A 43120-nucleotide genomic window follows, 5' to 3' on the forward strand; every position below is an offset into this window, starting at 1 on the left:
GGGACGGTCCATATTTCGCCGCTTTCTCGGCCAATAGCTCGCTATTGGCACTGCGAAATCGTCAAAATCTGGCCTCGCCCAGCTATTTTTTCGCTTCGACTCCCCAAGTCCGACAGGCTGCTAGCCTAACTGCGCCCGATGGAAGCGCAGGTGGTCTTCCATGAAGGTGGAAATGAAGTAGTAGCCATGATCGTAGCCGGCGTGCCGGCGCAGTTCGAGCGGCTGGCGTGCTTTGGCACAGGCCGCTTCAAAAGCTTGCAGATACAGCTGCTGTTCCAGGAACTTGTCGGCCAGGCCCTGGTCGATCAGAATGCCGCCGGGGAAGGGCGCTTCCATCGCCAGCATCAGTTCGCTGGCGTCATATTCTTTCCAGCTGTCCCGGTCGGCGCCGAGATAGCCGCTGAAGGCTTTTTCACCCCAAGGGCAGCGGGTGGGGGCGGCAATCGGTGCAAATGCCGAGACCGAGCGAAACAGGTCCGGGCGTTTCAACGCCGTCACCAGCGCGCCGTGGCCGCCCATCGAGTGCCCGAAAATGCCGACCTTGGCCGGGTTGACCGGCAATTCTGCCACCACCAGCGCGTGCAGTTCGAGCAGGTAGCTGAACATGCGGTAATGCTTGCTCCACGGCGCTTCGGTGGCGTCCAGGTAAAACCCCGCGCCGGCCCCGAAGTCCCAGCCATCGGTTTCGCCGGCAATGTTGGCGCCACGGGGACTGGTGTCCGGGCCGATCAGGATCAGGCCTTCGCGCGCGGCCACGCGCTGGGCGCCGGCCTTGGTCGCAAAAGTCTCTTCGTTGCAGGTCAGGCCGGCGAGGTAAAACAGCGCCGGCAGCTTCTGGCCGCCTGGTACCGCCGGGATGAAGGCGGAAAAGCGCATCGGCAGGCCAATCGCCGTCGATGCGTGGCGGTAAAAGCGCTGTACGCCGCCAAAACAGGAGTGTTCTGATAAGAGTTCGAGCATCGGTCGGTCCAAGTGGTGAATGATGGCGCAAGTATGCCTTGTCGCGGGAGAGTTTGTCGCCTCGACTTGTCGCCTCGGCTTGCCCCGGCGCGAGTGGGAAGCTACACCAGCTGCAGCCACCCTAACAGGGCGCCGCCGGCCAGTAGCCACAGCAAATGGAGTTTGGTGCGCCAGATCAGCAGTCCGCTCGTCACTGTCAGTAGCCACAGCGGCCAGTCGGTGGCGAAGCGCTGGCTGGCGCTGCCGAGGAGCCAGCTGGTCGAGAGCAACAGCGCGATGACGACCGGCGCCATGCCTTGCTTGAACGCGCGCACGGCCCGCAAGTCGCGGTTGCGATGGCCCCATTGCGCTGCGAACCAGGTCAGCACGGTCGAGGGCAGCAAGATGCCGAGCATGGTCACCGCCACGCCCAGGAAGGCGGCCCCGGTGCTGCCGGCGTTCATGCCGACTTGCCAGCCCATCAGCGCGACGAACAGCACGTTCGGCCCCGGCGCGGCCTGGGCCAGGGCGATGGCATTGTTGAATTGCGCCTGGCTCAGCCAGTGATGCTGCTCGACCAGGTAGCGATGCATCTCGGACGTGGTCGAGATGGCGCCGCCGACCGACATCAGCGAGAGCATCAGGAAGTGTCCGAACAGGCTGAGCCAGTCACTCCAGCTGAGCACGATCTGCGGCACGATCTCGGGCGCGCTCATGGCCGCAGCCGGCGATAGGTGAGAAAGCAGGCCAGCCCGCCCACGCCGAACAAGACGACCATCAGCGGCAAGCGCAGCAGCGCCACCAGCACGAAGCCGATGACGCACAGGGTCCAGCACCACAGTTGCGGCATCGGGTTGTTGGAGAGCGCCAGCGACAGCTTCAGGCCGGTGGCGCCGATCATGCCGGCCGACACCGCCGCCATGCCGCGCAAGGCGCCGGCCACGCCGGGATGGTCGATAAAGCGCGCATGGACCAGCGCCAGCAGCAGTACCAGCACCAGCGGCAGGGCCAGCATGCCGGCCAGCGCCGACAGCGCGCCGGCCAGGCCAAAATAGCGCCCGCCGATCATCATCGACAGGTTGACCACGTTCGGTCCCGGCAGGATCTGGGCGACGGCCCAGTCTTCCAGGAATTCCTCATGGGTCAGCCATTGCTTGCGCTCCACAATCTCGCGTTGCACAACCGCCAGCACGCCGCCGAAGCCTTGCAGCGCCAGCAGGGTGAAGGAAACGAACAGGTCGGTCAGCGATTGCGGACGCGGACGCTCGGTCAGGGACGGATTGCTCATGCGCCATTATCGCGCCGGCCCGTCCGCCTGTCCATTCGGGCTCAGCCGCCGCCGATGCCGCGCATCACCCGGCCCGTGCCGCCGCATTCGGGGCAGGCGCTGCCGTCGCCCAGCTTGCCCTTGCCGCTGCAGGCGTCGCAGATGTCCTCGGCGGCGCCGGGGGTGCCCGGCGCGGCTTCGTCACCGGGGTTCAGGGTGGGTTCGGTATTGACTGTTTCAGTTGGGGTCGTCATGAGGTCCTCGGCAATGATGGGTGGCATGCGCACGGGTGCGATCCGCCATTCTAATAGCGCCCGACCGGGTCCGGCGCTGCGTTGCCGAAGACAAATATGGCGCGAAAAGACTATGTCCTAAGCATATTTTTTGCCATTTCGATGGAACCTTGACATTGACTTTGATCTTTATTGATGGATACTCGTTAAGCAACTTGGGTTCCCTTCGACGTTCTCGCCATGCCCTGTAAGGAACACAACATGAATCGACAGCACCCCTACGACAGCGGCGGCCTCGCCCTGGCCGAACCGAATTATCAACGCCTCGATCTGCGCCAGCGCGACATCGTCAACCATGCCATCTCGGTCCAGGCAAGCAGCAATACCATGTCCGCCATCGAGTACCTGAAAGCGCAGGATATCCATCCCGACGTGATCGAACGGGTGTTGCTGGAACCTGAGCGCCGGCGCGGAGTGCTCCACCATTGAGCGCTGCACGGTGGGGCTGCGGGGCCGGCGCAAGGCGCGCGTCGGATGCTGTGTGCATATCAGAATGTTATCGAACCACCCATCCCGAACTGCGTGCAAAACAGGCGGTTATGCACAAAAAAATCTTGTAGGAAATTTCTTATTATTTTTTACCGCCTTCTCCATTGACTTTGTAAGTGCTTGATTTATATAGGCATAATTTCTGCCTCACGAATGAGCATTTTGTTGAAACCCGCATCGTTACACGCTTGCGGACTGTCAAGGGGGGATTATCCACAAAGTTATCCACAGCGATTGTGGATATCCCAAAAAGTACTTTAGAAACGGCTACTTAGCGCGTGCATGGGGATGTTTGACCATCGCTTCGACCAACGCCACCGGCGCGGCGGGCGCGCGACGGAAAATATCGTCAGCGTTTTTACTTGCGTCATAATACTGTATAAATGTACAGTCATGTCAACTCCAGTTCGAATGTCCGATATGACCGCTGCTTTACACGCCGATGTGCCCGCCGACGCCGTTGACGATCCCTTCGCCAGTCTTAATCCCGCGCAGCGCGCCGCCGTCGAGCATGACATCGGCGTGGCCGCGGCCGATGCGCGGCCCCTGCTGGTGATCGCCGGCGCCGGTTCCGGCAAAACCAATACCCTGGCGCACCGCGTGGCGCGCCTGATCACGAGCGGCGCCGATCCCCAGCGGATCCTGCTGCTCACATTTTCACGCCGCGCCGCCAACGAAATGACTACGCGCGCCGGTAACGTATTGCACCGGATCATGGGCGTGCGCGGCGGCCAGGCACCGGCCAGGCTGCCCTGGGCCGCCCTTCCGTGGGCCGGCACGTTTCACAGCATCGGCGCGCGCCTGCTGCGCGACTACGCCGGCCGCATCGGCCTGGACGAATCGTTCACCATCCACGACCGCGGCGATTCTGAAGACCTGATGGGCATGGTGCGCCACGAGATTGGCCTGACCCAGACCCAGAAACGGTTTCCCCTCAAGGGCAGCTGCCTGGCCATTTACTCGCGCGTGGTCAACAGCCGCGATACGCTGGCGCTGGTGCTCCAGGGTACTTTTCCATGGTGTGGCGAGTGGGAAGCCGAGCTCAAGACGCTGTTCGGCGCCTACGTGGACGCCAAGCAAGAGCAGAACGTGCTCGATTACGACGATTTATTTCTGTTTTGGGCGGAGATGGCGGCCGATGCGGAACTGGGCCCGCACATCGGCGGTTTGTTCGATCACGTTCTGGTCGACGAGTACCAGGATACCAACCGCTTGCAGGCCGCCATTCTGATGGGCATGAAACCGGGCGGGGAGGGCGTGATGGTGGTCGGCGACGATGCGCAGTCGATCTATTCGTTCCGCGGCGCCACGGTGCGCAATATTCTCGATTTCCCCAAGCAATTCGCGCGGGAAGCGCGCATCGTCACCCTCGACCGCAACTACCGTTCGACCCAGCCGATCCTGGACGCCTCCAACGCCGTGATCGGCGCCGCGCTGGAACGGCACGCCAAGACCTTGTGGACAGACAAGGTCTCGACCGTCCTGCCGCAACTGGTGCTCATTCCCGACGAAGCCGAACAGGCGCGCTGGGTCTGCAACCGTATCCTGGAGCACCGCGAAACCGGCATGGCGCTCAAGGCGCAGGCGGTGCTGTTTCGCGCCGCCAGCCACAGCGCCGCGCTGGAGCTTGAACTCATGCGCCGCAACATTCCCTTCGTCAAATTCGGTGGCCTCAAGTTCCTTGAAGCATCGCACATCAAGGATGTGCTCGCGGTGCTGCGTTTTGCCCAGAATCCGAGCGGCAGGGTGGCCGGTTTTCGGGTGGTGCAGCTGGTGCCCGGGATCGGCGCCGCCACCGCCACCCGCCTGCTCGATGCGGTTGCCGAATCGGCCGAGCCGCTGCGCGCGGTCGAGCAATTCGCCGCGCCCGCCAAAAGCGGCGGCGACTGGGAGCAGTTCGTGACCCTGTTCCGTGCCCTGCGTGCGCCGGGCTTGCGCTGGCCGGCCGATATCGAGCTGGTCAAGAACTGGTATCTGCCGCACCTCGAACGCATGCATGACGATGCGCAGGTGCGCGTGGCCGATGTGGAGCAACTGGCGCGCTTGGCCTCCGGTCATGGCTCTCGCGAAACCTTTCTGGCTGAAATTACCCTCGACCCGCCCGAAGCGACCAGCGACCGCGCCGGGCCGCCCCATCTGGACGAGGATTACCTGATTCTCTCGACCATCCATTCCTCCAAGGGGCAGGAGTGGAAGTCGGTGCATGTGCTCAACGTGGTGGACGGTTGCATTCCGTCGGATATGAGCACCGGCAATTCGGACGATATCGAGGAGGAGCGGCGCTTGTTGTATGTCGCCATGACGCGCGCCAAGGAGCATCTGCACCTGGTGGTGCCGAACCGGTTTTTCATCAAGCAGCAGGCGCAGATGGGCGACCGCCACGTGTATGCGGCGCGCTCGCGCTTCATCAGCCCGGCCATGCTCAAGCATTTCGACGAATCGGTATGGATGACGGCCGACACTGTCCAAAGCAGGAAACCCATGCCCGAGAGCGTGCGCATGCTGGTGCGCGATCGCGCGCGCAACGCCTGGAAGTAAGCGGGGCCGCCGTCAGGCGCTGTTACACGAGCACGGTGGCCACCGCCACATATTCGTAGGGCGCACCGCCCGCTTCGCTCAGCGCCTGCACCGAGCAGCGCAGGTGCAGGGCGCCGCCATCGGCCGCTTGCGTGCGGATGTCGCCCGACCACGCGCCATCGTGCGCCAGCGCTTGCTCGATCTCGCTGGCGAGCGGCTCGGGAAACGGCGCCGCGTGCAAGGCATCGAGCCCATGTCCGATGAGTTCGTCGCGCCGTTTTCCGCTCAGCTCGCAGACTCTGTCGCTCACGTCGCGGATGCGCGCCTGTGGATCGAGCGTGATCACCAGGGCCTGTTGCCCGATCAATTCCTGCACCGCGCGCGCCTCGGCCAGCTGGGCTTGCAGCGCGGCCCGGTCGGCAGCGGCCGCCTGCAGGCCGGCATAGGCGCGCAGCGACGCGATCACGGTGGTGAACAATTTGCGTGTGGTCAGGTCGGCCTTGGACCAGAAATCGTTGATATCATAATCGCAGATGATGCTGTGTTCCAGCGCCTGGCCAGGCTGGCCGGTGCGCAGCACGATACGCACGAGTTCGTTGTGCAGATCGGAACGCACCTGGCGCGCCACCTGCAGGCCGGCATCTGGCGTTTCCATGATGACATCAAGTAGCACCAGCGCAATGTCGGGCGTGGCGCGCAGGGTCGCCAGCGCTTCCTTGCCGCTGTAGGCGTGCAGGAAGCTCAGGCGCCGTCCTTGGAACTGGGTATTGCTGAGTGCAAACTTGGTGACCACGTGGACGTCGACATCGTCGTCCACGATCAGGATGCGCCAGGGCGGTTTTTCGTGCGCTGGTGACGCAAGCAACTCGGACGGGTCGTCGTCCTCGATGAACAGGTCGCCGTTGATAGCGTCGTCGGGAGCGGAAGCGGGCATGCAGCCACACTATTCCAGGCGGCACGTTTTGTCAAAGACCACACGAGTTATCCCCTGTTTTGCTCTTTTGTAGGAATTTGCCGAATGGACAGTTTGTGACAATGCCAGCACCAGTTTTAAGTCCCTGATTTCATTCATGATTTTTTTTGCCTTTTGAACGGGCATTTTGTAGAAACCCGTTTAAATCCGGGCGTTAAGCGGCGCCGGGGGTGGCTTATCCACAATGTTATCCACACTTCTTGTGGATATCCTTAAAAAGCCTGAAAAATCCGGGGCTTACGGTTGGGCGGTGGCGCCGCGCCTGGTTTTTTTGCGTAAAGGCAATTGTGCCAGGTGTTTGACTTCCTCGAAGCGCTCGAGAAACAGCGTGTAGGCGCGCTCCGGGCCGACCGGGATAATGCGCTCAGGATGGGGCGGCGGCAGGTGACTCCAGTCGATCCAGGCGGCCGGCAGCAGGTCGCGCAGTTCGGTGGCCATGCAGACCAGGTCGGCTTCCTTGATCGCCGGCACATCGTCGTTGAAGCCGAAGCGCCGCCGCAATGCAGTCTTGATGGGATGGACCCGTTCCTTCACATAGTCGCGCCCCAGCATGACCTTGACCGGTGACGGCCAGTCGCCGAGGAATTCTTCGCAGTCATGCATCAGCGCGGCATACGCCAGCCCCGGCGGCACCAGGTGGGAACTCATCACCGAGTGCTCGGCCACTGAATACCAGGGCCGCGCGGCGCCGCCCCAGCGCGGTTGCGAGGCCAGGCACAGGGCGATGTCGGCAATCGGCAGCCCGCTCGCGTCGGGGGTGAGCAGGTCCAGCACAAAGCCGGACGGCAGCAGGATCGCCGTGCGTCCGTCCGGCTTGTTGAGTAAGTCAAATTGCATGATGACAGTGGTCGCGACGAGAGTTGGTCCTCTTGAAGTGTACTGTTTTTGCCAGGGCGGCGGCGTTTCGGACCGCCCGGCGCGGCATACTACGGGCTGCCCTCGCCGCAATGGTCCTGGCATGACCCCGGAAATCCCCCTCGATCACCTGAAGGAGCACGATGAACAGGCTGAAAAGACTCACTTTCTGGGGCGCGCACGACAATGACGACAGCCTCCCGCGCAGCGTGATGGAAGGGCGCAAGACCGTCACGGCCGAGACCTTGGAGGAGTATGGCAAACCCTATGGCGACTACGGTGACGGCGCTTACAAGCCCGGCGACCTGATCGAGGTCTATGATTTGCGCCAGCGCCTGCGCTGCACGATCAGGGCGACCAAGGTGCTGATCATTGAGTTCGGTAACATTCCGGAGGAAGTCTGGCGCGGTGAAACCTTTTCCAGCGCGGAAGAGTTCAGGGAATGCCACGTGCGCTGCCTGCCGCACCTGGACTTGCATGACGGTTTCGAGTTCGTCACGCTGCATTTCGACCTGGTCGATATCATTTTGCCGTAGCAGGGTCGATGCGGGCCATCGCGTCGATAATCGCTTGGCTGTCGCAGGGCGTCTCTTTGACGCCCTCATCCGAAAGGCCGAAGCACTGCTGGACGATAGACATGCGCGGCATGTGTTCCAGGCCCATCGGGCAATGACTGCGTCCATCGTCCTTGGGGTAGTACGGCAAGAGCGCGGCGGCCAGGGCCGGGCAGGCGGACGTCTTGTGATGGCAAAAAGAAACTCTACCGCCATGTCTGAATATACCGGCAGCACCGGATGCAAAAGGTTTAGCATAGTAAGCATATCGCAATCTTTGCCATCCTTTATCCAACTTCACCAACCGGGGAAAAATCATGCCTGAATCTCCTTTAACGCACGGCGACGTTTGTGTGGGTCTTGAAATTGAAGGATTGGGCCGTCTTGCGTTCACGTGGAACGAGGCCGGAAAACAGCGGGTAGACACAATTCGGGAGACGGCGCGCACGGGAAATATTGTTCCCGTCACTCAATTCGCTCAAACGTTCAAAAGAACAGCGCTGATACGGTCCAAAAGTTATGGCACGTACATCGCGGGAGGCGAGGATGCTCAAGCGACGGATAACCGCGGTGTCTATGCGGTGCCGGAAGAAGAAAAGCTCAACTGGCCAGCTTACGGGGAAAATAACCCTGCTGAGTTAGTTTCCGCCCCTCACCGGCTCACCAATGACGGTCTCAGATTCTTGCGCGATTCAATCCGCAAGGTCAAAGTCAAACAACCCGGCGCAAAAATCGCCGACAGAATTTTCACCACCGGGCTGGCTGCGTTGAATGAGGAACAAAAAAGAGCCACTTAGCAAATGTGGCGTTCCATGACCCGGACGCCGCTGGTCAGGTGATGACCCAGTGGGACAAAGAAGGAGCGGGCGCCGGCGCATATCAGACAACCATCGGCATTCCCGTGGACAAACTACTGGCTTGTGCCCGAAACGACGACCGATCGCCGGACGCGCTGGGCCTTCTGGTCTACGATCCCGGCAAACGGCAACAGATTCGTCAGCTTTTGCGTGTTACGCAGCATATAGCCGACGGATGCCTGAAGGGAACAAATTTCACACCTGCGGAAACCCAAGGCTTCGAACTGGCCTTACTTACAGATCTTTTTGCGCAAACCAGTGTTAAAGCAAAAGGGAGCGGGATGGAAAAGGATGCGCTCGGGATGAACCTGAAGGGTTATACGTCGTTCGCTGCCTGTGGATTCCCGGAAGAGCGATGGGAAGACGGACCCCGCTACGCTGAAATCGATCGTGGCCGACTACCTGAATACAAATGAGGTATCGACGTCCGTCAAAAAAGTCCTGGACGACTACAATTTCGAGAAAATCGGCCGCCCTGACCTGTCGGTCCAGGCCAGTGTGGAAAACGGACCGACGATCGCCAACTTCACGCACGCGAGCCGCCTATTCACCGTAATCGAAGCGCGTGAATCGAATGCCGAAATCAACGACCTCATGAAGAAGTTAACTGACACCCCGCCGCATCTGGCCGGCGCTCAATCGAACGCAATTGTCACGAGAACACTAGTTAGAATCAACAGCTATATTAACTTCATAGCCCCTGCGCCAGAATCGAGCGCCTCATCAAGTGGCCCCGTACATGACTCCAGCGCTTGCGCCGACCGCAGCGCGATCAGCGATGCCGCTGGTGGACCGCCATCCGCATTGGGGCCGGTCAATGGCGCGCAGAGCGAGGAAAAACATGCGTCTTAAGGAGCACTAAGAAAGCCGGCTCGTTTCAACGTTACTCGCGTCCTTTCGGGCAAGCCGTATCAGTCAGGGTGATTTTCCCGTCAGCAGCCTGGCACTTGTGCACCGAGGTCGCCGTGGGCCTGCCGCGCGCTTCGGGCGGACGCTCATCTTTATACGGACGCAGTAGCAAATAGTTCGGCGCTTTCCGCGCCGGTACAGCCGCGCAGACTTCACTCAAGGCTTCACCCAGCGTATTGTGCATGCGCTTGGTGACCGGGCTGCGGAATTGCTCCCCATCGTATTCAATCGAACGTTGCACTGGTTTCAAGGCCGGCTGCGCCGCTGCCGACACTGGCGCTGTACAGCTGATCATCACCTGTGCCAGGTAGCGTCCGTCAGGGCCGGAACCTGCCGTCCAGCCCACAACGGTCCAGTCCCGGCCGATGATGCGCCATTCCTGGTTTGCACAGTTGAGGTATTTTTTCCCACGTGCGCACAGGAGCTCGCATTGCTGGCGCTCCCCCTTGAAACAGGCCATTTCAGCCCAGTTCGTGGCCAGCTCATCGGCCGTATGCTTGCCCGCCTTGAACTTTGCCAGCGCCAGGCATGCATGCTCGTGCCCTGCGGAGCACAGTTGCGCCTTACTGTGCATCACATCATCGAGGCGCGGGTTATTGCCAGGGCAATCCCGGTAAGGATCGGCCGTGTACCAGCCAAGGAACAGGGTGCCCCGGTAAACCCTCACGCAGATGCCGTCGCGGGTGTCGCCAAAATCGAATGAGGTCAGGCGCAGCTGCGACAGGCCATGCGGCCGCGCACGATCGAGCTTCACTGTGAACGCCGCGGGGTTGACGCGGGCATCGGCGTGGCGCTGGGTCGTGACCTCGGCTGGCTTGTAATCAAACATGCAGTTGATGAACAACACGGCGCCGCTAACATAGGCGCTGCCAAATCCCATGATGCAAACGAAGTACAAAATATTGAAGCGCAAGCGCGATATCAGGCAGGCGAGCAGGAATCCGCCAGCCAGTCCCACCAGGATCAGCGGCCACCACGACACCAGCTCAAACTGTCCACTCAGGGTCAGGTGCAGGGCGTAACCGGGTATGAGCACGATCCACCCGACCTGAAACTGGGCTGAACCTTCCTCCTTTGGGCCAAGCGAGTAAAACTGCGGCAGCGTGGCGGCAAGCGCAATGGCGAACAAAGGCAGCGCGATCGCTCCCAGTGCGGTCAGCATGGCCTTGTCCAATCCCGCGCCTTGGTCATGCAGAGTGAACAGGCGGTAGGTGAACATGATGGCCAACACATACAAGATCGCACCGATCAGGCGATACTGCCAAGGTGCTCTGGAATCGGAAATGTCGGGTAGTTCTGGTGTCATGCAGTGTTCCTGGTGCGGTGTTCAATTACAAAAGGAGGGCGGTTCTCCCGGGCCATTGTCCGGCTGAACCGCCCTTTTTCGACAATATTCCCTCCGGTTTTATAGGTCGGGGGCGCTGATCAGCCCGACCAACGATCGGTCGGACATTATCCCATCAATGCATAGCGGCTGATCGGTCGACCAGCGCCGGGCATCGCGTCACCGCTTCAATCGGGACCGGGTGGTCGCGCCTGGTCGATATCATCTTGCCGTAGCGGGACGCGGGCGCGCCATCGCCAGCGCAAGCATGATGGCCTGCACGGCAATCCCGGCGGCGAGGTAGCTCAGCGACGGCAGGCCGAGCTGGGCAATCGCGGCGCCGCCGGCAATCGCGCCCAGCCCCGTGCCGGCATTCGCCGCCGAAATATTCATGCTCGCCGCCAACGCTTGCGCCGACGAGCCGGCCTTCATCACGCGCACCTGGCAGATCGGGAACAGCGCCGTGTACGCCAATCCCCACACGGCCAGCGCCAGCGCCAGCCAGCCATGCTTGCTAACCGCCAGCAAGGTCGCCAGCATGCCGCCGATTAACAGCAGCAGGAACACCACGGTCGCGCCGAGCGGATTGCCGTCGACCACGCGCCCGCCGATCCAGTTGCCGATCATGCCGACCGCCCCGAATCCCATCAGCCACCAGCCGACCTGGGCGGCGGGAATGCCGGCCAGCCGTTCGAGCATGTCGGCCAGGTAGGTGTAGGCCGTGAACATGGCGGTAAACACCAGCACCGACAGGGTCACGTGCGCCAGGAAGCGGCGGTCTTTGAAAATCGCGGACTGCTTTTCACCGGCCTTGGTGACCGGCGCCGGCAGGGCCGGCATGAAGGCCTGGATCATGCCCGCCATCAGCACCGATAGTCCCGACAAGATCCAGAACGTGTTGCGCCAGCCAAAGGTATCGGCCGCGAGCGTGCCCAGCGGAATGCCGAATACCAGGGCGGCGGAAATGCCCAGGTAAACCTTGGCCACGGCCCGGCCGGCATGTTTGGGTCCGGCAAGCTGGCCCGCTGTTTCGCTGGCGGTGCCCCAGAATACGGGCAGCATCAGGGCCGGGATGAAACGCGCCAGCGCCAGCACCCAGATGTTGGCGGACAAGGCCGCCAGCGCGTTCGAGGCGCCGAAGACCAGCAGGATCGCCACGAACAGCCCCTTGCGCCCGACCTGCGACAGGCGCGCCGTGAGGAAGGGACCGAACAGCATCACCGTGAACGCGAACAAGCTCACCAGTTGACCGGCGGCCGAAATGGAGATGTGCAGGTCTTGCGCCAGCGCCGGCAGCAGGCCGAGGATCAGGTATTCGGTGGTGACGATGACAAACGCCGCCACGGCCATGATGGCGATCTGCAGTCCCGCGCGCGGGCTGTCCAGCGCGGCCGCGCCCGCTGTCAGTGTTGATGTGTTCATATCTTTTTTCGGAAAGGAAACAGGCCGTCAGCGTATTGGCGAATCGCTTTCGTATTGATGGTAAGATTTACGGCTATCCATGACCAAACTTCATCAATCGTGTTTTCTTCCGAACGCCTCAAGGGGATCGACGTCTTCGTCAGCGTCGTCGAGCGCGGCAGCTTTGCCTCGGCCGCCGCTCGCCTCAACCTGACCAGCTCGGCCGTCAGCAAAAGCATTGCGCGGCTGGAAAGCCGCTTGGGCGCACGGCTGTTTGCCCGCACCACGCGGCGACTGGCGCTGACCGACGGCGGCGCCGTGTTCTACCAGACCTGCCTGCGCGTGCTGGCCGACCTGGAAGAGGCAGAGGCCCTGATCGGCGCCGAGTACGTGGAACCGACCGGAAGAGTGCGCATCGACCTGCCGGCCTCGTACGGTCGCCTGCATGCCTTGCCGCTCATCCTGCGTTGCCTGGCCGGCCATGACCTGCTGCTGCCGCACATCTCGTTTTCCGATCATTTCATCGACCTGGTCGAGGAGCGGGTCGACATCGTGGTGCGCATCGGCGGCTCCAACGCTTGGCCGGCGGCCCTCGGCCATCGTTACCTGGGAGCGGAACGCCTGGTGTTTTGCGCCGCGCCGGCCTATCTGGAGCGCAAGGGCGTGCCGCTGACGGACGCCGACCTCGACCAGCACGAGCGGGTCGTGTACGGCCGTGCGGACGGACTGGTCAATTCGTGGTTGTTCGCGGGCGGCGAGCAGGGCGCGATCGAGCAGCGTTTCATGCCGGGCCGCATCGCCGTGGGCGATGGGGAAGGGCAGACCGCGGCCGTGCTCGCCGGCCTGGGCATCGCCCAGTTGCCCACCTGGCTGGTCAGGCAGCATATCGAACGCGGAGCGCTGGTCGAGGTCTTGCCGCACCTGGCAACCGACGGTTTGCCGATGAACGTGGTGTGGCTCAAGGCGCGCCAGCATCTTCCCAAGGTCAAATTGCTGCTCGATGTGCTGGGCAACGGGCTGACACCCGCAGGGGCTGTGCTGCCCTGAACGCGGCGGTGTTGACGGTGGTCACCGAAAACAGCCGTTGCGCTGGCACTTGCATTGCCATTCAATTACTGTGACTGCGGCAACTTACTTGCCGTCTACCTTACACCGGAGAATCAGCATGGAATCACAAGACCTGGCGTCAACGATGTTCCTCATGTCGATGTTCGCGCTGTACCTGATGTACTTGAAGCAGGATGAGCAGTACAGGAAGCTCACCCGCCTCGAAAACATGCTCAGCTCGGTTCCCGGCGCGGGCGACGGGTACAAGGATGTCCATCCACGGGTCAGGGCCAAGATTGTCGCCGGCGAAATCAGCGCCGCCATCATCCTGCATCGGAGCATCGAGGCGATTTCATTCGGCGAGGCCGAGGCCGCCATCAGGACGTACATCGCCCGCCAGGATTAATCCGACGGCGCCGTGTCCGTGGCGAGCAGGGCGACAAACTCGTCGGCCGCCACCGGTCGGCTGAAGAAATAGCCCTGGACTTCATCGCAGCCGGCGCCGTCCAGATAATCGCGCTGTGCGCGGGTTTCCACGCCTTCCGCCACCACCGTGATGCCCAGGCCATGTGCGAGCGCAATCGTGGCCTTGGCGATCGCCGCGCTTTTCGCATCCTCGGTAATATTGCGCACGAAACTCTGGTCGATCTTCAGCTTGTCCAGCGCAAAGCGGCTCAGGTAGCTGAGCGACGAATAGCCGGTGCCGAAGTCGTCCAGCGCCACCGCCACGCCCATGCCGCGCAGCTCGGCGATCTGGGCCATGGCCAGCTCCGCTTCCTGCATCAGCACGCTTTCTGTCAGTTCGATGGCCAGGTAACGCGCCTGCATGCCGCTGGCGCGCAGCGCGCTGCTCACGATCGCCGGCAGGGTGCCGGCCGTGATCTGGTGCGCCGACACGTTGACGGCCACCGGCAGCGCGCATAGGCCGGCATCCTGCCACGCCTTGTTCTGCGCGCAAGCGGTGCGGATCACCCATTCGCCGATCTCGACGATCAGGCCCGAGTCTTCCGCCAGCGGAATGAATTCGGCCGGCGACACCATGCCCAGTTCGGCGCTGCGCCAGCGGATCAGCGCTTCCGCGCCGCACACCCGCATGTCGGCCAGCCGCACCTGGGGCTGGTAGAACAGGGAAAACTCCGAGCGCCCCAAGGCGCTGCGCAAGCGGTGCTCCAGCGCCATCCAGTGCAGCGCCCGGGTGTTCATTTCGGATGTGAAATAGCGGAAGCTGTTGCGCCCGCTGTTCTTGACGTGCGACAGGGCCGTGTCCGCATTCCTGATCAAGTCGCCCGGGTTCACGCCATCGAGCGGGAACAGCGCAATCCCCACGCTGGCCGTCACCACCACGTCAATCCCCAGCAACTGGCACGGCGCGGCCACCGTGTCGAGCATTTGCTGGGCGGCGGCGTTGATGTCGTCGTTGTCGTCCACGCGCGAGAGCACCAGCACGAACTCGTCGCTGCCGATACGCGCCAGGGTGTCGCCCGGATGCAGGCGCGCCAGCAGGCGCTGCGCCATTTCGCGCAGCAGCAGGTCGCCGGCGTCGTGCCCGATGCTGTCGTTGACCCGCTGCAAACGGTCGATATTGAGCAGCAGCACGGCAATCGCGCGCTGCGCCTGGTGCGCCGCCTCGATCGCCTGTTCCAGCCGGTCGTTCAGCAGCGAACGGTTCGGCAAGCGCGTCAGCGGATCGTGGTTGACCATGAATTGCAACTGCTCATTGGCTTCGGTGATATCGCTCAGGTCGGTGAACACGCCCACGTAGCCGGCCGTGCCGTGTTGCGCGCTGGCCACCGCGCTCACCGTCAGCCACTCGGGAAATACTTCGCCATTTTTGCGCCGGTTCCAGATTTCTCCGCGCCAATGGCCATCGCGCGCCACCGTCTCCCACAATTGCCGGTAGAAATCGATATCGTGCAAGTTCGAGCGCAGCATGCGGATATTGCGCCCCAGTACCTCGGACTCGCTGTACTGGGTAATGCGCTCGAACGCCGCGTTCACGGCCACGATGTTGCTGGCCGCATCGGTCACCACGATGCCGTCGCGCGTGTATTCGAATACGCGCGCGGCCAGTTCGAGTTTTTCGTTGGACTGGCGCCGCTCGGTGACATCCTGCAAGGTGCCCATCAGTGCGATGACATTGCCGGCCGCATCATGCACTCCCGTGCTGCGCGAATGAAAGGTGCGCTGCGGACCGAGCGCCGGGTTGCTGCGCAGCTCGCCCGCCCAGTTCATGCCATGCTGCACGGCCGACTCGACCAGATGACGGTCGTGCGGGTGAATTTGCTGAAGAAACACGTCGAGCGGCGGTGGCTGATCCGCCGGCGGCAGCCCCAGCAGCCGGTACATCTGCTCCGACCAATGCCCGCTGCGCGTCTTCAGATCGAGCCGCCAGCTGCCGATCAGCGCCAGTTGCTGCGCCGCCCGCAGCGCATCGTCGCTGTTGTGCAGCGCCTGGTTCAGTCTGAAGCGCTTGTGCAATTCGCGCAGCGCCAGGGAGCTCAGCCCGGCCAACACCACCAGGAACGCCAGCGACACGCCGATGTAGGCGCCGGCCATGCCGTACCAGTCGGCCAGCAGTTCGTCCTCGCCCAGCCCCACCACCACCACCAGCGGGCGCCCGCTGACGCGCTGGTAGAAATACAGGCGCCGGATCTGGTCGATGTTGCTGTCGGCGATGTAGCTGCCGGCGTCAAGCACGCCGGGCGTCTCATGGAAATTTGGGAAGAAGGTCAGGCGCTTGCCTTCGGCCATGCCGGCCGCCGGCACGCGCAACATCAGCACGCCGTCGGTGCGCACCAGAGCGACGATCCCATCCTTGCCGACCTTGACCGCATCGTAAAAGCGGCGCAAATATTTCGGTTCCAGCGCCGCCACGATCACCCCGCCAAAACTGCCGTCGGGGCGGTTGATGCGGCGGCTGAAGCTGATGAAGGGCACGCCCAGCTTGCTGATGATCGGCCCTTCGATGTGCATGCCGTAGGTCGGCTGCTCGCGGTGTATCCGGAAATACGCACGGTCCGACAGGTTGTAGCTGCCTAGCAATTTCTGGCTGTCGTGAATCATATTGCCCTTGGCATCGAGCAGCCAGATGGCGCGGATGAAGGGCAGGTTGGTGATACTGCTGTCGAGCAATTCATCGACCAGGCGGTCGCGGTCGGCCGGCCCGTGCGGCACCATCTGCACCGCCTTGATGGTCGTTTGCATGGCCAAGTCGACCGCGAAGATGCTGTCGACCGCCTGCTCCTCGAGCACCTTGACCAGCACGCGCGCGCTGTTGCTTTTTTGGGTGATGACGTTGTCGCGCGCCTGGACCAGTTCGAACACGAGGTTCGCGATAATGCCGACGAATATCAGTCCGGCAAAGCCGAGCACCAGCAACGTGACCCCGCGCTCGCCGCGATCTGCAAGACGAAGGGAAAAAATGGGGTTCATTGAATTGCACCTTGATCGATTGAACCGGCCTGTGTGGCTCCCGCTATGGCATTCCGGCCCCTGTTTTCATGTCTGTTATATCAGATCAGGCATGAGGAATAAAGCACGAAGTGTTGTGCTCGATGAAAGTGTGGGCGGGCGGTTCAGGCCAGTTAACGCGCGACCATTTAAAATAGCGGGTTTGCTCCCTGAAAAGTCCGCCGTGAATGCCCGTCCGCCCACTTGCCAAGCGCCGCCCGCCGTCCCTCGCGCACTGGCGCGCGCACGCGCGCTGATCGCCCCAAGCCAGCTGGCCGGCTTGCTGCGCGATCCGGCGGTGCGCTTGTTGGAAGCCGGCTGCGATGGTGCCGCCGCCTTTGAACGGGCCCACATCGACGGCGCCGCCTACCTCGACACGCGCGCGCTGGAAGCGCCGCCGTTGTTCAACAAGGTCGACGATGCGGCCCTGTTGCGGGTGCTGCTGGCGCACGGCGTGCGGCACGACACCAGCGTCGTCGTCTACAGCCGCAACCCGCTGGCGGCGGCGCGCGCGGCGCACCTGATGCTGTACGCCGGCGTGATCGATGTGCGCATGCTCGATGGCGGCTTCGGGGCGTGGTGCGCGGCCGGCTTGCCCGGCGTCGCCGGTCGCGCCGCGGCGCCGCTGCCCGCGTTCGATTTCGGCGCCCCCTTTCCCGCCCGTCCCGACTTCCTGACCGGCATGGCGCAGGCGCGCGCACTGCTGGCGCAGCCCGATTGCGCCCTGGTCAGCATCCGCACCTGGAGCGAATACACCGGCGCCACCTCGGGCTACAGCTACATCGAGGCGCGCGGCGAGATCCCCGGCGCGCTGTGGGGCAGGGCCGGGCGCGAGGGAGATGTGAACAGCATGAGCCACTTCCAGCACCCGGACGGGCGCATGCTCGATGGCGCGGCGATCGAAGCGCTGTGGCGCGCCGGCGGCATCCATCGCGCCAGCCACAACGCTTTCTACTGCGGCACCGGCTGGCGCGCCTCGCTGGCCTTCTTTTACGCGTGGGTCATCGGCTGGGAGCGCATCAGCGTGTACGACGGCGGCTGGTTCGAGTGGAGCGCCGACCCGGCCAACCCGGTTGCCATTAACGCTGCGGCGCCGCCACGATGCGAAACGCCAGTTCCATCGGATCTTGCACCGTCAGCGCGCCACCCATCACCGACATCGGCGTAATGCCGAAATCGCTCTGCTTGAGGATGAATGCGCCGCTGGCGGTCAGCCCGTCGGCGCTGCGCACGATCGTGGTCGGCACGTCCACCGTGCGCGCCACCCCGTGCAGGGTCACGGTCAGGCGCAATAGGTCACCCTTGCCGGCGGCGCGTTCGGCGTGCAGCTCCACCAGCGGAAAGCGCTCCGCGTCCAGCACCCGCGTGAGCATATTGGTGCGGGTGCCGGCGATGGCGTCAACGTCGGGCTGAGTGTTCAGCCCCGCCTTGGTGCGCAAGTCGGTTTCGTCGACCGTCATCTGATCGAGCCGGAAGCGAAAGTCGGCGCGGCCCGCGTCCGGCGCGACGAAGCCCTCGATGCTGCGGCTGGCGACAACGTGGTCGTGCCCCATGCGGGCAAACGTGCCGCCGCGCCGTACCGTCACGGTGATCAGCGAGAGCGCCGCATCGATGCGCAGCACCGGCTGGGTGCGCGCCGCTTCGTGGTACCAGCTGAAAACCGGCGTGGCGGGCGTGGGCACCGGCGGCGGCGCAGTCGTGCTGGCGCATCCGGCGACAAGGACCAGCAGTGGTAGGTAGGTTCGGATCGGTTTCATGGCACGATTGTGGCACGAATCCGGCCACTGCGCGGCTCACAAAGGCGCCACCGCGCCCAGCGAACTACTTAGTATGCTTAGAGCCATCCACAGCGCCACCAGCGCGTAAAACACGCGCGGCAGCCAAGCCATCATCTCCAGCTGGAAGCGGTTGATGGTTTCGCTTTCGCTGGCGGCGTGGCGGCGCAGCATCTCGGGCAGGGTGCCGCTTTGCTCGCCGGTGAGCACCAGCGCATGCAGCTGGCCGGTATCGGGCAGGCGCAGCGTATCGATCGCCTGCGCCAGCGTGGCGCCCGCGGTCAGTTTCGGCAGTATCGCTTCCAGGTCGGCGCGCACGAGGCGGTTCCCGACCGTCTGCAGCGCCACCGGCATGGCGTCGAACAGCGGCAGGCCGGCGCCCAACAGCAGCGCCAGGCTGTCGACAAAATCGCGCATATTGCGGCGCAAGTGCATCGGGCCGAAGACGGGGAGCGCCAGCAGGGCGCTTTCAACTCCGGCGCGCGCGGGCGACTCGCTGCCGGAGCCGAACCATTCGCCCGCCCGCGCCGCCAGCAGCGCCGCGCCCCCGAGCGCGAGCAAGGGCGAGAGCACGCGCCACAGATAAGCGCCGCCCGACAGCGTGCCGCCCGCCAGCGCCGGCAGCGGCTGGACGAACAGCGCGATCGTCAGGATCGCCACCGGCAGCACCATGCGCGAACGCAGCGTGGCCAGTTGCTGCGCCCTGGTGGCATGAAAATCGGCCAGCCGTTGGAAGGTCGCCAGCGGACTGCCGGCGGCGAACGCCGCGCGCAGCAGGCGCGCTTCGAATACGCTGAACAAGCCGCTCGCCAGGCCGGCGCCGGCCGGCTCGTTGCGGCGCGCCGCCAGCTTGCGAAAGGCCGCCACCCGTTCGCGCCCGGAGCGGCCCAGGTCGAGCAGCGCGTAGGCCCGGTCGGGCGGCAGGCCGGCTTTTTCCATGGCCGCCAGATGCTGGTAAAGCTGCGCGCGCAGCAGGGCGGGAAGAGGGCGGTGGCGGGTCATGCGGCGATTGTGGCACAGGGTGGGCATGGCCGCCAAATTGGCGCTATGATGCATGTTGCTGTTTCATCAACCCGGAAAGGAATGCCATGATCGATCTGTATTCGGCGCCCACGCCGAACGGCCACAAAGTCTCCATCGCGCTCGAGGAACTGGCGTTGCCGTACACCTTGCACACGCTCGAACTGAACCAGAACCAGCAGAAGGAAGACTGGTTCCTGGCGATTAACCCGAACGGCCGTATCCCGGCGATCGTGGACCGCGCCGAAGACAATTTTGCGGTATTCGAGTCGGGCGCGATCCTGCTCTACCTGGCCGAAAAGACCGGGCAGCTGATACCGACGGACCCCAAGGGCCGCTCGCAGGTCATGCAGTGGCTGATGTTCCAGATGGGCGGCGTCGGTCCGATGATGGGGCAGGCCAATGTGTTTTACCGCTACTTCCCCGAAAAGATCCAGCCCGCGATCGACCGTTACCAGGGCGAGAGCCGGCGCCTGTTCAAGGTGCTCGATGGCCGTTTGCGCGATCACGAGTTTTTGGCCGGCGACTATTCGATTGCCGATATCGCCAACTGGGCCTGGGTGCGCACGCACAAATGGTCGGGCGTCTCGATCGGGGAACTGCCGCACCTGGCGCGCTGGATCGACGCCATCCGCGCCCGTCCGGCCGTGGAAAAAGGCTTGCAGATGCCGCCATCGCCGCGCGAACTGAGTTCGTCGAGCGAAGAAGAAGCCGCCAAATTCTCGGCCGCCGCCCGCACCATGCTCGAAACCGGCCAGTCGCGCAACTAACTATTCGTAAGGATGCCCATGAAACTGTACGTCAGCACGTTCGCGCCCAACCCGCGCCGGGTCACCATGTTCATCGCCGAAAAAGGCATCGCCGGCATCGAACAGGTGATGATCGACCTGGCCGCCAATGAACACAAGAGCGAGGCTTTTGTGGCCAAGAACCCGCTGGCGCGCGTGCCGGCGCTGGAACTCGACGACGGCCGCGTGCTGTGCGAAACGCGCGCCATCTGCACCTATCTGGAAGGGCTGCATCCGGAGCCGAACCTGATGGGCGACGGTTTTGACGAGCGCGCCTTCATCGAGATGGCCGACCGCCGGGTGGAGATGCATCTGTTCCTCGGCATCGCCAACAGCGTGCGCCACACGCATCCGGGGCTGGCGGTGCTGGAGCAGCCGCAGTTTCCCGACTTTGGCGCCTCGCAGGGCGAGAAGATGCGCGAGCACGCGCGCTGGCTTGACGGCGAACTGGCCAAGCGAGCGTTCGTGGCCGGCGAACGGTTTACCGTGGCCGATATCACGGCCTGGTGCGCGCTGGAGTTTGCGCGCGGGCTGATGAAGTTCAGGCCGGGCGCGGAAGGCATGGCGCATTTGCAGGCCTGGCGCGACCGCATCGCCGAACGCCCGTCGGCGGGGCGTTAGGTGTTCAGCCGGTGTTACTTTGTAGGCACTGACCCTGTGTCCGTGCACTGGCGGTTATAGTCGCCATGCTGTTACATGACGCACTTGACCTCATTGCCCGCCGAACCTACTCGCACCAACCAGGTGTGATGAAAACGAAGCAAAGGAAGAATGGACCGAAGCCGCATAAATCGATGGCAAACAAACCGTGCTGAATTCAGTCGCTGCCAAGTCATCGACGAAGCGCACTTGCTCGATATCGGCATATTGCGTAGGCTACGCCTCTTGTTCGAACGCTTCCCGAGGAAGCACACCCTGGTGTTGCTGGGCCACCCGGAACTGATGTTCCGCCTGTCGATGATGTGCAACGAGGACATCAAGAGCCGGATCAGCTATTCCAGACAGGTGCTGCCGCTGCATGACGAAGACCTGGCCAAGTTCATCATCGCCGAACTGGCCGCCGTCGGACTGGGCGCCAACACCTTCGACGAGGCGGCCTTGCAGGTCGTGTTGCGGGCCGTGCAGGGCAATCTGCGGCTGTGCGCCAACCTCTGCTACGCCAGCCTGCTCGCGGCCTGCCTCGACCGTCAACGCATCGTCGCCGTTTCGCATGTGAACAGCGCCTTGCAGCAGCCGCACTGGCGCTCCCACGAGGCCTTGCTCAAGCAGCAGGTCAAGCCGACGCGGGGGCAGTCATGAGCATGCGCATCAATACCATTGTCACCCACCTGCGGCCCGACGATGCGCATACGCTGATCGAGTTCCTGTACCAGTTGCGTACGGTGCTGATGCAGACATACGGAAGTGACATCGAGGCCACGCTCCAGGAGTGCTGCTCGCAACACACGGCAAGCGCGGATGACGATGATGTGCTGTTTTAACGGCGTGCCGAAACCGTCGTAGCGTTGGGGGGCATCGATGCCCCCCTTTTTTCCGCGCGTTCGCTTCGACGTCAATTTGGCTCACGCTACGATGGCAGCTTGGTCAAGGTCGGGAAATGCTATGACAGCAATGTGGGAAACCAGGCGCAATCCTTCCGAATTGGTTCGATAAAAATTTGGCTCAAAGTTCGACGATACTGGAGTACGCAACACCAGTTTCACCGCCATAGTATTGCCCCATGAACCGAAACGGCGGTGCTTACTGCACGGCTTTTGCACATTGATGCTTTTATTGCTACCGCAGCTTCTCAAGAAAACTAAGGGGAAGATTGACGCTGACTCGGTCCCGCTTCCTCAGCCCTTTTCGTTTTTTTGACTGACAACCTCGTCGCGATTGAAATCCACGTCCTCAGCAATTCGTTCATTCAAACCCAGATTTTCCTTTGCGAAGTAATATACTCTGTCAAAATTTACCTTTATGGATGCGCAAACTATAATCACTTTATACGACGTTTCCGTAATAAAAGAAATTGCATTGCAAGGTGTTTCAAATGCATGTTCGTTAATCATATTAACAACCTCATCTTTGGGCAGAATTTCGGTCAATCCTTCGTTTGGGCTGGTTCGCCAGAGCATCGGCCCGCTGAAATACCTGACATCGGAAAATTCAATTTCGCAATCATGGAAATAGCAAAAATCTTTACTCGCCTTTATTTTTAGTATTCCATTTTGAAGATTTATTATTTCAAAATCCAACCATAACTCTTGCAAAAATCTATTATTAAGAGTTTGAGAAATACTCTGAAAATCTTCAATAACGTCAAAATTATCTTTCACTTTAACTCCTATGGAATTTTTCCCGTGGGAAGCGGAATATGTGTGGCCGTCGCAGCCGCGTTAGCAGCGGGATCGTTCTTAGCAGTCTTTAGAAAACTCTCGCGATACCAGTTTCCATTTCTATCCATAAATTCCCACCCAGGTCCTTGATTGTTGACGTCTTTTTGTTGACCTTGGCGTGCTACACGGTACACGTTTCCGTTCGCAGGATAGGCAGGATCCGGGCCATGAGCACGGACTTCGTATTTGTAGCCGTTCTCAATCCATGTTTGCTTCACCCCTATCGGATATGGATCACCTGAATTCACTTTACTCGTATTGCCTGGCTTTTGCGATTGTATCTTCAGCGCCTTGTCCAGAAAATCTTTACAAGGACAAGTTGTCGATAGCCCCAGCGGATCAACCCAAGAGACAGGGTTTGGCGCATATTGATAGAAATTAATCCCGCCAGCCAATCCGATCGGATCCACCGAAATGTATCGACCGCAATCAGCATCATAATAGCGAAAACGGTTGTAATGCAAACCAGTGTCCCTATCGTGATATTGACCAAGGAATCGTATGGGCTGGGCATGCTCCACAGCAATCTGAGCCAATTCGGGCTCAACTGCATTTAGTACTCTACGTCGCTGCGGGGTGCTGACCACTCGCAGCACGTTGCCCCACGCCTTGTACTCCGACGCCCATACGATCTCGCCTTGCTGATCGGTCACCTCATTCGGCGTGCCGAGATGATCGGTGTGGATGTGATGGACTTCACTGCGGCGTTCGTCGTTGCCATCGTCGGCAACGGTATCGAGCTGTGCCAACGGCACGAACGAGTCCGGCTCATACACATAAGTCCGCTCCCATTTTCCGCGCGCCTCGCACAGCAAGCGATTTCCATCCCACACAAAACGCGTCACGCCAAACGCGTCCCGCTTCCCAATCCTGCGGCCGAAGGGATCGTAAGCGTACTTGACTGTCTGCACCGTCGGATTCGGCTCCTGGGCATTGCGCGTGACGACTGACTTGACCAGCTGATGCGCCGCGTTCCATTCCAGCTTCAGGCGCGTGTGCCTGCCGATCAGCTTCTCTGTCAGGTTGCCGTGCGCATCGTAGTCGTAGCGCTTGTCCTCGAACACGCGCACGCGGTTGCCCTCAACTCGGCCGGCGCTGGCAACCGTCTCATCGAGCAGATTGTGCGCAGGATCGAACGCAAAACGCTCCGCCAGGTTCGGCTGCACGGCGCTCATGATGCGGCCGATCACGTCGTAACTGTAGGTTTTGCGGCCGTTGCGTTTGTCGTCGATCGCCAGCAGGTTGCCGCTCTCGTCATACTCGTAGCGGCGCGCGATCACCGGCTCGGTGCTTGCGCCCACGCCCAGATGACCGGCCACCTGCGCCAACAGCCTACCCACCGGGTCGTACTGGAATTGGCTGGTCAGCGCACCCTGGGTGCGGCTGGTGGCCCGGTGCAGCTTGTCGCGCTCGATATCGGTGATGACGTCGCCGTCGATGTTGATCTGGTGCAGATGTCCTGAACCATAAAACAGGTTGTTGAGAACCCGTCCGTCGGGCAAGACCGTCTTGATCCGGTTGCCCAGTTCATCGTACTCATGGCGCAGCTCGGCGCTGTAGTCGCGGGCTTTCGTATGTTCGCCCACCAGCTGGCCCAGCACATCGTAGCGCAGACTCACTTCGGCATCGGCATTGATGGCCTGGGTCATCCGTCCGAACGAATCGTAGGCATAGCGCAGGCGCAGTTGTTCGGCCTGGGTGTCGCCGGTGGTGCGCGAGATGAGCGTTGCGACGAGCTGGCCGGCGCTGTCGCGACTGTAGTGCGTGTCGATGCGCGTGTACGCGTTGCGCTCGGCGCTGCCAAGCTCCTCCTTGGCTGTAATCAGTCCGCTGTCGTCGTAACGGTAGCGCGTCAGGCGCGCATCGAAACCGGTTTCTTCGATCAGGCGGTCGAGTGCGTCGTAGACGAAACGGTGCGCGTCGCCATTTTCGTTGATCAGCTCGGCCACGCGGCGGGCATCGTCGTAGCGGTATTCCATCACGCCGCCACGCGCGTCGATGCGCTTGAGCGGCTGTCCATCGGTGTCGAGCACATAGCTGGTGCGATTGCCGAGCGGGTCGATGTGCGCGATCAGGCGTCCCAGCGGATCGTATTCGTAGCTTTCACCGCCATCGGCCTTTTCGGTCCCTACAGGTCGCCCGAGCGGGTCGTAGCTGTAGACGGTGCTGTTGCCGTTGGCGTCGGTGGCGCGCAGCAAACGACCCTTGTCGTCGTAGCTGAAGTGGGTCGTGTTGTTGGAGCAATCGGTATAGCTGATCAGTTGTGCGGCGCGGTTGTAATCGAGGCGCTTGACGCCGCCGGCGGCATCCGTCACCTTGACCGGCAATCCGTTCGCATCGTACTGATAAGACGTGCGCTGACCCAGCGCATCGGTCACGCTGGCCAGGTTGCTGAACGCGTCGTAGCGCAGGGCGGTGGTGGCGCCGAGCGCGTCGGTGATCAACGCCGGCTTGTCGAACCGGTTGTCGTAGACGATGCCGGTGCCCTTGCCGTCGCTTTCGATGCGGGTCACGCGGCCACGCTGGTCGTAACGGTAGCTGACGCTGCGTCCGCCCGGATCTGTGATGCTGAGGACATTGCCGTTGCTGTCGAGGCGGCGCGTGCTCACGCCGCCGGCTGCGTCCACCTTGCCGACGTAGCGCCGTTTGGCGTCGAAGCGGTAACGCTCTTCGCGCCCCAGGTTGTCGGTGACGACGGTTTCCTGTTCCAGATAGCGAAAGCTCCACGAGCGACCGTCGTTGACCCAGTTGCGCGTGACCTTGCCGCTGGCGGCGTACTCGTCGTATTCATAGCGCGATACCAGTCCGCCTGGCTGGCTGTGCTCGACCATCACGTGATTGCGATAGGCGAACTGGCGCGTTACGTCGCCCTTGCCGTTGCTGACCTTGGCCAGGTTGCCGCTTGCGTCGTAGTCGTACGAGACCAGCAGTTCGGTGTCGCTCTCGGGCTCGGCCGGATGCATGACAATGCTGCGCAGGCGCGGGTAGCCCCGATGGTCTTCAAACGCCAGCAGGTAGCCGCGCCCAGCACTGTCCTCGACCCGCTCGGGCAGCTGACGCAGGTTGTAGGAAATGGTGATTCGGTTGCCGTTGGCGTCCATCAGCCCAACCAGACGGGCGATGTTGCTGGTGGTATCGGGCAGGGCGAACAAATCGCGCTCCCCTTTGTCGTCAACCAGCTCGAAGCAGCGCTCGTGCGTGCGCACCAAGGTGATTTTCTCGGACGGCGAGTACAGCGATTCGCCGATGCCGGGCAACGAGAAGGTGATCTCGCGTGCGAAGGGCGCGAGCACGACAACGCTGTCGACGTTGATTTCCAGTGCAATCGACAGCGGTGTTTCCCAGCCGGAGCCCAGCCACCCGGCTTGCCGTTGGGCGGAGCTGTAAGTGCGTTGCCAGATCAGAGGTAGCGCTGCCGGCAGGGCGAAGTCCAGGTCCATCGCGTCGGCGAGGAACTTGCTTCCGGAAATAGGACTGACGGGAGCTCCTACAGGTGCTACGCATTTTACGCACGGTATGTTGGCTTGCCCTTCATTCGGCGCTTCGTTCTGCTTGGGCTTGGCAGCCTCCGGCTTCGCTGGCGCCGGTTTTCCCACGCTTGGCCCCGTGTCCGGCCCCTCGGCCGCTGCCGAGGTTTTGATCCTTAATTTTGGATGGTTCATAACGATCTGCTCGTTCTTCGCCAACCAGGCGGCAAATCCCTGTCCTAATTTGCCGCCTGCAATCTTTTTAAGCAGTTCGGACGTCAGTTTGCCCGCGTACACCGCCGCGACCGCCCCAAGCAGTCCGATAATGAGGAAGAATTTGCCTTGTGCAAAGGACTGCGCCGCCTGATTGGTCATTTCGAGGCGTTTTGCACGCTGGCTTTCCGGCAGCATGCCGGCACGGACAGCTAAAGCAAAGCCCTCGATGATGGGCGAGAATAGCTTGCACACCATTGGGAATGAAGACGGTTGCCAGGTCGTGCAGCCCGACCAACGTCATGATAGCCATGGCAATATCTATGCCTACCTGCGCGCCGACGACTGCGCCAGGTATCGCGCCGACGCCGCCGGCCAAGGCACCAAGTGAACCGCCCACGGCTCCACCCAAGACAGCGCCACCGCCAAGATACATGGCAATTTCTTTGGCTACGTCAATGAGTATCGGTCGGACTACGCTGAAGTCGAGACCCTCGACGGTGGCCGTTAACCGCGCTAAGACAAGGTAATTCGAGGTTTCCAGCGCATGGTTTACCGCAGCAACGATACGTCCTACCGGAAATTGCTCCGCCACATCCCGCATGCTGGGTAGGGGGATATGATTTAGATAACTGTTTCAGATGTCTATGAAAATCGTCGACTGCCTTCGCGCTACCCGGCAGGTAAATTCGCTCCAAGTTGCCCAAGGCTTTGCTGATCTGTGGGAACTCATTAGAGATGTCAACAGTGAGCATGGAACGGATCGTTCTTGGCGGGTAACGTAAATCAGCTTAGTTGATATTTGGAATGCAATCTTGTGCATACACCATTTTATACGATATTGAACTGCCAACTCAAAAACCGGGCTGATGTGGACGAATTACCAGCTCGCGCAAGCCCGCAACGCCAGGCTCAGCGCTGCTGGCCCGGTGTGCCTTCAACAGGTCCGCCCGGTAGCGCGGCACCCGGCGCGCCGTTTCAACGCCCTGGTCGAACAACACCTGAAACGGATTGCCCAGGTAAGGCAGCACCATCACGATCATCAGCATGCCCACCCCCAGTGTGATCGGAAAGCCAATCCCGAAAATGTTCAACTGCAGCCCCGCGCTGAAAATCAGCCTGCCCCGTTTGGCCATCTCCCATTACGACGACGACATCGGCGCGGCCGAAATCGGCATGGTCGCAATCAGCGCCAAAAACTGGCTCACGGCCGACGAACGCCCCTTGGTCAGCGGATCGAAAAAGCGGGCAAAGCCCAGCTCCATGGTAGGCTGCGGACGTCGCCGGCCATTTCGATGGCGGCGAACACTAGGCGGATGGCAAAGCCCATCGCCACGCCGATCAGCAGTTCCTGCACCTCGAACAGGAAAACGATGAAAAAGAAGGCCAATCCGGAAGACTTGCCGCATTTCGTGCGGGCGCTGGAGGAGTGGCACCGCACCGGCGCGAATACGATAAGCTGCGATACCTGCCAGGCCGCGATCAGATTCCATGAGCGCGGAACCGCGACGGTTCACGAATGCGACTGTGGCAGGTTCACGGGCAGTCTGCGCGGTCTGTGATGTACAGGGTGAAACACTGGTATTGGACGAAATGAAACAGACTCTCACCAAGCTGACTGGACTGCTGCGTAAAGCTGGCGTCCAGTTACGCAAGAAAGATTACGCCGCCGCCTTGGTGCTGGCCGACCAAGCGCTTCCCATTCTCGAAGCACTGTCCGATGACGACGCGCTTGACGACGAAGACGCCACCTGGAGCGGGTACTTCCAGCTTCGGCTTGCGTGCCTCGACAAACTCGACCTGCCCGACGACCTGGCAGCGACCTGCGAGGCCGTGCTGGAACGTTTTCCGATCGACGAGGACGACCTGGACGATGAAGAACTCGTCACGCTGGCCAATGTGCGCGCCGCATTGACCGGCCTCGCGCGCCTCGCCGCCGACCGGGGCGATGTCGACACCGCCGTGGCCCTGATCGACCGTTGCTTCCGCCTGGTGGCGAGCGACGCCGAGGACGACGACCCCTTCCTGGACAAATACCAGCAACGCGCCCTCATTTACCTGGGCGCCTGGCAAAGCGCGCCGCAGCGTTACCGCGATGGCTTCTTCGACAGCCTGCACCACCTGGCGTACAAGGCCGGCAAAGTGCATGATCTTGGTATCGACGACGCCGCGCTACTGGCGTACCTGAGCGACCCGGCCTATCTGGCGTTCAAGGCGGCACATCCCGTCGAACGCCTGCGCAAAGGCGAGCCTGGCGAGACATGGCAAGCGGCCCTCGACCGCTTCTGCGCGATCGCCCACGAACTGCGCGTGGTGCGCGCAAGCCCTGTATGGCAGGGCTATTTCACCCTCGAATGCAAAGCGGTCGCGCCTTCCGATCTGGCTGCGCGCGAACAAAAGTGGAACGTCGCGCTACCTGCCGCCTTGCGCGCGCTCTACCTCGAACGGGGCAGCATCGAGGTGCAGGATACGGAAGCGGATGGCTCGCTGCGGATCTACGCGGCGCAGCACTACAGCATGACCCTGTTCGGCGGCTTTGTTCACATGATTTACAATCTGTGGGGCGACCGCTGGGAGTTCGAGGAGTTTTTCACGGAGGCCGAGATCAGCTGCCTCGATGCGAATTTCTTCATCTTCGGCCACGTCAAGAACAGCGAAAACCGCTACACGCACCTGTTCTTCGACCGCGAGGGACGTTTCGGCGGCCTTACCTACGACCAGAACAACTGGAAGAAAATGCTCCCGCAAGTGAAGGCCATGCTGAAAGGTAAACTCACAGGCAGCATGAGCCTGGACGCGCTGATATCCGGACAAATGGATGCGCTCATCGACCGCCTGATCGACCGCGATGATGAAGCGCGCTTGAATATCGATTAAGTCTCGTCCGCCGTTTGCACGTGCGTGAGCCCGCCCCAGTCGTCATCGCGCCCGGTCAATCAAACGCCGCTGGCCCCGGTGCAGGCAAAGCGCGCCTGATATTGACTCGGCAGCACGCCCAATTGCGCCGCAAACGCGCGGCGCAAGTTGTACTCCGTGCCATGGCCGCTCTGGCGCGCCACTTGCTTGACCATCATGCCGGGCTGTTCGAGCAGCATGCAGGCCGCCTCCAGACGCAGGCGCGCCAGCAGTTGGGCCGGCGTCAGGCCGGCTTCCTCGCGCAGCTTGCGGTACAGCGACCGTACCGACATTGCGCAAGCACTGGCCATCTGGCCGATGTCCACCGGCTGCGCCAGGCGCGGACGCAGCCAGGCGGTCAACTGGGCGCTCACGCCCAGCGGGTGTGACTGCGCCAGTAATTCGGAGCTGAACTGGCGCTGCCCGCCCGGCCGCTTCAAAAACAGGACCATGCGTTTGGCGACGGCCAGCGCGGCGTCACGGCCCAGGTCTTGTTCGACCAGGCTCAGAGCGAGGTCCATGCCGGCGCTGATGCCGGCCGAGGTATGGAATTTGCCGTCCTTTACGTGGAGCGCATCGTCCATCACCGTCAGGGAAGGATGCTCGCCGCGCAGCGCCGCCACATCGGCCCAGTGCGTGACCACGCGGCGTCCGTCGAGCAGGCCCGCGCGCGCCAGCACGAAGCTCCCGGTGCAGACCGAGCAGCAACGCGCGGCAGCGGCGCCCGCGTCCGCGATCCAGTCGAGCGTGACGCGACCATCGGCCTGCGCAGCGCACGGCAATGCCTCGACCCGGCCGCCCGAGACGATCAAGGTTGCGCCATCCAGGTCGGGACCGGGCAAGGGCGCCGCCAGCAGGGCGACGCCCGATGATGACGTGACCGCGCCGCCGCCGGCAGCGACCAGGTGGATCCGATAAGGTGGTGCCCGGCCGGCGTCGCGCGCCTCGTCGTTGGCACTCGAAAAGACCTGGACCGGTCCGGTCGCGTCGAGCAGCAAAAAGTTGGGGAAAACCAGGAGCCAGATATCGACAGTGGCAGTAGATGCGTCCATATTGGCAAATATTCAACCATGCTAGACATTTCTGTCAAGAGTAATTCATTTAAGATCCGCGCTCCCACACTCGACCGATGATCTTCCATGCCCATCACGCTTTTCAGGACCGGCGCCCGCCACGGCGCCATTGACTTCATCGTCGCCGCCATCGGCTGCGCGATGGCCGGCAACGCCGTTGCTGCCACGGTGCCGCTTCCCTACGGATGCGAAATGGCAAGCAAGGGCAAGCCGGCGCCTGCTTCTGCAGTGGTTGCCCAGCCCGTCTTTCCGCCAGTCCAGGTGCAGGTGCGCACGCCGGTCCAGCCGACGGTGCTGCCAAGCGCGGGGCGCAACTATTTATTGTACGAATTGCACTTGCAGAACTTCTCGGCGGAAGCGGTGACGGTGCATGGCATCGAGGTACTCGACGCGGACCAGCCGGCTTCCACCCCGGTAGCCGAGCTCAAGGAAGCGCAGGTGGCGGCCAGCCTGCGCCAAGTGACGATCGGCGATAACCCGGGCAATCTCCAACGCCTGGGCGTGGGGCAGGGCGCCGTTGCCTTCCTGTGCCTGGCGTTTGACGCCAAGGCCGCGGTTCCCGCAAGGCTCAGGCATCGGGTGTTGCTAGACAAGGCCGTGGCGGACGGTCCCGCGATCGACACGCGCACCACGCCGATGTTGGTACTGGGGCGTCCACTGGTCGGAACCAACTGGACGCCGGGTAACAACCCGAGCCTGCATTCGCATCATCGGATGGGCTTGTGGGTGGTCGACGGCGCCGCGCAGATTTCGCGCCGTTATGCAATCGACTGGAAAAAGTTGAACGGCCAGCGCAAGCCGTATGCCGGCGACCCGCGCGATGTGCGTGCGTACTACGCCTACGGCCAGAAGGTGCTGGCCGTGGCGGACGGTAAGGTTGTCACCGCGCGCGACGGCTTTCCGGACAATATCCCAAAAACCGAGGCAGGATTCGAGGCGGCGCTGCCAGTCACCCTGGACACCATCGGCGGCAATCAGATCATCATTGACCTGGGCAATGGGCAGTTCGCCGCGTATTATCATCTGCAGCCGGGCAGCGTCGGCGTCAAGACCGGCGACCGGGTGCGGCGCGGCCAGTTGCTCGCGCGCGTCGGCAACTCGGGTGACGCGCGTTGGCCGCACCTGCACTTCCAGGTGACGGACAAGGCGGACGTCATGGCCAGCGAGGGACTGCCCCAACTCTTCGACAGCTACCGGATCAAAAGCGGCGACCAGAAGTGGGATACGCGCACCGGCGAGTATCCAATGGGCGATGTCGTCGTCGACTTCGGCCCGGATACGGCGGACAAGTAGCCGCATGCGCGGCGCTGTTCTGGCCGAGAGGTGCTACGCGACGCGCCAGGCGACGCGCTAAGCGACGCGCTATGCGACGCGCTTGTACCACGCCTGGTGCGCAAACACCGGCCGGTAGCTTGCCGCCAGGGTGTCGCCCGGCGCCAACTCACGGTCGATGCCCAGCACCCCGAACAGGGCCAGGCTGTCGTGGAACAGGCGCAGCGCGCGCTGGCGCAGCAGCGGGCCAAAATCGGCCAGCGCGCGCCGGCATACGATCAGCTGGAACTCGTTGAACGAGGCATCCGTCACCAGGTTGTACTGCGCCCACGTGATGCGGCTGCGCAGCGCCGGCAGCAGCACCGCGCGCTCGCCGCGCACGTCGAAATAATCGTCCAGGTTGGCCGTGCCGCCGCTTTTCAGGTAGTTCTCCTGATACTGCGCCATGCGCTCCATCGGAATGCTGGCCTGCATGGCTTCGGCCAGCAGTTCCTCGTTGGCGACGGTGGCAAAAATCTCGGTGCGATGATGCATCTGCTGCTCGGCCAGCAAAATCGCCAGCGACCACGCTTCCTCCGCATGCGCGCATTCGGCCAGCCACACTTTCGGCAGCGCCGACGCGCGCAGGCAGCCGGCGAGCACCTCGCGCGTCTGGCGCACTTGCTCCGGGTCGTCGAACAAGAACGCCGGCCGCACGCTCAGCGCGCGCAGCAGGGCCGAGGCGAAAGCCGGGTCGTGCAGCACCCGGTCCTGCAGCAGCGACACCGTCGCCAACGCGCGCTCGGCCATCAAGCCGAGCACCCGCCGTTTCAGGCCGGGCCGGTCGTAGGCGCGAAAGTCGAAGCCGTAGCGCTGGAAAACGCCTTCGAGCAGCAGGTCGATTTCCAACTCGTCGACGGCGGCAACGCAGCCCTGCCTCGCCGGCCCGTTCAATGCAGCCACACCCGCATCAGCGACAGCAGCTGGGCCACATCGACCGGCTTGGTGATGTAGTCAGAGGCGCCGGCGGCGATGCACTTGTCGCGGTCGCCCTTCATCGCCTTGGCGGTCAAGGTGATGATCGGCAGCGACTTGAACTTCGGTATGCGCCGGATCGCGCGCATGGTGTCGTAGCCGTCCATTTCCGGCATCATGATGTCCATCAAAACGATCTCGATGGTCGGGTCTTTTTCCAGTACCTCGATGCCGTCGCGGCCATTTTCGGCGAACGAAACCTGCATCTGCTGGCGTTCCAGCAGCGACGACAGGGCGAAGATATTGCGCAGGTCATCGTCGACGATCAACACCTTGCGCCCGGCCAGGCCGCCGTCGGCCGCGTGGATTTCTTCCAGCATGCGCCGCTGCAGTTCCGGCAGCGAGGCGTGCGAGCGGTGCAGGAACAGGGCCGTTTCGTCGAGCAGGCGTTCGGGCGAACGCGCATCCTTGATGACGATGGTCTTGGCGTAGCGCTTGAGCTTTGTCACTTCCTTGCGGCTCAAGTCCTTGGCGGTGTAGATCACGATCGGCAGGTCGCGCAGGGCAGGGTCCTTGCCGATCACGTCGAGCAGGTCGAAGCCGCTGATGTCGGGCAGCGTCAGGTCCAGCACCATGCAGTCGAAGTGCGAGCCGCGCAGCGACGCCAAAGCGGCTTCGCCGGTTTCCACGGCCACGATGCGCAGGTCGGTGTCGCCAATCAGGGCCACGATCGAGTCGCGCTGCATTTTCTCGTCATCGACCACCAGCAGGCTGCGTTTGCCGCCCAACAGGAATTTCTGGATCCGCGTGAATTCTTCCTGCAGCGCCTCGCGCTCGACCGGCTTGCCGATGTACGAAATGGCGCCCTGGCGCAGCGCCCGTTCGCGCTCGCGCAGGGTGGACATCACATGCACCGGAATGTGGCGCGTGCTCGGGTCGCGTTTCAGGCGGTCGAGCACCGTGAAGCCGTCGATGTGGGGCAGGTCGAGGTCGAGCAGGATGGCCGACGGCAGGTAGTCGCGCGCCAGCGACAACGCCGAATCGCCCTGGTGCGTCACGATCGCCTTGAAGTTCTTCTCGCGCGCGAAGTCCATCAATTCCTTGGCGAAGCGTTCGTCGTCCTCGATGATCAGCACCGACGGGTCGCCCGGGGCGATCAGCCCGCGGTCGTCCAGCACCGATGCGTATTCCACCAGTTGCGCATGCGCCATCGCCGCTTCCGGCGCCACGCTGCTGTCGTACGGCGTCACCGTGCTGGCAACGACCACGGTCGATGGCGGCGGCGCCAGGCGGGCAGGCTGCGGCTGTCGCGCCTGGTCGTAGTTGATGAAGCCGGCCCGGTTGTAAGGCAGGAACAGGGTAAAGGTGGAGCCGGCGTTGACCACCGATTCGACCCGGATTTCGCCGCCCAGCAGGCGCGCCAGTTCGCGTGAAATCGACAGGCCAAGGCCGGTGCCGCCGTACTTGCGGGCAGTCGAGCCGTCGGCCTGCTGGAATGCTTCGAAAATCAGTTGCAGCTTGTCGGCCGCAATGCCCACGCCGGTGTCGCGCACCGAGAACGCCAGCACCGCGTCGGCGTGCACCAGGTTCGGGTGGTCGCTCGTCCAGCCGCTCGTCACCAGTGAAATATCGAGCGAGACTTCGCCATGGCTGGTGAACTTGAAGGCGTTCGACAGCAGGTTTTTCAGCACCTGCTGCAAGCGCGTGGTGTCGGTCATCACGGCGGTCGGCAGGGCGTCCGCCAGCAGCACCGTGAAACCCAGGTGCTTCGCTTCGGCCATGTGGCGGAAGGTGCGGTCGACGTAGTTGCGCAAGTTCGAGAAGCGGTATTCCGACACATCGAGTGTCACGGTTCCGGATTCGATCTTGGACAGGTCGAGAATGTCATTAATCAGAGTCAGCAGATCCGATCCGGAACCGTGGATCGTCTTTGCGAACTCTACTTGCTTTCCCGAGAGGTTGCCCTCCGGGTTATCCGACAGCTGCTGCGCGAGGATCAGCAGGGAGTTGAGCGGCGTGCGCAACTCGTGCGACATATTCGCCAGGAACTCGGATTTGTACTTGGACGACAGCGCCAGCTGGGTCGCTTTTTCTTCCAGCGCCAGCTTGGCCTGTTCCACCTCGCGGTTCTTGCGTTCGACCTCGATGTTCTGTTCGGACAGCAGGCGCGCCTTTTCCGCCAGTTCCTGGTTGGTCTGCTGCAGTTCCTGCGCCAGCGACTGCGACTGCGTCAGCAGCGACTCGGTGCGGCTGTTGGCCTCGATCGTGTTGAGCACCACGCCGATCGACTCCATCAGCTGGTCGAGGAAGGAGAGGTGGGTTTCGGTGAAGCGGTCGAGCGAGGCGATTTCGATCACCGCCTTGACCTGCTGTTCGAACAGGATCGGCAGCACCACGATGTTGGTCGGCGGCGCCGCGCCCAGGCCCGACGAGACCACGATGTAATCGCGCGGCACGTCGGTCAGCCAGATGCGGGTTTTCTCGACCGCGCACTGGCCGACCAGGCCTTCGCCCGGCAAAAAGGAGGTGGCCAGCTTGCGGCTGGAACGGTAGCCATAGCTGGCGATCATGCGCAGGCGCGCGTCGAGCTCCTGCGAGTCCATCATGTAGAACACGCCGTGGTGGGCCGACACCAGCGGCGCCAGCTCGGACAGGATCAGCTTTGTCACCGCCTGCAAGTCGCGCTGGCCTTGCAGCAGGCGGGTAAAGCGCGCCAGGTTGGTCTTGAGCCAGTCCTGCTGCGCATTTTTCTGCGTGGTTTCCTTGAGGTTGCGGATCATCTCGTTGATGTTGTCCTTCAGGTAGGACACCTCGCCGCGCGCCTCCACCTGGATCGAGCGCGACAAGTCGCCGCGCGTCACGGCGGTTGCCACCTCGGCAATCGCGCGCACCTGGTTGGTCAGGTTGGCGGCCAGCTGGTTGACGTTTTCGGTCAAGTCCTTCCAGGTGCCGGCCACGCCGGACACATTGGCCTGGCCACCGAGCTTGCCTTCGGTGCCCACCTCGCGCGCCACCCGCGTCACTTCCGACGCGAACGAGGACAACTGGTCCACCATCACGTTGATGGTGTCCTTCAGTTCCAGGATCTCGCCCTTGACGTCGACCGTGATTTTCTTGGACAGGTCGCCGCGCGCCACGGCGGTGGTCACCGCCGCGATGTTCCTCACCTGGCCGGTCAGGTTGGACGCCATGAAGTTCACGTTATCGGTCAAGTCCTTCCAGGTGCCGCCCACGCCCGGCACGTAGGCCTGGCCGCCGAGTTTTCCTTCGGTGCCCACTTCGCGCGCCACGCGCGTCACTTCCGACGCGAACGAGGACAATTGGTCCACCATCACGTTAATCGTGTTCTTCAGCTCCAGGATCTCGCCCTTGACGTCCACCGTGATCTTCTTGGACAGGTCGCCGTTCGCCACCGCCGTCGTCACGTCGGCGATGTTACGCACCTGGCCCGTGAGGTTACCCGCCATCGAGTTCACGCCGTCGGTCAGGTCTTTCCAGGTGCCGGCCACGCCGGGCACGTTGGCCTGGCCGCCGAGCTTACCCTCGGTACCTACTTCCCGCGCCACGCGCGTGACTTCCGACGCAAAGGAGTTCAACTGGTCGACCATCACGTTGATGGTGTTTTTCAGCTCCAGGATCTCGCCCTTGACGTCCACCGTGATCTTCTTGGACAAGTCGCCGTTGGCCACGGCGGTGGTCACGTCGGCGATGTTCCTCACCTGGCCGGTGAGGTTACCCGCCATCGAGTTGACCGAGTCGGTCAAGTCCTTCCAGGTGCCGGCCACGCCTTTCACCTGCGCCTGGCCACCGAGCTTGCCCTCGGTGCCCACCTCGCGCGCCACCCGCGTCACTTCCGAAGCGAACGACGACAACTGGTCGACCATCACGTTGATGGTGTTTTTCAGCTCCAGGATTTCGCCCTTGACGTCCACCGTGATCTTCTTGGACAGGTCGCCGTTCGCCACTGCGGTGGTCACCGCCGCGATGTTCCTCACCTGGCCGGTGAGGTTGGACGCCATGAAGTTCACGTTGTCGGTCAAGTCTTTCCAGGTGCCGCCCACGCCCGGCACGTAGGCCTGGCCGCCGAGTTTTCCTTCGGTGCCCACCTCGCGCGCCACGCGCGTGACTTCCGACGCAAACGAGCGCAGCTGGTCCACCATGACGTTGATGGTGTCTTTCAGTTGCAGGATCTCGCCGCGCACGTCCACCGTGATTTTCTTGGACAAGTCGCCGTTGGCCACGGCCGTCGTCACTTCGGCGATGTTACGCACCTGGGACGTGAGGTTGCCCGCCATCGAGTTGACCGAGTCGGTCAAGTCCTTCCAGGTGCCGGCCACGCCCTTGACCTGCGCCTGGCCGCCGAGCTTGCCCTCGGTGCCCACTTCGCGCGCCACGCGCGTGACTTCCGACGAGAACGAGGAGAGCTGTTCGACCATCGTGTTGGCGGTGGTGGCCGCGCGCAGGTACTGGCCCATGAGCGGATGGCCGTCCACTTCCAGCGCCATGGTCTGCGACAGGTCGCCCTTGGCCACCGCGCCGATCACGCGCGCCATTTCCGTGGTCGGGCGCACCAGGTCGTCGATCAGGGTGTTGACGGAACTGATGATGGTGGCCCAGCCTCCCACCACGTTCGGGACCGAGGCGCGCTTTTCCAGCCGGCCTTCGGCGCCGACCACGCGCGATACCTCGGTCACCGCCTCCACCATTTTTTCCTTGGTTTCGATGATGTCGTTCAGGGTATCGGCGATCTTGCCCGAGATGCCGCTCCAGTCGGATGGCATGCGCGCCGTGAAGTCGCCTTTTTTGAGCGCCATCAGGGTCGATAGCAGGAGCTTGATGTCCAGTTCTTCGGCCATGTCGGTCATGTTGTTCATCGGCTTTGTCCTCGTTTTTTGGGAGTTGAAAGAGCGGCCTGATTCTGGTTCGGGCTCGTTGTTTGTGGTATCTGCATGGTTGGTGCGCCGCAGCGGGCCTGCAGCAGCGCCAGCATGTCGGCCGCGTGCAGGGCGGGGCTGAGCAGTTCGCCCTGGTATTCGTCGCAGCCGAGCGACTTCAGGACGGCCAGCTGTTCGGCGGTGTGCACGCCCTGGGCCAGCACCCGCAGCCCGAGCGCGCGCCCGAGGTGGACGATGGCGGCGGCCATGTCGGTGCCGCGCTCGACCCCGATGGCGCGCACGAAAGCGCGGTCGATCTTCATGGCGTCGAGCGGCAGCTCGCGCAGCATGGCCAGCGCCGCGCCGGCGCTGCCGAAGTCGTCGACCGTCAGGCGCACGCCGGCCGCTTTCAGCTGGCGCAGCACGGCCGCGCTGTCGCGCGTATCGAGCAGCAGGTGTTCGGGAATTTCGAGTTCCAGCCAGCCGGCCGGCAGCTTGCAGCTGCGCAGGTGCGCCAGCACGCGCGCGGCCAGTTCGGGGCGGATCTGCAGCAGCGCCAGGTCGACCGCCATGACGACCTTCGACAGCCGGGCCGCCTGGGTCGCCGTTTGCGCCAGGCCCGCGCGCCAGCGCGCCGCTTCGGCGCAGGCCGCGCCCAGCATCCATTCGCACACTTGTTCGAGCAGCAATCTGTCGGCCACGTCGGGCAGAAAGCGCGCCGCGGCGATCAGGCCATGGCGCGGGTGGCGCCAGTACAGCAGCGCTTCGACCGCTACGACCGCGCCATCGGGCAGGGCGGCGCGCGGCTGGAACAGCAGTTCGAATTGCTTGCCTTCGAGCGCGGCATGCAGTTCGGCCACCCATTGGGCGCGCTCGCGCTCGCGCGTGTTGAGCTCTTCGCGGAAAAACTCGATGCTGCCGCGCCGGTGCTGCTTGGCGTGGTACATCGCGGTGTCGGCGTTTTTCATCAGTTGCGCGGCGCTGCTCCCGTCCTGCGGGTACAGGCCGATGCCGATGCTGGTGGAGGTGGCGATGCGCTGGCCGTTGATCTCGAACGGTCGCGTGTGCGCCTGCTCGATCTTGCGCGCCACCCGCGCCGCGTTGGCGGCCGCGCCGCGCCCTTCGAGCAGCACCACGAATTCGTCGCCGCCGAGGCGCGCCACCACATCCGACACGCGCACCGCCGCCAGCAGGCGCGCCGCGACCTGGCGCAGCAGTTCGTCGCCCACTTCGTGTCCCAGGGTGTCGTTGATCTGCTTGAAACGGTCCAGGTCGAGAAACAGCAGCGCGAATTCGCCGCCGTGGCGGTCGGCCGTGGCGACCGCGTGTTCGAGCTGGGCGATCAGCGAGCGCCGGTTGACCAGGTTAGTCAGCGGATCGCGGATCGAGAGCGCCTGCGCGCGCTGCTCGGCCACCTTGCGTTCGGCCACTTCCTGTTCCAGCGCGCGGTTGATGCGCTCCAGGTCTTGCACGCGCTGCACGCGCAGGTCCTGGTTGAGCAGCGACAGTTCGCGCGTTTTCGCTTGCAGCTCGAGGTTCTTGCGGGTCAGGTCGACGAACACCGCCACTTTGGTTTGCAGTACCTGCGGGATCACCGGCGTGAACAGATAGTCGGCCGCGCCCTTGCTGTAGGCTTCGAGCCGATGGCGCTCGTCGCCGTAGTGGGCGGTGATGAAGATGATCGGCACCGCGCTCGAACGCGGGTGCGAATGGATCGCCTCGGCGGTTTCGAAGCCGTCCATGCCGGGCATGTTGGCGTCGAGCAGGATCACGGCGAAATCGTGGGTCAGCACCATGCGCAGCGCTTCATGGCCGGAGCTGGCCTTGAGCAGCGCGTAGTGCTGCGCGCGCGTGGCCTCGGACAGCAGGCTTTCGAGCGCCAGCAGGCTGGCGGCGTCATCGTTGACGAGTAACACTTTCGGAATGATCTGCACGGTGCGCTAGGTCTGGTTAAATTGGCTGCCGATCACATTTTTACGACGGTAACGGCAACTGTATACCAGTGCGCCAGCCAGTCAAGGGTCCGGGCAGCGCGGCTTCATCAGCCTGCCCGGACCGGCAGCTTACCCTATCCGGCTACGTTGGTAACGTCAAGTTGCCTGAGCCTACCCGAGAATAAATTTCCACGACGCACAATTCATTGCGGCAAAGGCCAATGTTGCGATTGCGCTACGCCTTTGGCTTCCTGGGATAAGTCAACCCGACGTAACTGGTAGTCTCATTTCTACGTGGAATCGCATGTCAAATTTGTCTAACACAACACTTTCGGAAGGCCTAAAATACTGACAAATGGTTACATTTTCGAATATTTAAGTTAATCACAAGACACCCGCTAGTGTCTCCACGCGATATTTGTGTAAAATAGGCAACAAAAGGGAGCGACGGCAATGGTGAAAATGGGACAACTGATGACGCTGTTGAAAAGCGACCATGAGAATGGCTGGAGTTCGGCCCTGTTTTCGCTGGCCCACGACCAGGGATTCGACCAGGTACTGTACGGCACGGTGGGCTCCAAGCATGTCAAGCTGGAGACGGCGTTCCTGCACAGCAATTACGCGGCCGCCTGGCGCACCCGCTACGACGCCGACAAGCTCCACTACGTGGACCCGACCGTCGCCCATTGCATGACCAGCTCGCTGCCGATCGTGTGGGAACCGGATACCTTCCACGCTCCCGCCCAGCGCGAGATGTACGAGGAAGCCTGCGGCTACGGCATTCGCTCCGGCATCACCTTTCCCATCCACGGGCCGAGCGGGGAGTTCGGCGTGGTCAGTTTTGCTTCCGACGCCCCGCCCAACGGCGAGTTCGACAGCACAATCAGCCAGCTGATGCCGTCGCTCTCGCTGATCCGCGACTACGCCTTCGAGTCCTCGCTCAAATTCGTCGCACCCAAGCCGGGCGCCGAAGCGCTGCCGCGCCTGACCAAGCGTGAGCTGGAAGTGCTCAACTGGGTCATGGTCGGCAAGTCTTCATGGGAAATCTCGAAGATCGTGCTCTGCTCCGAGGCGACGGTGAATTTTCATATCGGTAACATCCGCGTGAAATTCAACGTCAACACCCGGCAGCAGGCACTGGTCAAGGCGATCAGCCTGGGCATCATCAGCCCGGAAGATCCCCATCGCTGAGCTTACCCTTGACATACAGCTTCACCAAAATTGCCACCGGCGCTGGAATACCCAGGCCGGTTTCGAAGCGGCTGCCGCTCGACTGCGTCACGCCGAAGCGTCCCCAGAATTTTTCCTGGCTTTCGCGCTTGCTGATCCTGAACCGTTTTAATTCGCTATGGGGCGTGCTTGCCATCGTTGCCGCATTCGCAGCGCCGCTTTCGTGATCGATCCCGCCGCGCTGTTCTGCCACGGCCGTCGTCTGGTAGTTGAAATCCTGAGCCATACCGTTCCTCGCAAACAAAAGGGCAGTATTCCATTCACTGTGCTTACAGGCCACCTAGCAACTCTACTAGTTATGCTAATGCAATTTTTGCATGATTCTTCATGCAAGCAGCATAACTTTTATATATATAAAGCGAGGTACCTAAGATGGCTCTGCATATTCGAATCGCCGCACGGCGCGAATTCAAATCGCGTGACTTGTGGGAGATGCACAAACTGCGCGCCAAAGTGTTCAAGGACCGGCTGGGCTGGGAAGTGCCGATCATGAGCGGCATGGAAATTGATGGTTACGACGCTCTCGAACCACTGTACATGATGATCCGCGAGCCGGGCGGCGGGCCGCTGCGCGGCTGCTGGCGCATCTTGCCGACCGAAGGCCCCTACATGCTCAAGGACTCTTTTGCGCAGCTCCTGCACGGCCAGGAAGCCCCCGCCAACGCCCGCATCTGGGAACTGTCGCGCTTCGCCATCGAAACCGACGGCAACCCGCGCTTCGGTTTTTCGGAGATTACCATGGAATCGATCGGCGAAATCATCAGTTATGGCCATCACGCCGGCCTGGACCAGTACGTGACGGTCACCACGGTCGCCATCGAACGCCTGCTGCGCCGCGCCGGGGTGTTGACCACGCGCTTCGGCGATCCGGTCCAGATCGGCGTCGAGCGCGCGGTGGCCTTGTATGTGGACATCGCGGGCACCTACGAAGCGATGTTCGAGGCGCGCCTGGCTTCCTAGCCGCTACTCGGCCGGAGCGGCCGGAAAGGCGGCAATGCGCGCCGCCAGCATGCGCCAGGACGGCAGGGCCGCCTGCAACTGGGCGTGCGCCGTGTTGCTCGCCGCCGGCCCGGCCAGCAAGACATTTTTCAGGTTGTCGAGCTCGGCACACAGGGCGCGCGTACCGGCAGCGGCGATGCGGATGCCGGCGCCGATCCGGTCCATGCCGCTCAGGTAAGCCGACAGCGTCGGCAGCAAGCCTTGCAGATACACCGCTTCGGCCATCATCGAGGCCTGGCCCTCGCGGATATGGTCGAGCTCTCGCATGACGCTTTCGAGTGCGCTGCCGTGCGTCTCGATATCGGCGCCAGCTTGCGCCGCATCCGTGCCGGGCAGCCAGTGACTGTGGCGCCGCGCGCGCGCATCGGCCAGCCGTCCCTGCAAGGTATTGACCTGTTGCGCCAGGATGAAGGCGTGGACATGGTCGGCCTGCAGGCGCTCGGTCACCATCACCGTGTCGGTTTCCAGTGCGCCCGAGGCGCGTCCCATCTGCGCAAGGTAATTGCCGACATCCTGGTCGAGGGCGGACAGCTCATCGGCCGGGGCCGCCAGGCGCCGCACCAGGGCGTCGATCAGGCGCACCGCGCCGGGGCCGGACGAGGGCCGCCCGTGGAACATGTTCAGCAGCGCCGTGGCCAGCGGCGCGGCATCCTGCGCCAGCAGGCTCTCGCCCAAGTGGCGCAGGCCGCCCAGGGCGCTGTGCAGGCCGGGCCGGCTGCGCGTGGCCCAGGCCGCCGCCAGGGTCTTGACCATGAACAGGTACTGGCTGACCATCGGCCGGCCGCGCCCGGCACGCTCGGGCAACCGGGCGAGGCGCTGCGACAGGCTGTCGATATCGCCCGACAGTTCGAGAATGATGCCCGCGCCGAGACCGATGCCGGGACTCCAGAACATGCCGCCGCCGGGCGTACGCACGGTGGGCTCGCGCAGGGCCGCCGGCTGGGCGGGAGAGAGCTGGGGAGAAAATGAGGCCAGGTGTGCCATGGTGATGTTCCAGTCACGGTTCGGTTGCTTCGCGCTTGATCGGCGGGCAGGAAAATTCGCTTGACGAACATTACAAACCCGTCCGGCCGGGGCGGGAAGCTGGCAGGATTGTTAGGGTGGGAAGGGGGCAAATCGGTGCGGGAAGGGCGTCGCGGCGCCTGCGCCAGGCTGGCCGGACGCCAGCAATCGGGTGGAAGTTTGCGCTAATCGATATTGCGGGTGGATATTTTTGCGTTCACGCGACAGTTGCCGGGTAAGCCACGTTGCCGGGGGGGGGGGGGGGGGGGGGGCCCGGGGGGGGGGCCCGGGGGGGGGCGGGGGGGGTAATAATGACTGAGAAGCCCCCCAGGGGGGGGGGCCGCGAGAAAAATGGGGGAGAAGGGGGGGGG

The 43120-nt window shown here is 62.7% G+C and carries 40 protein-coding genes and 2 pseudogenes; 18 read left to right on the top strand and 24 right to left on the bottom strand.

The window, feature by feature from the left end; all coding sequences use genetic code 11:
- Window positions 1–120: 120 nt before the first annotated feature.
- From fghA to F2P46_RS31510, 4 genes are all read right to left on the bottom strand, one after another.
- Window positions 121–960 carry an S-formylglutathione hydrolase gene (gene fghA / locus F2P46_RS31495; RefSeq protein ID WP_166897916.1) on the bottom strand — a complete coding sequence of 280 codons (840 nt, stop codon included), beginning with the start codon at window positions 958–960 and terminating at the stop codon, window positions 121–123.
- Between the two features lie 101 nt (window positions 961–1061).
- Window positions 1062–1655 carry a chromate transporter gene (locus F2P46_RS31500; RefSeq protein WP_166897918.1) on the bottom strand — a complete coding sequence of 198 codons (594 nt, stop codon included), beginning with the start codon at window positions 1653–1655 and terminating at the stop codon, window positions 1062–1064.
- The gene (locus F2P46_RS31505; RefSeq protein ID WP_166897920.1) at window positions 1652–2227 is read right to left on the bottom strand and encodes a chromate transporter; all 576 of its coding nucleotides are present in this window, start codon (window positions 2225–2227) and stop codon (window positions 1652–1654) included. The genes F2P46_RS31500 and F2P46_RS31505 overlap by 4 nt, the downstream gene beginning before the upstream one ends.
- A 41-nt stretch (window positions 2228–2268) precedes the next feature.
- The gene (locus tag F2P46_RS31510; protein WP_166897922.1) at window positions 2269–2460 is read right to left on the bottom strand and encodes a hypothetical protein; all 192 of its coding nucleotides are present in this window, start codon (window positions 2458–2460) and stop codon (window positions 2269–2271) included.
- 240 nt (window positions 2461–2700) lie between these two features.
- Between F2P46_RS31510 and F2P46_RS31515 the strand changes: the two genes are divergently transcribed.
- Both F2P46_RS31515 and F2P46_RS31520 read left to right on the top strand, forming a co-directional pair.
- Window positions 2701–2928 carry a hypothetical protein gene (locus tag F2P46_RS31515; protein ID WP_229509535.1) on the top strand — a complete coding sequence of 76 codons (228 nt, stop codon included), beginning with the start codon at window positions 2701–2703 and terminating at the stop codon, window positions 2926–2928.
- Between the two features lie 480 nt (window positions 2929–3408).
- On the top strand, window positions 3409–5526 hold the full coding sequence (locus F2P46_RS31520) for an ATP-dependent helicase (protein WP_166897923.1): 2118 nt from the start codon (window positions 3409–3411) through the stop codon (window positions 5524–5526).
- Between the two features lie 22 nt (window positions 5527–5548).
- Here the strand turns inward: F2P46_RS31520 and F2P46_RS31525 are convergent, their stop codons facing one another.
- Window positions 5549–6439, bottom strand: coding sequence for a PAS domain S-box protein (locus F2P46_RS31525; protein WP_166897925.1), 891 nt, complete (start codon window positions 6437–6439; stop codon window positions 5549–5551).
- A 276-nt stretch (window positions 6440–6715) separates the two neighbouring features.
- Window positions 6716–7315: a hydrolase gene (locus F2P46_RS31530; RefSeq protein ID WP_166897927.1), complete on the bottom strand. Its 600-nt coding sequence runs from the start codon at window positions 7313–7315 to the stop codon at window positions 6716–6718.
- Window positions 7316–7476: 161 nt separating this feature from the next.
- On the opposite strand from F2P46_RS31530, the gene F2P46_RS31535 reads away from it, so the two are divergent.
- Window positions 7477–7869, top strand: a complete 393-nt coding sequence (locus F2P46_RS31535; RefSeq protein ID WP_229509536.1) for an ASCH domain-containing protein — start codon at window positions 7477–7479, stop codon at window positions 7867–7869.
- Between the two features lie 28 nt (window positions 7870–7897).
- Here F2P46_RS31535 and F2P46_RS38015 read toward each other — a convergent pair.
- Window positions 7898–7999, bottom strand: a pseudogene (locus tag F2P46_RS38015) (IS5/IS1182 family transposase); the annotation flags it as partial.
- 205 nt (window positions 8000–8204) lie between these two features.
- On the opposite strand from F2P46_RS38015, the gene F2P46_RS31545 reads away from it, so the two are divergent.
- From F2P46_RS31545 to F2P46_RS31555, 3 genes are read left to right on the top strand one after another with little or no spacing between them, the layout of a single operon-like run.
- Complete coding sequence (locus F2P46_RS31545; protein ID WP_166897931.1) at window positions 8205–8684, top strand: hypothetical protein; 480 nt, start codon at window positions 8205–8207, stop codon at window positions 8682–8684.
- Between the two features lie 41 nt (window positions 8685–8725).
- Window positions 8726–9160 carry a hypothetical protein gene (locus F2P46_RS31550; RefSeq protein ID WP_166897933.1) on the top strand — a complete coding sequence of 145 codons (435 nt, stop codon included), beginning with the start codon at window positions 8726–8728 and terminating at the stop codon, window positions 9158–9160.
- Complete coding sequence (locus F2P46_RS31555; protein WP_166897934.1) at window positions 9135–9596, top strand: hypothetical protein; 462 nt, start codon at window positions 9135–9137, stop codon at window positions 9594–9596. Before F2P46_RS31550 ends, F2P46_RS31555 begins: the two co-directional genes overlap by 26 nt.
- 31 nt (window positions 9597–9627) lie before the next feature.
- Here the strand turns inward: F2P46_RS31555 and F2P46_RS31560 are convergent, their stop codons facing one another.
- Both F2P46_RS31560 and F2P46_RS31565 read right to left on the bottom strand, forming a co-directional pair.
- Entirely contained in the window at window positions 9628–10959 is a 1332-nt protein-coding gene (locus F2P46_RS31560) for a hypothetical protein (protein ID WP_166897935.1), read from the bottom strand.
- 240 nt (window positions 10960–11199) lie between these two features.
- Window positions 11200–12327 (bottom strand): MFS transporter, encoded by a 1128-nt coding sequence (locus F2P46_RS31565; RefSeq protein ID WP_229509538.1) that lies wholly within the window; start codon window positions 12325–12327, stop codon window positions 11200–11202.
- 171 nt (window positions 12328–12498) lie between these two features.
- Here F2P46_RS31565 and F2P46_RS31570 point away from each other — a divergent pair, with 171 nt between their 5' ends.
- Both F2P46_RS31570 and F2P46_RS31575 read left to right on the top strand, forming a co-directional pair.
- Window positions 12499–13425, top strand: a complete 927-nt coding sequence (locus F2P46_RS31570; RefSeq protein WP_166897937.1) for a LysR family transcriptional regulator — start codon at window positions 12499–12501, stop codon at window positions 13423–13425.
- Between the two features lie 118 nt (window positions 13426–13543).
- Window positions 13544–13831, top strand: a complete 288-nt coding sequence (locus F2P46_RS31575) for a hypothetical protein (RefSeq protein ID WP_166897938.1) — start codon at window positions 13544–13546, stop codon at window positions 13829–13831.
- Here F2P46_RS31575 and F2P46_RS31580 read toward each other — a convergent pair.
- The gene (locus F2P46_RS31580) at window positions 13828–16857 is read right to left on the bottom strand and encodes an EAL domain-containing protein (RefSeq protein WP_166897939.1); all 3030 of its coding nucleotides are present in this window, start codon (window positions 16855–16857) and stop codon (window positions 13828–13830) included. The two genes, F2P46_RS31575 and F2P46_RS31580, sit on opposite strands and share 4 nt — an antisense overlap.
- A 202-nt stretch (window positions 16858–17059) precedes the next feature.
- On the opposite strand from F2P46_RS31580, the gene F2P46_RS31585 reads away from it, so the two are divergent.
- Entirely contained in the window at window positions 17060–18043 is a 984-nt protein-coding gene (locus tag F2P46_RS31585; RefSeq protein ID WP_368737979.1) for a sulfurtransferase, read from the top strand.
- Here F2P46_RS31585 and F2P46_RS31590 read toward each other — a convergent pair.
- Together F2P46_RS31590 and F2P46_RS31595 are read right to left on the bottom strand one after the other, a co-directional pair.
- Window positions 17955–18632, bottom strand: a complete 678-nt coding sequence (locus F2P46_RS31590) for a YceI family protein (RefSeq protein WP_166897941.1) — start codon at window positions 18630–18632, stop codon at window positions 17955–17957. The genes F2P46_RS31585 and F2P46_RS31590 overlap by 89 nt on opposite strands.
- A gap of 36 nt (window positions 18633–18668) precedes the next feature.
- Complete coding sequence (locus F2P46_RS31595; RefSeq protein WP_166897942.1) at window positions 18669–19706, bottom strand: type II secretion system F family protein; 1038 nt, start codon at window positions 19704–19706, stop codon at window positions 18669–18671.
- Between the two features lie 32 nt (window positions 19707–19738).
- Between F2P46_RS31595 and F2P46_RS31600 the strand changes: the two genes are divergently transcribed.
- The 4 genes from F2P46_RS31600 to F2P46_RS31615 all read left to right on the top strand — a co-directional run bounded on the left by F2P46_RS31600 (window position 19739) and on the right by F2P46_RS31615 (window position 21939).
- Window positions 19739–20440, top strand: coding sequence for a glutathione S-transferase family protein (locus F2P46_RS31600; protein WP_166897943.1), 702 nt, complete (start codon window positions 19739–19741; stop codon window positions 20438–20440).
- 18 nt (window positions 20441–20458) lie between these two features.
- Window positions 20459–21079 (top strand): glutathione S-transferase family protein, encoded by a 621-nt coding sequence (locus F2P46_RS31605; protein ID WP_166897944.1) that lies wholly within the window; start codon window positions 20459–20461, stop codon window positions 21077–21079.
- A 264-nt stretch (window positions 21080–21343) separates the two neighbouring features.
- The gene (locus F2P46_RS31610; RefSeq protein WP_166897946.1) at window positions 21344–21757 is read left to right on the top strand and encodes a hypothetical protein; all 414 of its coding nucleotides are present in this window, start codon (window positions 21344–21346) and stop codon (window positions 21755–21757) included.
- The gene (locus F2P46_RS31615; protein WP_166897947.1) at window positions 21754–21939 is read left to right on the top strand and encodes a hypothetical protein; all 186 of its coding nucleotides are present in this window, start codon (window positions 21754–21756) and stop codon (window positions 21937–21939) included. Before F2P46_RS31610 ends, F2P46_RS31615 begins: the two co-directional genes overlap by 4 nt.
- Window positions 21940–22293: 354 nt before the next feature.
- Here the strand turns inward: F2P46_RS31615 and F2P46_RS31620 are convergent, their stop codons facing one another.
- From F2P46_RS31620 to F2P46_RS38640, 6 genes and pseudogenes are all read right to left on the bottom strand, one after another.
- Window positions 22294–22776 carry a hypothetical protein gene (locus F2P46_RS31620; protein WP_166897949.1) on the bottom strand — a complete coding sequence of 161 codons (483 nt, stop codon included), beginning with the start codon at window positions 22774–22776 and terminating at the stop codon, window positions 22294–22296.
- A gap of 8 nt (window positions 22777–22784) precedes the next feature.
- On the bottom strand, window positions 22785–26774 hold the full coding sequence (locus tag F2P46_RS31625; RefSeq protein WP_368737980.1) for an RHS repeat-associated core domain-containing protein: 3990 nt from the start codon (window positions 26772–26774) through the stop codon (window positions 22785–22787).
- A 16-nt stretch (window positions 26775–26790) separates the two neighbouring features.
- Window positions 26791–27120 (bottom strand): annotated as a pseudogene (locus tag F2P46_RS38900) (DUF6861 domain-containing protein); the annotation flags it as partial.
- Window positions 27121–27370: 250 nt separating this feature from the next.
- On the bottom strand, window positions 27371–27652 hold the full coding sequence (locus F2P46_RS38630) for a flagellar biosynthetic protein FliR (protein WP_166897954.1): 282 nt from the start codon (window positions 27650–27652) through the stop codon (window positions 27371–27373).
- Window positions 27653–27658: 6 nt separating this feature from the next.
- On the bottom strand, window positions 27659–27781 hold the full coding sequence (locus tag F2P46_RS38635; protein ID WP_306667725.1) for a hypothetical protein: 123 nt from the start codon (window positions 27779–27781) through the stop codon (window positions 27659–27661).
- Entirely contained in the window at window positions 27745–27957 is a 213-nt protein-coding gene (locus F2P46_RS38640; RefSeq protein ID WP_166897956.1) for a flagellar biosynthetic protein FliR, read from the bottom strand. The genes F2P46_RS38635 and F2P46_RS38640 overlap by 37 nt, the downstream gene beginning before the upstream one ends.
- Here F2P46_RS38640 and F2P46_RS38905 point away from each other — a divergent pair.
- On the top strand, window positions 27890–28078 hold the full coding sequence (locus F2P46_RS38905; protein ID WP_166897914.1) for a hypothetical protein: 189 nt from the start codon (window positions 27890–27892) through the stop codon (window positions 28076–28078). The genes F2P46_RS38640 and F2P46_RS38905 overlap by 68 nt on opposite strands.
- 31 nt (window positions 28079–28109) lie before the next feature.
- A complete protein-coding gene (locus F2P46_RS31650) occupies window positions 28110–29393 on the top strand; it encodes a hypothetical protein (RefSeq protein ID WP_166897958.1) in 1284 nt (427 codons plus the stop codon).
- A gap of 59 nt (window positions 29394–29452) precedes the next feature.
- Here the strand turns inward: F2P46_RS31650 and F2P46_RS31655 are convergent, their stop codons facing one another.
- Entirely contained in the window at window positions 29453–30463 is a 1011-nt protein-coding gene (locus F2P46_RS31655) for a GlxA family transcriptional regulator (protein ID WP_166897960.1), read from the bottom strand.
- Window positions 30464–30550: 87 nt separating this feature from the next.
- Between F2P46_RS31655 and F2P46_RS31660 the strand changes: the two genes are divergently transcribed.
- Entirely contained in the window at window positions 30551–31777 is a 1227-nt protein-coding gene (locus tag F2P46_RS31660; protein WP_229509537.1) for a M23 family metallopeptidase, read from the top strand.
- Between the two features lie 69 nt (window positions 31778–31846).
- Here the strand turns inward: F2P46_RS31660 and F2P46_RS31665 are convergent, their stop codons facing one another.
- Genes F2P46_RS31665 through F2P46_RS38910 form a run of 3 tightly spaced genes read right to left on the bottom strand, consistent with a single transcriptional unit; the run spans window position 31847 to window position 39518 of the window.
- Window positions 31847–32698: a protein-glutamate O-methyltransferase CheR gene (locus tag F2P46_RS31665; protein WP_368737981.1), complete on the bottom strand. Its 852-nt coding sequence runs from the start codon at window positions 32696–32698 to the stop codon at window positions 31847–31849.
- On the bottom strand, window positions 32686–37584 hold the full coding sequence (locus F2P46_RS31670) for a HAMP domain-containing protein (RefSeq protein ID WP_166897961.1): 4899 nt from the start codon (window positions 37582–37584) through the stop codon (window positions 32686–32688). Before F2P46_RS31670 ends, F2P46_RS31665 begins: the two co-directional genes overlap by 13 nt.
- A complete protein-coding gene (locus F2P46_RS38910; protein WP_368737982.1) occupies window positions 37581–39518 on the bottom strand; it encodes a putative bifunctional diguanylate cyclase/phosphodiesterase in 1938 nt (645 codons plus the stop codon). The genes F2P46_RS31670 and F2P46_RS38910 overlap by 4 nt, the downstream gene beginning before the upstream one ends.
- Before the next feature lie 474 nt (window positions 39519–39992).
- Between F2P46_RS38910 and F2P46_RS31680 the strand changes: the two genes are divergently transcribed.
- Entirely contained in the window at window positions 39993–40709 is a 717-nt protein-coding gene (locus tag F2P46_RS31680) for a LuxR family transcriptional regulator (protein WP_166897963.1), read from the top strand.
- On the opposite strand, the gene F2P46_RS38025 is transcribed toward F2P46_RS31680, so the two are convergent.
- On the bottom strand, window positions 40684–40974 hold the full coding sequence (locus F2P46_RS38025; protein WP_229477199.1) for a helix-turn-helix transcriptional regulator: 291 nt from the start codon (window positions 40972–40974) through the stop codon (window positions 40684–40686). The two genes, F2P46_RS31680 and F2P46_RS38025, sit on opposite strands and share 26 nt — an antisense overlap.
- Before the next feature lie 146 nt (window positions 40975–41120).
- On the opposite strand from F2P46_RS38025, the gene F2P46_RS31690 reads away from it, so the two are divergent.
- Window positions 41121–41708 (top strand): acyl-homoserine-lactone synthase, encoded by a 588-nt coding sequence (locus F2P46_RS31690; protein WP_166897965.1) that lies wholly within the window; start codon window positions 41121–41123, stop codon window positions 41706–41708.
- A gap of 3 nt (window positions 41709–41711) precedes the next feature.
- Here F2P46_RS31690 and F2P46_RS31695 read toward each other — a convergent pair whose 3' ends face one another.
- Entirely contained in the window at window positions 41712–42731 is a 1020-nt protein-coding gene (locus tag F2P46_RS31695; protein WP_166897966.1) for a hypothetical protein, read from the bottom strand.
- Between the last annotated feature and the right edge of the window lie 389 nt (window positions 42732–43120).

It is taken from the genome of Massilia sp. CCM 8734, assembly GCF_011682155.1.
Lineage (GTDB): Bacteria > Pseudomonadota > Gammaproteobacteria > Burkholderiales > Burkholderiaceae_D > Telluria_A > Telluria_A rubra.

Coding starts and splice junctions, on each gene's coding strand:
- fghA (WP_166897916.1), bottom strand. CDS start 960: ATGCTCGAACTCTTATCAGAACACTCCTGTTTTGGCGGCGTACAGCGC.
- F2P46_RS31500 (WP_166897918.1), bottom strand. CDS start 1,655: ATGAGCGCGCCCGAGATCGTGCCGCAGATCGTGCTCAGCTGGAGTGAC.
- F2P46_RS31505 (WP_166897920.1), bottom strand. CDS start 2,227: ATGAGCAATCCGTCCCTGACCGAGCGTCCGCGTCCGCAATCGCTGACC.
- F2P46_RS31510 (WP_166897922.1), bottom strand. CDS start 2,460: ATGACGACCCCAACTGAAACAGTCAATACCGAACCCACCCTGAACCCC.
- F2P46_RS31515 (WP_229509535.1), top strand. CDS start 2,701: ATGAATCGACAGCACCCCTACGACAGCGGCGGCCTCGCCCTGGCCGAA.
- F2P46_RS31520 (WP_166897923.1), top strand. CDS start 3,409: ATGACCGCTGCTTTACACGCCGATGTGCCCGCCGACGCCGTTGACGAT.
- F2P46_RS31525 (WP_166897925.1), bottom strand. CDS start 6,439: ATGCCCGCTTCCGCTCCCGACGACGCTATCAACGGCGACCTGTTCATC.
- F2P46_RS31530 (WP_166897927.1), bottom strand. CDS start 7,315: ATGCAATTTGACTTACTCAACAAGCCGGACGGACGCACGGCGATCCTG.
- F2P46_RS31535 (WP_229509536.1), top strand. CDS start 7,477: ATGAACAGGCTGAAAAGACTCACTTTCTGGGGCGCGCACGACAATGAC.
- F2P46_RS31545 (WP_166897931.1), top strand. CDS start 8,205: ATGCCTGAATCTCCTTTAACGCACGGCGACGTTTGTGTGGGTCTTGAA.
- F2P46_RS31550 (WP_166897933.1), top strand. CDS start 8,726: ATGACCCAGTGGGACAAAGAAGGAGCGGGCGCCGGCGCATATCAGACA.
- F2P46_RS31560 (WP_166897935.1), bottom strand. CDS start 10,959: ATGACACCAGAACTACCCGACATTTCCGATTCCAGAGCACCTTGGCAG.
- F2P46_RS31565 (WP_229509538.1), bottom strand. CDS start 12,327: ATGGCCGTGGCGGCGTTTGTCATCGTCACCACCGAATACCTGATCCTC.
- F2P46_RS31575 (WP_166897938.1), top strand. CDS start 13,544: ATGGAATCACAAGACCTGGCGTCAACGATGTTCCTCATGTCGATGTTC.
- F2P46_RS31580 (WP_166897939.1), bottom strand. CDS start 16,857: ATGAACCCCATTTTTTCCCTTCGTCTTGCAGATCGCGGCGAGCGCGGG.
- F2P46_RS31590 (WP_166897941.1), bottom strand. CDS start 18,632: ATGAAACCGATCCGAACCTACCTACCACTGCTGGTCCTTGTCGCCGGA.
- F2P46_RS31595 (WP_166897942.1), bottom strand. CDS start 19,706: ATGCATCATAGCGCCAATTTGGCGGCCATGCCCACCCTGTGCCACAAT.
- F2P46_RS31600 (WP_166897943.1), top strand. CDS start 19,739: ATGATCGATCTGTATTCGGCGCCCACGCCGAACGGCCACAAAGTCTCC.
- F2P46_RS31605 (WP_166897944.1), top strand. CDS start 20,459: ATGAAACTGTACGTCAGCACGTTCGCGCCCAACCCGCGCCGGGTCACC.
- F2P46_RS31615 (WP_166897947.1), top strand. CDS start 21,754: ATGAGCATGCGCATCAATACCATTGTCACCCACCTGCGGCCCGACGAT.
- F2P46_RS31625 (WP_368737980.1), bottom strand. CDS start 26,774: ATGGTGTGCAAGCTATTCTCGCCCATCATCGAGGGCTTTGCTTTAGCT.
- F2P46_RS38630 (WP_166897954.1), bottom strand. CDS start 27,652: ATGGCCAAACGGGGCAGGCTGATTTTCAGCGCGGGGCTGCAGTTGAAC.
- F2P46_RS38635 (WP_306667725.1), bottom strand. CDS start 27,781: ATGGAGCTGGGCTTTGCCCGCTTTTTCGATCCGCTGACCAAGGGGCGT.
- F2P46_RS38905 (WP_166897914.1), top strand. CDS start 27,890: ATGAAAAAGAAGGCCAATCCGGAAGACTTGCCGCATTTCGTGCGGGCG.
- F2P46_RS31650 (WP_166897958.1), top strand. CDS start 28,110: ATGAAACAGACTCTCACCAAGCTGACTGGACTGCTGCGTAAAGCTGGC.
- F2P46_RS31655 (WP_166897960.1), bottom strand. CDS start 30,463: ATGGACGCATCTACTGCCACTGTCGATATCTGGCTCCTGGTTTTCCCC.
- F2P46_RS31660 (WP_229509537.1), top strand. CDS start 30,551: ATGCCCATCACGCTTTTCAGGACCGGCGCCCGCCACGGCGCCATTGAC.
- F2P46_RS31670 (WP_166897961.1), bottom strand. CDS start 37,584: ATGAACAACATGACCGACATGGCCGAAGAACTGGACATCAAGCTCCTG.
- F2P46_RS31680 (WP_166897963.1), top strand. CDS start 39,993: ATGACGCTGTTGAAAAGCGACCATGAGAATGGCTGGAGTTCGGCCCTG.
- F2P46_RS38025 (WP_229477199.1), bottom strand. CDS start 40,974: ATGGCTCAGGATTTCAACTACCAGACGACGGCCGTGGCAGAACAGCGC.
- F2P46_RS31690 (WP_166897965.1), top strand. CDS start 41,121: ATGGCTCTGCATATTCGAATCGCCGCACGGCGCGAATTCAAATCGCGT.
- F2P46_RS31695 (WP_166897966.1), bottom strand. CDS start 42,731: ATGGCACACCTGGCCTCATTTTCTCCCCAGCTCTCTCCCGCCCAGCCG.